Below are 56,372 nucleotides of genomic sequence, written 5' to 3'. Positions count from 1 at the left end.
CGGCGGGAAGGCGATGTCTGTGCTTCTCCACACCGGCACCGGCTATCGCCCTGGTCGTCCCGGCCGCCGCCTGCCGCGAACTGCTCGGCGATGCCGTTCGCGCGGAAGCCCACCTGTCCTGATGCGCCGACTTCGACCGAGCGGGGTTGTGTATCACCTCGGACGGCTCGTGGGCGGGTAACCACCACCGACTGCGCGGCGGCACTCGCCGAAGATGAAGGCGAGTTCACGTCCCTCGCCGGACCGCCCGCGACCGTTCCCTGGTACCCCGAACTGGCCGGACCGGATTCTTCTCAGCGAGGGCCGGTGTCCAGGTCGGGCCGGGGGAGTTCGTCGAGGTCCAGGGTGAAGGTGCGGCCGTCCGCCAGGGGCACAGGGAGCTTGCCCGTGCCGTACGCGCGCTTGAGTGCGGTGCTGTAACCGCTCGCGGTGGGCTGGGTGTGCAGGACGACTTCCCCGGCGTAGGGGTCCACGACCAGATAGACCGGGATGCCGTAGCGCCCGTACTTGGCGGTGCAGTCGTCATAGTCCTTGCGTGCCGAAGAGGTCGAGACGACCTCCGAGATCAGCAGAACGTCCTCGAAGCTGTAGTGCTTGCCTTCCTTGGACGCATCCTCCCGAAGGATGGCCAGGTCGGGGGCGGAGTTCTCGTCCGGCGGAAAGTCGATGTAGACGTCGGAGGTGACCTTCGCATGACGGCCGAGGGCAGCGGCCGAGTCGATCTGCAGAGATCTGATGGTGCTGGAGTGCTCCTCACTCTGCGGGGTCATGATCACCTTTCCGTCGGTCCCGAACAGGACCGTGTAACCCTTGGGGAACTCGGTGTGCACGATCGCGTCGACACTCATGGACGGTGCTCCTTCCCGTGTGCCGTCACGATTCGGGGGGCAATACGGCCCTCGGTGTCCCCGGATATCGACGTGGCCCCGGCCGGGATCAGTGTCGCTCCCCGGATTCGGTCGAAGCGAGCCCCGGCCCGGCACGTCGCATGGCCTGGTACAGCGCCGCGTCCTCCGGGGGATCGGGCAGCGGTCCGCGGGCAGGTGTCCGGAAGGACTGGAGCATCCAGGCGACCGGGCGGCGCCAGGCGTCGGGCGCGGCGTCGGCGGTGGCGCTGAGGACGCCGGCGTTGGCCATCAGCAGCAGGACCAGGTCCCGGCTGGTGAAGTCCTCGCGCAGATCTCCGCTGTCCTTCGCGCGGGCGATGAGTTCGAGAAAGCCCTCGTACGCCTCGGCACGCCGCGCCTCCAGGCGCTCGGCGCCGGGCAGGCTCATGGTCAGTACGTCGGCGAAGCCCCGGTCGGCGGCCTGCATCGCGCACACCGTCTCGACGTAGCCGGCGAAGCCGCGCCACGGATCGGGTTCGGCCAGCGCCTCCTCGGTGGCCCGGACATAGGCGTCCATCCGGTCCGTGAAGACCGCGGCGACCAGTTCCTCCTTGTCGGGGAAGCGGCGGAACATCGTGGCGATCCCCACCCCCGCCTCCCGCGCGACCGAGGCCATCGACGCGTTCAGCCCGTCACGGCCGAACACCGTGCGCGCGGCGGCGACGATCCGCTCCCGGTTGCGCTCGGCGTCACTGCGCAGTGGCTGCGCGGCGGAGCCGGACGCGCCGTCGGTGTGCTGGTCGCGAGGGGGCATGCCACTCACCCTAGCAATCGGATAGGGCTATCCACATCCCGTGCTACGCTCGGCCCGTAAAGCGGATAGGGCTTTCCGGATCGAGAAACGGATAGCCCTATCCGAATCACGCTCCGTGAAAGGCTTCCCATGCCCACCATCGCCATCGTCGGTGCCGGCCCTCAGCTCGGCCTCGCCGTCGCCCGCACCTTCGGCTCCCACGGCCACAGCGTCGCCCTGCTCTCCCGCGACCGCGCCAAGCTGGACGGCCTGGTCGCCGACCTGGCCGCCGACGGCATCACCGCCGCCGCCTTTCCCGCCGACGTCCTCGACCGTGACGCGCTCACCGCGGCGCTGCACGACGCCTCCCGGCATTTCGGCGGCATCGACGTGCTGGAGTACTCCCCGGTCGGCGGGCTCGGCTCGACCCGTCTGACCCTGCCCAGCGAGACCGTCCCCGCGGACGTGGAGCACGAGATGAACTTCCAGCTCTACGGCGCCATCACCGCCACCCGGGCGGTCCTGCCCGCCATGCGCGAGGCCGGCACCGGCACCCTGCTGTTCACCACCGGAGCCGGCTCCCTCGACCCGGTTCCCCAGGTCGGCAACGTCAACGCCGCCGCCGCGGCCCTGCGCAACTGGGCCGTCAACCTGCACAAGGAGCTGGCCGGCAGCGGAGTCCAGGCCGCCCACGTCGGTATCGACGTGTCCATCGGCATGTCGGTCGTGCCCGGCTTCCCGACGGCCCGGCCCGAGGAGATCTCCCCGGTCTACTGGGAACTCCACACCGTCCACCGCGACAAGGCGGAACGCGTCTTCAGCGGCTGACCCCACCAGCCCCCACCGTCCCTCGGCCGCGCCGACACGACCGAGGGACGGCGTTTCGCCGAGCCTCTTCGGCGAGCGGAGATTCCTCCCGGCCCGCCGCTCCTACGCCGCCAGCCCGTGCCGCTTCGCGTACGTGTTCGCCACGTCCTCCGGGTCCTTCTTGTCCGTGTCGACCTGCCGGTTGAGGTCGGTGAGGTGCTCGGTGGTCAGGACGTTGCCGAGGCGGGCGAGGGCCTTGCGGACGGTGTCGTCGGCCTTGCGGTCGGCGATGAGGGGGACGACGTGCTGGCCGGGGATGAGGTTCTTGGGGTCGGTGAGGACGACCCAGCCGTTGTCCTCGATGGCGGTGTCGGTGGTGAAGAGGTTCGCCACGTCGATGTCGCCCTTCTTCAGGGCGCCCTTGACCAGCGGGCCGGAGGAGTCGAGGGACTTGAACTCCTTGAACTCGACGCCGTACACCTCCTTCAGGCCGACCACGCCCACCTGGCGTTTCTTCACCTCGGGGGCCGCGCCGATGATCAGCTTGCCGTTCTGCTTGGCCAGGTCCGCGAGGGAGGTGAGCCCGTACTTGCGGGCCGTCTCCCGGGTGACGGCGAACGCGTCGGCGTCCTCGGCGAGCCCGTACGGCAGCACCTGGAGGCCGGCCGGGAGGGCGACGGTGAGGGCGTTCTGCATCTCGCCCTCCTCCGTCGCGGTCGTCTTCGGGTCGAGGTAGTCGAGCAGCGCGCCCTGGTACTCGGGCAGCAGGTCGATGTCGCCGCCCTTCAGCGCGGGGATGACGATCTCGCGGGTGCCGAGGTTGGGCCGGACCTTCACCTTCACCCCGGCCTGCTTGAGGACCGCCGCGTAGAGGTAGCCGAGGATCTGGTTCTCGGTGAAGTTGGCGGTGCCGATCGTCACGCCGTCCTTACTGGAGCCGCCGCCACCGGAGGCGGTGCCCGAGCCGTCGAGGGAGGTGATACCGCCGGCGCAGGAGGTGAGGACGGGCACGGAGGCCGCGGCGAACAGGCCGCCGAGGAGAGTACGTCGGTTCATGGCGAGGGGTCCCTAGGCGGTGCGGTGGCGGAAGAGGAAGCGCTGGAGGCCGCTGAGCAGCAGGTCGAGGACGATGGCGATCGCGGCGACCAGCACCGCCCCGCCGAGGACCTGGACCAGGTCGCGCTGGGCGAGCCCGTCGAAGACGTAGCGGCCGAGACCCCCGAAGGAGACGTACGCGGCGATGGTCGCGGTCGCGACGACCTGGATCAGCGCGAGCCGCAGCCCCGTCATGATCAGCGGCAGCGCGAGGGGCAGCTCGACCTGGAGGAGGACCTGGTGGCCGCGCATGCCCTGGCCGCGCGCCGCGTCCTTCACGTCCGGGTCGACGGCCGTCATCCCCGCGTACGTGTTGGTGACGATCGCCGGGACGGCGAGGGCGACCAGCGCGACGTACACCGGCAGCATCGACAGACCGCCGGCCAGGAAGACCAGGACGACGAGCCCCACGGTCGGCAGGGCGCGGCCGAAGGACGCGAGGTTGATCGCGACGAAGGCGCCCTTGCCGGTGTGCCCGATCAGCAGGCCGAGCGGCAGGCCGATCGCGGCGGCGACGAGGGTGGCGAGCAGGGAGTACTGGAGGTGCTCGGCGAGGCGGTGCGCGATGCCGTCGTTGCCGGACCACTGCGAGCCGCTGGTCAGCCAGGAGCCGAGGTTCTTGAAGAGTTCGTACATGTCAGGCTCGCCGCCTCCGCCACGGGGTCAGGACGTACTGGAGGGCGACCAGCGCGGCGTCCGCGACCACGGCGAGCAGGATCGTGAGGACCACGCCCGCGATCACCGGGGTCGGGAAGTCGCGCTGGAAGCCGTCGGTGAAGAGCTGGCCGAGACCGCCGTCGCCGATGTAGGTGGCGACCGAGACCAGTGAGATCGACATGACCGTCGCGATCCGCACGCCCGCCATGATCACCGGCAGTGCGAGGGGGAACTCGACGGTCAGGAGCGTGCGCAGCGGGCGGGTGCCCATCGCGACGGCCGCCTCCTTGGTCCGCGCGGGCACCGAGTCGAGGCCCTCGACCGTGTTCCGCAGCAGGACGACCAGGGTGTACACGGTCAGGCCGATGACGGTCGTGGTGCGGGTCAGGCCGGTGACCGGCAGCAGCAGCACGAAGATCGCGATCGACGGGATCGTGAACAGGATGTTCGACAGGCCGAGGAGGAAGCCGCGCAGCGGGCGGACCCGGTGCGCGAGCACCGCGAGGGGCAGCGAGATCAGGACGCCGAGGAGGACGGCGGTCAGGGCGGCCTGGAGGTGGGAGAGCGTGAGGGAGGTGAGGTCGTCGGTGTGGTCGCCTATCCACGACCAGTCGATGCTCACGCCGCCACCCGGACTTCCGCGTGCGCCCGCCCGGCGTGGGTGTGGATGTCCTCGCGGGACGAGACGCCGGTGAGGACGCCGTCGGCGTCGACGCGGGCGACGAAGCCGGTGGGGGAGGCGATCGACTCGTCCAGCGCCGCGAGCAGCGAGTCGTCGTCCTTGAGGGGCCGTACGGGGATCACGGGGATCTCGGTGGCCTGCGACTTCCAGTGCAGGGGCTTGCCCGCCGGGTCGAGGACGAGGGTCCAGTCACCCTGCGGCGCGGGGCCCTGCGGGACTCCGGCGAGCGCCTTCAGCGAGAGGAGCTTGAGGCCGCGCTCGGCGCCGAGGAAGTCGGCCACGAAGGCGTCGGCGGGGCGGGCGAGGAGCTCGGCGGGGGAGGCGCACTGGACGAGGTGGCCGCCGGTGCGGAAGACGGCGATCCGGTCGCCGAGCCGGACGGCCTCGTCGATGTCGTGGGTGACGAAGACGATCGTCTTGTTCAGCTCCTTCTGGAGGCGCAGCAGCTCGTCCTGGAGCTGGGTGCGCACGACCGGGTCGACGGCGCCGAACGGCTCGTCCATGAGGAGGACCGGAGGGTCGGCGGCGAGGGCGCGGGCCACACCGACGCGCTGCTGCTGCCCGCCGGAGAGCTGGTGGGGGTAGCGCTTGCCGGTCTCCGCCGACAGGCCCACCGTCTCCAGGAGCTCGGCCGCCCGGGCGCGGGCCTTGCGGCGGCCGTGGCCGAGGAGGAGCGGGACGGTCGCGATGTTGTCGAGGACCGTGCGGTGCGGGAAGAGGCCCGCCTGCTGGATGACGTACCCGATGGCGCGGCGCAGTTCGGCGGCGTCCTGGCGGGTGACGTCCTTGCCGCCGACCTTGATGGTGCCGGAGGTCGGCTCGACCATCCGGTTGACCATGCGCAGGGTGGTGGTCTTGCCGCAACCGGAGGACCCGACGAGGACCGTCACGCCGCCTTCCGGCATGTCGAGGGTGAGGTCGTGTACCGCTGTCGTGCCGTTGGGGAAGCGCTTGTGCACCGCGTCGAACTGGATCATGAGTTGTCCCTTGCCCGGCTGTATAACTTCATGCAGAGTTCTCTGTGGGTGAATGACTTGTCAACGGTTCCGCGTTAATCCGAGGTAACGGATGACCGACAGTCGGGACGGAGGCAAGATGAAAAGTACGTATTGAGGGGATTCTCCGGCCTTATGTCTTCTCAGATTGTGGACTCCTCGACGGCGACGGCCTCCGTGCCGATCCTCCTCGACGGCACCGCCCTCGGCATCACGGACGTCGTCCGCCTCGCCGACGGCACCGCGCGACCGGTCCCCGACGACGCGGCGATCGCCCGCGTGGCCGACGCCTGGGACGCCGCCCTGCGGATCGCCGCGACCCGGCGCGTCTACGGCCGCTCCACCGGAGTCGGCGCCAACCGGAACACGGCCGTGCCCACCGAGTCCGCCGCCGGACACGGCCTACGACTGCTGCGCAGCCACGCCGGCGCCATCGGCGAGGAACTCCCCGCCCGGCAGGTCCGCGCCATGCTCGCCGTCCGCGCCAACCAGCTCCTCGCGGGCGGCGCCGGACTGCGCCCCGGTGTCGTCACCGCCCTGTGCGCGGCCCTGGAGAGCGGCGCCCACCCGGCCGTGAACGAGTTCGGCTCCGTCGGCACCGGCGACCTCGCGGCGCTCGCCCAGGTCGGCCTGGCGCTGGCCGGCGAGCACCCCTGGCACGGCACCGGCGCCCCCGCCCCGCAGCCCCTCGACCACAACGACGCCCTCGCCCTCATCAGCAGCAACGCCCTCACCCTCGGCCAGGCCGCCCTCGCCCTGCACGAACTGCGCGGCCTCCTGGAGGCCACCCAGGTCGTCGCCGCGCTCTCCCTCCTCGCCGTCGACGGCTCCCCCGAGCCGTACGCCGCCCCCGTGCACGCCGCCCGCCCGCACCCCGGCTCCGTCGAGGTCGCCCGCCGCATGCGCGGCCTGATCGGCGCCGACGACCGCCCCGCCCCCTCCGCCGGCCGCATCCAGGACCCGTACGGCCTGCGCTGCCTGCCCCAGATCCACGGCCCCGCGCACGACGCGGCCGACGCCCTCGAACGCGTCCTCACCATCGAGATCAACGCCGCCGCCGAGAACCCCCTCATCTCCCCGCACGACCTCGCCGCCTACCACCACGGCGGCTTCTACCAGGCCCAACTCGCCCTGGCCCTCGACCACTTCCGCCTCTCCCTCACCCAGGTCGCCCGCCTCTCCACCGCCCGCCTCTCCACCCTCAACGAACCCGACTACACCGGCCTGCACCCCTTCCTCGCCGACGACCTCCCCGCCTCCTCCGGCGTCATGATCCTCGAATACGCCGCCGGCGCCGCACTGAGCGACCTCCGCGCCTTCTCCGCCCCTGCCTCCCTCGGCCACGCCGTCCTCTCCCGAGGCGTCGAGGAACAGGCCAGCTTCGCCTCCCTCGCCGCCCGCCAGACCCTCCGCGCCTGCGCCGCCTACCGTCTCGTCGTCGGCTGCGAACTCGTCGCCGCCGTACGGGCGTTGCGCCAACGCGGCCTGCACCCCGCCCCGCAACTCCCGACGGCCTCAGCCCTGAACCTCGCCGACACCACCCTCGACCCGGACCACTCCGACCGGCCGCTCACAGAGGACGTCCGCCGCGCGGCCGGGCTCCTCGACGGGTTCACGGAGATCTGGCGCGCGGCGGGGGACTGACGGGGCGGGTTGCGTAGTTCCACCGAGGCCCTCGGGCGTCAGGTCTGACAACATCGCCCCCGACCCGACGACAAGGAGCGCTCACCGTGACACCCGAGGCGGACCCGGCAACTCGACCCGAGGAGTGGCACCTCGCGCTGCTCGAAGCCTTCGAGATGCTGCTCGACGGAACACCGGCGGCCGAACCGGAGGCCAGGTACGGGGTGTTCCACGCCTCCGACTCCTTCGACGAGTTCCTGTTCCCGAACTCCTGGGCCACCCCGGACGCGCTGACGGCCGGGAAGCCGACGCAACTGCCGGACCCGGACGGGCCGTACCCCTTCTCTCCCTGGACCTGGCATTTCGATCTGCGCGAGACGCTGTTCCACTTCGACGCCGACCTCCTGGCCGGAACGGGAGCGTGGGGCGACGACGGACACAAGGGCCCCCGGCCGTTCGACGACGCCTTCGTCGCCGACCTGCGCGACGCGGCCTCGGTCGACGAGGATGGTGAAGTGCTGGTGCGGGGAGCCGAGTTGGGGACTCTCCTGACCCGTCACGGCCTCGACCTCACCGACAAGACCGCCAAGAAACTGAACGGCTGGCTGACCGTGCTCCTCAGGGTCGCCACCGACGGCACCCTCGACGACGCCCTGAAAACAGCCACGTTCACCCGGCGAGGCCCCGAACACCTCCTGTCGGCCGCCGACATGACGTACGACCGCCCCGCCGCCGAGCCCTGGCAGGAACGCCTCGCCACACTCACCCACCCCGGCCTCCGCGACCACCTCCGCCTGCTCTGCCGCAGCGCGGCCGACGCGCGCAGCGAGGGCGGCTTCTACTTCGGCACCGGCAACTGGTCGTGGTCCGACGCCCTGGAGGCGGCCGGCTGTTCCCCCGTCGCCGGCTGGGGCTTCGGCGAGTCCCAGGCCGCCACGGTCGTCGTACGCCTCCCGGACCACACGAAGGCAGGGTGACCGAGCCGGATCTTCCACGATCCCCATGTGGCTCGGCTGTACACCGATCCTCGACGACGAGCGCGGCCAGCAGGGCGGGAGATCTTGGGGTGGAGAGTCGCCCGGTCCGTCGCCGTGCAGGCGCCCGGAGTGCTTTCCGATCCGCTGTGGAAGAGGGTGCTCGGGGGCGACCCGCGTGACGAGTGCCTGCGCATGGCATGGGACGAGGACGACGACGTCCTGCACGTACAGGACGGCGGCATCGTGGTCTCCTGCCAGGGCGGAACCTGGAGTTGGGCGACTGAGGTGTAGACGCGGGAGTCCCGGACGCTCCTCGTCCCTCGGGTTCCTGTCGTCCACCCACCGCGCAGTACGTATGCGGATACGTGGTTTCGCGGAAGCGCCGACGGTCGCCGCTCAGGTTGGGTGGACGTCTCTTGACGCGGAAGGCGGAGTGCGGGTGGGCTGGGTGGCGGTGGAGGGTGGGTACGAAGTCGCCCTGGTGGAAGGGCGGGTGACGGCCAGGGGGGTGGGTGGCCGGGAGCTGAAGTCGGTGCCGAAGGGGATCAAGGACCACCCCGAGGTGGAGCGGTTGCGGCGCTTCGCGGAGTGGCTGACGCGGCACGAGGCGGCCTGTGTGGCGCAGGTCGACACCTGGATGGTGTCGTCGCTCCCGGTCCCCACCGAACTCCTCGCACGGGTCTGGCGCGACGAGGCGTGGCGGTCGGCGCTGTGCGACCTCGTCGTGGTCGGCGACGACCCGCAGGACGTCGGATTCCTGCGTGACGCCGGCGAATCGGGCACCCTGCGCGTCGTGGACCTCGACGGCGAGACCGTACGGCTCCACGCGCGCACGGTGACGCTGCCGCACCCCGTACTGCTGCCCGATCTCGACGAGTTGAGGGAGTTCGCCGTCGAACTGGGCGTCACACAGCGCGTCGAGCAGCTCTACCGGGCGACCTGGCACAAGCCGGCCGGCCTGGACGAGAAGGGCACGCTGGTCCAGGAGTTCGCCGGGGGCCGGTTCATGACCCGCTCGGCGCTGGCCGCGCGGGCTACCTCCCTCGGCCACCGGGTGACCGGCTCCCTCGCGGTGCGCCGGGTCCGGGACGGGGCATGCGGCGTGGAGGCCGTGGTGTGGATCGGGGAGCCCTGGGAGTACGAGACGTCGACGGGCCCGCTGTCCTGGCAGGACCCGGACGGCCGCACCCTGCGGTTCGGGGACGTCGGAGCGGTGGCCTGGTCGGAGGGGATGCGGATGGCGGCGGCACTGTACGCCGGGCGCGTGATCGAGAAGGGGGCGGGCGCGTGAGCGGTCGGACACAGGAGACGAACCGGGAACTGCTCGCCGCCGGGGCGGTGTTGCCGCTCGGCACCGAGAACGCCGGCGAGGGGGCCGTACCGCTCACGGCACGGTCGTACACGCATCCGGGGCTGGCCGACCGGGTCGTCGTACGGCTCGTCGCGGGGGAGTTGGGGGAGGCGGAGGACATCGCCGCCGGGTACCTCGGGCTGGTTCCCGAGGCGGAGCCCGTCGAAGTCGGCCTGGGGGCACGGCAATCGCTCGGCTTCCCCGAGTGGGTGCTCGTGCACCACCCGGAGGACGGACACCACGCGCTGGACGTCGTACCGGAGTTGGAGCGCATCGCACGGCTGGCGAAGTCCCGTCCCAAACCCGCCCTCGACGCCTACCGCGAGGTCGCCGCACGGCTCGCCGCCGCCGTCCCGCACTTCCTGTCGACCTTCTACGAACAGGCCGCGCGCGTCTTCCTCACGGCCGAGAACCCCACGTACGCGGGCCAGTTGTTCACCCGCGCCCGCCGCGCCGAGGCCGAACACGGGCTCCCGGTCGACGAGTCCCGACTCGATGCCGTGTTCCTGGAGTTCGCCCTCGCCGGAGCGCTGACGGCCTCGGCACTGTCCGGCTACGCCAAGGAACTCGCCGTACGCGTACCGCCGTCCGAGGCCCTGCGCCGCTTCGCCCGCCTGTGCGTACGGCGCACCGCGGGCGGACTCGTCCCCTCCGCCCAACTCGCCCGCGACGTCCGCAGGTTGGCACGCGCGGCCGGTGAGGACGGAAAGGCCGTCGAAGAGGAACACCTCGCCGACCTGCTCGCCCTCCCCGCGACGGCGAAAGCGGCGCCCGGCTGGTGGAAGACCCAGCGCACCGCCGTCGTCACCCTCGTCCGGCGTCAACCCGCCCTGCGCGGCACCCTGTTGAGCATCCTCCCGGCCCAGGGCGACCGGGACGTGCTGCTGATGTGGCTCGACATGCTGGCGGAGTCCGGCGCCCTCGCGGGACTCTGGGACGACTCGCTGCCCGACACGGAACGACCGCAGGACGGGACGGCCGGCTGGTTCACCCGTTTCCTGGCGTTCCAGGAACGCACCCACGGCTGGCGCGAACCCACCCACCTGCCGGCCCTCTACCCGCTCGTCGAACGCTGCGCCGACCGCCTGCGCACCGAACTCACCGCGTCCGGAAAGGAGTTGAGCGCGGGCCACGACCTCGACCTGCTGGACCTCCTGATCGCCCTCGACATCCCCGCCGTCGTCTTCCACGCCGTCGAACTCCACGGCTGGGCGAAGCACGAGAACCGGCGCGACCTGCGCGCCTTCGCCGCCGACGACCGCTTCCGGGACGCCTTCCACAAAGCGGCCGACATGTTCGACGGCGACGAGGACGACCTCGACACCCTCCGCGTCCTCGCCCAGTCACCCGGCGGCCGGCCCCGGCTCGCCGACTGGGTCCGCGAGGTCGCCCGGCGCTCCGCCGCCACCGGACTGCCCGGCCTCCCCGACGCCCTGAAACGCCTCAAGTGGCTCCCCGCCGAAGCCCTCCGGCTCGCCCCGGACGAGATCCGCGCCGTCGCCGTCACCGACCTCGCCCCCCTGCTCGCCCGCACCCTGCGCGCCGGTCTCCTCGACGAACTCGGCTGGCCCGCCTGGGAGTCGGCGGCCCGGGACCTCGTACCCGGACAGGACGTCGAGGACCTGTACGTCGCCGACGCCTGGCCCCACCTCGTCACCGCCGGCGCCGCCCAGGCCCGCGTCATCGGCGCCGAGGGCGTCGTACTCGTCCATGATCTGCGGCTGCCCGCACACGGCACGTCCGGGCACGTGGGCTTCCACTACGTGGACGGCGAACTCCTCGTCCACTGGCTCGGCCACGACGACGGGCTGCGCGGGTACTGGCACCGAACGCCGGGCCGGGTACTGGAGTTGGCGGGGGCGGTCAGGCCGCGCGGTACGCGGATGAACTGGTACCGGGAGGACAACGGGGTGCCCAGCCTGCCGCTGCCCGGCGGCGGGCGGACCACCGGGGCCGGGATGCTGCGCCGCGGCGACACCGCACTGCCGGAGGAGGCGTGCGTGATCGGCGACGGGACCTCGTACTGGGTGTGGGGGGACGAGGGCTGGATCGGGTACGACCCCGCCGCCGGGCGACTCGACCGGATCGGGGTGCCCGCGTTCGCCGCCGACAGCCCCTTCTCGCCCTGGATGCTCGCGCCGTATCCCTTCGACGAAGTCACTCCCGCCGGTGCGCCGGTGGGCGGGCTGCTCGGCTGGAACGTGACGACTCTGCCCGACGGGGCCTGGTGCGGCGAGGACCTGGCCGGGCGCCGGGTCACCGTGCCGAAGGGGCGGGGGATGCCGTACGCGGCGGTGCTCTTCCCCGGGGCCGACCGGCCCGTGGCCGCCGTCCGCGAGGGGTGGCACATCGAACTCGTCGACGCGGAAGGCGTGGTGACCGCCTCGGCGGAGGTGGACGGGGCTCCCGGTGACTTCGCGGCCGGCACGCCCATCCTGCCGCCGCTGGCGTACTGGCACTGCCTGCGGCCACGTGACGTACGGGGGTCCGAGGCGCTGCGCCGGGTCTCCGACGAGACGGCCCGGGAGCTGCTGCGGGCTCGTGAACTCACGGACGCAGTGGGGGAGTTGCTGCCCGAGGTGACGGACGCGGCGCTGCGGGCGGGGGTCGTGGGGGTGCTGAGGTACGCCGTCGAGCAGCAGGAGGTGCTCGATGCGGCCTCGGCGCGGCTCACCGCGGAGTTGGCAGGCGTCCAGGAGGACGAGGGGCCCGCGGGGCCGTCCGACCGGGTCCTGCGGGAGGCGTTGAGCGGGTTCGACGGGGTGCGTGACCGCTGGTACCACTACACGGCGGAACGGGACAACGCGTTTCGACGACTGCGGGTGCTGCGGCGGGCGTTGGGGACGGGGGAGGGGCGGGCTTCCGGCCCACATGCGGCGGAGGGTTCGCCTGACGGCGGCGGCCTCGCTCATGTCCCGTGCGGGGAAGGCGACTTCGTGCGCATCCCGGGTGAAGGCGATGACCTCGCCCACACCCCGCACAAGCAGATCGGCCTCGCCCACACCTCGCACGAACAGATCGGCCCTGCCCGCGCCCCGCACGAACAGATCGGCCCTGCCCGCGCCCCGCACGAACAGATCGGTCCCGCCCGCGCCCCGCACAAGCAGAGCGACCCCACCCCCCGCCTCCACCTCGACGGCCCCGAACTCCCCAGCGGCTACCTGGACCGCTTCCCCCTCCCCGGTTTCCTCACGTCCGTCGCGTACCGGGCGGCCTCCCCGACCACCTCCCCCGAGCACCGGGAGGCCCTCGTGGCGCTGCTGAGGGAGTTCGACGCGCTAGGGATGGCCTCCGGCACCGGGCCCGCTCGCTGGCGCCGGGTCGCCCTGCACGTCGAGGCGAGCGCCCTGCGCACCCCGAACGGCGAGTGGCGGGAGGGGAGTTGGGAGGGCGTCCTGCTCCTCGACGGCGGCGCCTTCCTCGCCGTCACCGAGTGCACCTCGCGGGACCAGCGGTACGGCTGCGGTTTCACGGCGCTCTTCCACGATCCCGCCGGCCGCTTCGAAGCCCCCGCCCCCTACACCGTCGAGGCCGCTTCCCCGATCGGGGAGGACCGGGCGCCCGGCTGGCCGGCGGAGTTCCTCGCCGAACTCGACGAGCGGGGACCGGCCCCCTGGATGCCGGAGGCCGCCGAGGAGTTCGCCCGGCTCACCGGGGTCACCTCGGTCATGGCCCGCCTCGTGGTGGCGGGGCTGCCGCAGATCGACAACGAGGAACGGTCCTTCCTGACGGCGCCGGCACGGGCCGTACTCGGGGTGAAGGCCCCCGACGCGGCCCTCGCCAAGGACGAACTGGCCGAGCTGGGCCCCCTGGTCCGCACGGCCGTCGTCACCGCACTCCTGCCCCGCGACCCCGCCCGCCTCTGGACCCACGGCCCCGAAGCGACGGCCGCCGCGCACGTCTGGAACGACCGGGTCGGCAAGCGCACCCCCCTGCCCGAGGCGCTCCTCCGCGACGTACGACGCGCCCTGCGCGCCGAACCCGCCACCCTCGCCGCACTCCTCGCCCCCGCCTCCGACCCCCACCTCGCCCACGACCTCGACTGGACCGTCACCCAGGACCGCGCCACCCCGCTCGACGGCGACGCCACCGGCTTCACCGCGGCCACCCTCGTCGACACCGTCACCCTGACCGCCTGGCTGGCCCACCACCTGCCCGCCGGCGACCCCGTCCGCGCCACCCTCCCCGCCGCCCTCACGGCGATCCACGACCGCCTGTCCCACCCCGGCCTCCTCCTCGACCTCGGCACGTACGTCCACCTCCCCGGCTTCCGGAGAGCCGTCGGCTCGCCCACCGAGACCACCACGGAGTACGAGTGCTACGGCGCCGTCGTCATGCCCACCTACGACGACCGCCCCGCCCCCGCCCTGCGGGTCGCCCACCTCGACGAGACCGGCCACGACCCCCGCCTGCCCGCCCTGCGCCTCGAACAGGACGGCGCGCACTTCCCCGCCGAAGTGGCGTTGCGCATCGCCCGGACCCCAGGATTCGCGGCCCTCCTCAAGGACCCCGGCGACCCGCCGGCCGGCGCCCGCGACAAGAACGGCACCTGGTACCCGCAGGACCCCACCCGCTCCGTCCCGGACCTGGTCCGTGCCGTGGCGCAGGAGTACGGCATCGGCGAGGACCCCGCCGCCCTCTACCTCATGCTCCTCGCGATGCCCGACCCGACCGACCGCACCACCGCCCGCTGGACCGGGTGGAGACCCGCCCGCCTCGAAGCGGCCCGCGCCGCCCTGGCCGCCACCGATCTCGTCGTCTCCGGTGCCCGCCCGCGCGCCGGCCGCTCCCTCTTCCTCCCCGGCGCCTGGGAACCCCTCCCCACACCGAGGCTCCCGCTGGAGCGCTGGAAACTCGCGCTCCACCCCGAACAGACGGAAGGGGGCGGCGTCCCCCTGAACACCCTCGTCCCCGCGGAGCCCGCTCCCGACCTGTACCGCAGGGCCTGGGGGCGGATCAGGGAGGGGGACGTGCCGCGTTTCGAGGAACTGCGGGGCAAGGGGGGCCGCCGCTGAGCGGGACGGGGAGAGGGGGCGCGGGCCCCTCTCCCTTCAAGGGCCTACTGCCACGGACGGACGTGGTACCACATCTGGTAGTTGCCGCCGTTGCAGGGGAAGGTGTACAGCGCGCCGTCGTAGTTGGCGTCGAGGCAGCGGCCGGTGGCCTTGTTCACGAGGCGGTAGACGTTGGTGTTGCGCTGGATTCTGTCGATCCACCGCGAGCCGAGGTCCTCGACCCGCCAGCGCTGGTAGTCCCCGCCGTTGCAGCCCAGCCCGTACGCCTGGCCCTGGTGGTTGCTGTCGAGACACTTCCAGACCGCGTCGTTCTGGACGACCTCGTAGTAGCCGCCCTCCTTCTGGATGAAGGCGAAGAGGTGCGCGGGAACGCTGAGCCTCGACAGGGTCACCCCGCGGCCCTCCGAGATGAACACGTCCTGCCCGGTCTGGAAGTTGTCCAGGTTGTGCCATCCGGACGGCGCTGCCGACGCCGGTGCTTGCGAAACTGCCAGCAGAAGCGCGCTGAAGGCGGCGACGACTGCCGCTCGACCGGTACGCATGAACTTCATGTCGACTCTCTCCTTGCGGTGATCTCTTCTTGCGGGGGGAGAGAGGTAAGAGAATGGTAAGAGGGTTTACCGTGCGGCGAGTGAGGTGGATCACTGGAATGTCGTATCAACTCAACGCCGTCATAGGGGACTTCGACCTGCTCGGACGCCTTCCCGACGTGCCGGTCGTCCCGCTCCGACAGCGCATGGGGCTGGTGCCGGTCACCGGACAGCTCCTCGCGTCACCGCCCCCGGCCTTCGAACAGACCCTGAGCCACTGGTGCCGGGGAGGGCCGATCGCCCACGTCGAGGCGGAGTTCCACGGAGGCGCCGGCAAGCAGGCCGCCACCGTATGGCGGGCCGGCGTCAGGGTATGGGGCCCGGTCGCCGAAGCGGACTTCGCCGGCCCGCGCGAGAACTGGCCGATCAACGCCGCGCTCGCCCTCCTCGGTGTCGTACCGACTGAGCACCTCGACCCGTTCCTGGGGGTCGGCCTCGGCCGGGAACGGGACATGGAGGGCTGGCGGTCGGCCGCCTGGCCGGCGAGCTACGACGCGTGGCACGCGGAGCACGAGAGAGCCGAGCGCGCCGCCGCGGAGCACGAGAGACGCAGCAGGCTCACGGACGTCCCGGCCGCCCTGGACGGCAAGGCCATCATGGAACTGCTCGGCACACCCCCGGGCCCCCTGATCGGCGAAGCCACCCGCCACCTACAGGAACTCCACCTCGAACACGGCCCACTGACACGGGAAGAGGCCGAGACGCGGCTGCGGAGCTGGGCTGTCGAACAGGGCGCGGGACGTGCGGGGTTCGGGCCGCGCATCCGCCGCTGAGCAGGCACGCGAGGGCCGTCTCACCTGCCGGGCGCGTGGTGGACGGCCCCTGCGGTGTGTGTTTTGATCCGTTCATGGAGACCCAGGCACGTACGGTGCTGCTCGACCCCTTCTGGGTGAGCCGCCGCGCCGATCAGTTCGACGAGAACTGTCGCTGATCCCCTTTCTCCCTCCCCGCGCGTGACCACCAGCCCCGTCGCCCCTCGCGCCGACCGGGCCGTCCACCCATGACGCCGTGCCCTTCACCGCCGTCCGCACCCGCCTGCCGGCCAACCGCGCCCCGAAGGACTCCCCATGACCGACCGTCACCCCGGTCTCCACCTCGCGCTGGAGACCGAAGACGCTCACCCCGCCACCGGTACGCCCCTCACCCCGAAGTCCCTGCACGAGACCGCCCGCGCCGCCGAACAGGCCGGATTCGCCCTCCTCACCTACGCGGACACCCCCACCGCCACGGCCCGCGTCGAAGCCGGCACCCGCGCCGCGTACGTCTCCACCCGCACCGACCGCGTCGGCCTCGCCCCCACCCTCCACGTCACGACGACCGAGCCCTTCCACCTCGCCACCCAGCTCGCCGCCCTGGACCACGCCTCGCACGGCCGCGCCGCGTGGCTCGTCGGCGCGGCCTCGGACGCCGACTCCCTCGCCACCGTCGGGCGCGGCCCGCTCCCCGCCGACGCCCTGCACCGCGAGATCACCGACGTCGTCGACACCGCCCGCGCCCTGTGGGACTCCTGGGAGGACGACGCGATCGTCAAGGACGTCGCCACCGGCCGCTTCCTGGACGCCGACCGCGTCCACCACATCGACTTCGAGGGCGCGACCTTCACCGTCAAGGGGCCTCTGATCACCCCGCGCCCGCCGCAGGGCCAGATCGTGGTCCTCGCCCCGGACGCCCTGGAGATCGACGGCCGCGCCGACGTCGTCCTCGTCTCCCGCCCCACCCTCGCCGAGGTGACCTCCCGCGCCCGGGAGAGCGCCGCGCCGCTGGTGTTCGCGGAGGTGGAGGTCGTCCTCGACACGGACGTCCCGGCGGTCGAGCGGCTGGCCCGGCTGGACGGCGTCACCCCCTGGCCGGAGTCCGGGCGGCTGCGGCACGTCGGCTCGGCGCGGGCGCTGGCCGGGCTGCTCACCGAACTCGCCGGGTCCGTGGACGGCGTACGGCTGCACCCGGCCGTCCTCGCCGACGACCTGCCCGTCCTCACCGGGCAGGTGCTGCCCGCGCTGGCCGCCGCCGGGCTCCACCACCCGCCCCGCAGCGGCGACACCCTGCGCACGACGCTCGGACTGCCCCGCCCCGCCAGCCGTTTCGCGACCACGGAAGCCTGAGGTGACCGCCATGACCGGACCGTCCGCCCGACCCCAGCTCCACCTCGGCCTGTTCTTCACCGGCGTCGGACCCCAGCTGATCTGGACCGACCCCGACGCGCCCGCGCACACCGCGATCGAGACGTTCGTCGACGTCGTACGGACGCTGGAGCGCGGCCTGTTCGACGCGTTCTTCCTCGGCGAGGGCCTGCGGGTCCGCGAGAACCGGGGAAAGGTCTTCGACCTCGACGTGGCCGGCCGCCCCGACGCGATCACCCAGCTCTCCGCGCTGGCCGCCGTCACCGACCGGATCGGCCTGGTCGCCACCCAGAACACCACCTACAACTACCCGGCCGACCTCGCCCGCCGCCTGGCGAGCCTCGACCTGCTGTCGCGGGGCCGGGGCGGCTGGAACATCGTCACCACCGACAACGCCTGGACCGGCGCCAACTTCCGGCACGGCGGCTGGCTGGAGCACGAACGCCGCTACGACCGCGCGGGACAGTTCGTCGACGCGGCGAAGGAGCTGTGGTCGGGGCGGCCCGTCGAACGGGACACCGACCTGGTCCGCCTGCGCGCCGCCCCGGCCGTCCCCGCGAGCCCCCAGGGCCGTCCGGTCCTCTTCCAGGCCGGGGACTCCGACGGCGGACGCGACCTCGCCGCCCGCCACGCCGACGTCGTCTTCTCCGCGAACACCGAGTACGCCAAGGCCGTCGCCTACGCCGCCGACCTGCGCGAACGCCTCGCCCGGTACGGCCGTGCCCCGGACTCGCTGCGCATCCTGCCCGGCGCGAGCGTCGTCCTCGGCGACACCCCGGCGGAGGCCGAGGAGAAGGCCCGCTGGGTACGCGGCGAACAGATCAACGGACCGCGCGCGCTCGCCTTCCTGGAGCAGTACTGGGGCACCGACCTGTCCGCCTACGACCCCGACGGCCCGCTCCCCGACATCGAACCCAGCGACGACGAACTCGACCCCTCACGCGGCACCATCGCCATCTCCCACCGCACCGGCAAGACCGCCCTGATCCGCAAATGGCGCGAGCTGGCCGCCGAACGCGGCCTGTCCATACGGCAGTTGGTGCTGGAGGTGGCCCCCGGGCACCCCGCCTTCACCGGCACCCCCTCGGCCGTCGCCGACGAGTGGACCCACTACGTCACCACCGGCGCCGTCGACGGCTTCAACATCGTCCCCCACCTCCTGCCGGGCTCGATCACCGACATCGTCGACAAACTGGTCCCCGAACTCCAGACCCGGGGCGTCTACCGCACGGAATACCGGGGCACCACCCTGCGCGACCACCTGGACCTGCCACCGCTCCCGTAGCCGCCGGCCATGGGGCGAACGACCGCCTCACACGACTGCCCGACCTCTGACGGGCCCGTGCTAGCGTTGCGGGTTTGCAGCCCCGCCGCGCCTTCCTCGGTACGGTCCCCTCGGAGGAAGGCTCTCTGTGAGCGAATCAGTACGTCCCGACAGTGAGTCAGCACGTCCCGACGCCGAACCCGCACGTCCCGAAGCGGCGACCTTCGCCGAACTCGGCCTGCCCGCCGAGATCCTGCGGGTCCTCGACGAACACGGCATGACCGTGCCGTTCCCCGTCCAGGCGGCGACCCTGCCGAACGCCCTCGCCGGACGGGACGTCCTCGGCCGGGGCCGCACCGGGTCCGGCAAGACGCTCGCCTTCGGCCTCGGGATGCTCGCCCGCACGGCCGGACGGCGCGCCCAGCCCAGGGAGCCGCTGGCGCTCGTCCTGGTCCCCACCAGGGAACTCGCGCAGCAGGTCGGCGAGGCGCTCACCCCGTACGCCGAGGCGCTGCGGCTGCGGCTCACGACCGTGGTGGGCGGGGTGTCCGTCGCCCGGCAGGCCGCCGCCCTGCGCGACGGCGCCGAGATCGTCGTCGCGACCCCCGGCCGGCTGCACGACCTGATCGAGCGCAAGGGCTGCCGGCTGGGCCGGGTGCGGATCACGGTCCTCGACGAGGCCGACCAGATGTGCGACATGGGGTTCCTGCCGCAGGTCACCGAGATCCTCGACCAGGTCCGGCCCGACGGCCAGCGCATGCTGTTCTCCGCCACCCTCGACCGTGACGTCGACCAGCTCGTCCAGGACTACCTGCGCGACCCCGCCGTCCACTCCGTCGACCCCTCCTCCGGCGCGGTCGCCGAGATCGCGCACCACGTCCTCGTCGTGCACGGCCCCGACCGGTACGCCGTGACCACGGAGATCGCCGCCCGCGACGGCCGCGTCCTGCTGTTCCTCGACACCAAGCACAGCGTCGACCTCCTCACCCGCCACCTGCGGGCCCACGGCGTCGCCGCCGCCGCGCTGCACAGCGGCAAGGCCCAGCCGCAGCGCACCCGCACCCTCGCCCAGTTCAAGAACGGCGAGATCACCGCCCTCGTCGCGACGAACGTCGCCGCCCGCGGACTGCACATCGACGACCTCGACCTCGTCGTCAACGTCGACCCCGCCACCGACCCCAAGGACTACCTCCACCGGGCCGGCCGCACCGCCCGCGCCGGCCGCTCCGGAACCGTCGTCACCCTCGTCCTGTCGGGGCAGCGCCGCGAGGCGGCCCAGGTCATGACCGACGCCGACGTCACCCCCACGGTCACCAAGGTCCGCTCCGGCGAGGCGGCCCTGACCCGTATCACCGGCGCCAAGGCCCCCACGGGCAAGCCCCTGGACGGCGGCCCCCGCCCCAAGAACCAGAACGCGCCCTTCCGCGGCCTCGGCACCACCAAGGACCCCAAGCCCTCCCGCAAGAACAAGGGCGGCGAGGCCGCCAAGCTCGCGGAGGCACGCAGGGCGGCCCGGGTACGACGCGGCGGCTGACCCCGCCGCCTAGAGTGCTCGTCATGTCCGACGCTGATCTCGAACGCAACAAGACCACGGCCAAGGCGTTCTACGACCTGATGTTCAATCAGTGCCGCCCCGCCGAGGCCCTGGAGAAGTACGTGGGCGCCACCTACATTCAGCACAACCCGGAGGTGGCCGACGGCAAACAGGCTTTCATCGAATACTTCGAACGGATGGCCGCCGAATATCCCGGGAAGCGCGTGGAATTCAAGCGCGCCTTCGCCGAGGGCGACCACGTCGTCCTGCACTGCCATCAGGTGTGGCCGGAGGAGGAATACGCGGGCATCGACATCTTCCGCTTCGACGCCGACGGGAAGATCGTCGAGCACTGGGACGTGCTCCAGGTGATTCCTGCCGCCTCCAAGAACGACAACACGATGTTCTGACGGCTGGCGGCGCGCGGCGGTCCGGGCTCACTCCGCCGTACGCAGCAGCTCCGCCGCACGCTCGGCCACGAACACCGTCGGAGCCATGGTGTGCCCGCGGATGATGGTGGGGAACACCGACGCGTCCGCGATCCGCAGCCCTTGTACCCCGCGCACCCGCAGCTGCGGGTCGGTCACCGCGAGGAGGTCCGACGCGTCGCCCATCCTCGCCGTCCCCACCGGGTGGAAGGCGGTGGTGGCGTCGTCGCGGACGAGCTTCTCGTACACCTCGTCCGAGGCGTCCACGGGCGGATGCACCTGCTCCGTGTAGGGGGCCAGCGAGGGCGACTGGGTGATCTTGTGGGAGGCGCGGAGTCCCCGGACGAACGTGGCCAGGTCCTCGGGGTGGCTGAGGTACCCGGGGTCGATGACGGGGTGGTCGTCGGGGTCGGCGGACGCCAGCCGGACCGTGCCGCGGCTTCGGGGCTGCAACAGGATGGCCGCGATGGTGTAGCCGCTGCGGCTCTCGACGTCCTCCCCGGTGAAGAGGGTGCCGTCGCCCAGGTCCGGGTTGTACTGGAACATCAGCTCGAAGTCGGGGCCGGGGAGGCCGGGCTCCGTGGCCACGAAGCCGACGCCGTTCTGCTGCCAGTAGGCGGCGGGGCCGGTCCGCCCGGCCCGCCACTCGGCGAGCGCCGCGTCGTCCGTACGGGCCGGACAGGAGCCCTCGACGCCGGGCCGGGCGAGGCCGCGCACCGGCGCGAACAGGTGGTCCTGGAGGTTCTCGCCGACTCCGGGGACATCGGCGACCACGTCGATGCCGTGCTCGCGCAGGTGCCCGGCGGGACCCACTCCCGACAGCATGAGCAGTTGAGGGGTGTTGATCGCGCCGGCCGACAGGACGACCTCGCGGGCCGCGGACACCTCCTGGTCGCGCCCGTCCTTCCGGTACACCACCCCCGTGGCGCGTGTGCCGTCGAAGACGACGCGCCGCGCGAACGCTCCGGTGACGATCGTGAGGTTCGGCCGCGAGCGGACGTCCTCCCCGAGGTAGGCGTCCGCGATGGTCTGCCGGTATCCCTCGGGGAAGATCGTCTGGTAGCGGTCCGCGGCGTACGGTGTCTCGGCGTCGACGTCGCCGCGCGGGCCGTAGCCCGCCTCGGTGAAGCCGTCGAGGAGGGTGTCGGCGAGCGAGGTGGCGGCGGGGAGGTCGGCCATGGCGACGGGGCCGCCGCTGCCACGCCATTCGGAGGGTCCCCGGTCGGTGTTCTCGACCTGGCGGAAGACGCGGAGCGCGTTCTCGAACGCCCAGCCCTTGTCGCCGAGGAGGGCGGCCCAGCCGTCGTAGTCGGCCTCGGTGCCGCGCAGCCAGGCGCCCACGTTGATGGCGGTGGAGCCGCCCATCACCCGGCCCCGGGGGACGTAGACCTGCCGCCCGTTCAGCCCGGGCTGCGCGGTGGTCGTGTAGCCCCAGTCGGCCTCGCCGCCCCACAGCAGGAAGAACGCGCCCTGCATGCGTCCCCGGTCGTCGGTGTTCTCCCCTCCCGCTTCGAGGAGGACGACCGTGACGTCCGGATTCTCGCTCAGCCTCGCGGCGAGCACGGGACCCGCCGCTCCGGCACCGACGATCACGTAATCCGCCGCGGTCTTGTTCGCACCGGTCATATGTGCTCCAGGGATTTCATCGGCGTATTTCGCGCTTTTTCGACGGGACGGAACAGCGGGACAACAGTCGAAATGATATTCGCGCGGTCGTCAGCCGCATGGTGGAAATGGGCCGAGGCACGGTCGAAAGCTGACAACGCGTTATTGTTCCGCGCAATCGACGGTGTGCCCGCCCTAAAGGGTGTTCCGTAAGACGTGCTTCGACTGACAGCGGCAGGGCGCAGGCGTACAAGTCGGTGGCAGGCGGAACGGCGGTAAGGGACGATCGCGAGGGCGCGGCGCCCTTCTCTCACCGCATGTGCTCGAACTCGCGCTTGCGTTCAGCGGTGCCGTGCTGACGACGGATCGATGCTCGGCCTGGCCTTTCCGCGGCTGGGTCGGAGAGGATGCATGTGTTACTCGCTCTTGAAGATCGCCTGGCCGTCACCGAGCTGGTCTCGTTGCATGGTCACCTTGTTGACGACGGAAGCCTTGACCGGTTGGAGGAGTTGTTCACCTCCGATGTTGTCTACGACCTCACCGACTTCGGCCAAGAGCCGCTGTTGGGAGTGGCCGCCGTCCGAGAAGCGGCATGGGCACTGGGAGCCGCCAACCCCGTTGCGCATCACGTCACCAACGTCGTCGTTACGGTGTCGGCAGACGGCCGGGTGCAAGTCCGATCGAAGGGGCTGGGCATCAAGGCGGACGGCTCCTGCGGTTCCGTCTCCTATGACGACACCATCGTGCGCACCGCTGACGGCTGGCGGATCAGCCATCGCAAGATATCGCCCCGCCGTACTCCCTTGGGTGGGATGACAAAGTCCGGCTGATCAGGCATGTCTCGCCTGGTCCTAGCCGGTGCGGGCAAGGTTGTGCAGGCGGGCGATGCCGAGCATGGCGTGCTCGACACGGGCTCGAACCTTGTGGTGAGAGGCGTTGTGCTCCTCTTTCCAAGCGGGACGTTCCTCCTGGCCCGGCTGGCGCCGGTGCGGGATGAGCAGGCCCGTCCCCCGGTATCCGCCGTCTGCGATGACAATGGCCCTGCCGACGGCGGCCTTCGCTCCGGACGGTTCCCATGCATTGCGGTCGTTCCGGTTGCCGGGCAGAGGCCGGCCGACGGTGACGACGAACTGGGTGTCGGCGTCGATGACGACCTGGTGGTTGGTGGAGTACCAATAGTTCTGACCGACGATCCGGGCGGCGGCCGACTTGGACACGCCGAACAGGGGGCCGAGCTGCCGCAGCGTCAGGTTCGTCCGCCAGGACGCGGTGACCAACTTACCGAACCGCCGCGGACTCAGCCCGGCGAACGGGGCTGTCCAGGACGGTTCCGACGCCGTGATCACACCAGCCACGGCAAGATCCTCTGCTGTCGGCCAGTCGGACGAGCCCTTGCCTGCAACATGGAAATCAGGCGACCGGGCTCGGCGCATCATCGAAGATGACCCCATGAGCCAAGACCTGGTGACGTTCCTCCATGCACGGCTGGATGCGGAGGCCGAGCTGGCCCGACGCTGCGACGGTGACGGCTGCGGGGAGTGGACCGCTCACGGGCACACGGTCGACTTCTGCCAGGGAGAACTTCCCGGCTTCCACCCCACGATCGCCATACATGTGGCGTTGCATGACCCGGCTCGCGTTCTGCGGGAGGTCGAAGCCAAGCGACGCGTGCTCGCCCGCCATGTCCTCAGTCCGGCTGCGGGTGACCCGGAAATACCGTGGGACAACCGCGATGACTGCCAGTACGACGGCGAGACCTGGCCATGCGACGACCTGCTCGACCTCGCTTCGCCCTACGCCGATCACCCTGACTACCCGCGACGGCTCTGAGACGGAGACCGTCTGCGAGACAGCCCTTACTCGGCCGAAGGGCTCGCCGTCTTCCGCCGGACCCCGTTCAGGAGGAGGCGGCGGCCGGGGCGTTCCACGCCCTCGTAGAGGGCCCAGGAGAGGGCGAGGGAGAGGGCGAGGGCGGTGAGGGTGGCGGTGAGGGCCTGGAGGGTCGGGAGGTGGTGGAGGGGGAGGTACTGGGCGGCCAGGCGCAGGACCAGGATGTGGATCATGTAGAAGGCGAACGACCACTCGCCGAGGACCACCAGCCGGCGCCGGCGCCAGAAGGAGGGGAGTCCGCGCAGGTCGGCCAGTGCGGCGGAGGGGATGAGGAGGGCCAGACCGAGGACTGTGCAGGCGGAGACGGCGTAGACGCCGGGCAGTTGATGGGTGAGGAAGTAGCCGACGACGGTGAGGGCGAGGGAGACGTCGAGTCCGGGTCCGCGCCAGGCACCGAGGCGGACCAGTCGGCCGGCGGCCACCCCGAGGACGAACTCCGGGAGCCGGGCGGCGGGATTGCTCGGCACGATCCAGCCCAGCGCGTGATGCAGCCCCGCCCAGGGCAGCAGGACCACCAGCAGCGCCGCCACGGCCATGACCCCCGCCACCCCACGGGCGTTCAGCCGCCGCAGGACGGCGTACAGCATCGGGAAGACGGCGTAGAAGAACGCCTCGCAGGTCAGCGACCAGCTCACCGGGTTCAGCGCCTGCCACCACTCCCGCCACCAGGAGCTGACCAGCAGGAGGTTCGCCGCCGTCTCCCCGGCGCCGTCGGGCCGCAGCCCGGGTATCAGGGTCGCGCCGAGCACCAGCGCGAGGACGGCCGTGACGAGGTGGACCGGGTAGATCCGGGCCAGCCGGCGGCGCCAGAACCGCGGCGCGCTGTCGCCGTCGCGCGCGGACCACGCCAGCACGAACCCCGAGAGGACGAAGAAGAACGACACCCCCACCGCGCCCGGCCCGAACGCCCAGTCCACCAGCCGCCCGCGTGAGCCGCCGAAGAAGTCGAAGTTGCGGATGTGGTGCAGGAAGACGAGCAGGGCCGCCGCCCAGCGCATCCCGGTCAGGGACGGCAACTGGCCGTGCGCGGCGGGGGGTTCGAGGGTGCGGCGCGGGGTGGCCGTCAACAGGCTCATACGGGCACCTGCCCGGGGCGGGCGCGCAGGACCGGCGGCCGACGTGTCGCGAGCAACGTGAATGTCCTTGGGATCGAGGAGCGGGGATCGGGGATCGGGGATCAGGGAGCGGGTCAGCGGGGGAGCAGTCCGGGGCGGTCGACGACGCCGATGCGCCGCACCGCGTAGCTGAACTGGACCTGGTCGGGCCGGTCGCTCTGGACGACGCGCTCGCCCAGGTAGTGGGAGTCGACGGCGTCGAAGACCATCTCGACGCGGCCCAGGGCGGGATCGTCCAGACCGACGGCGACTCCGGTCACGCCGTCGATGTCGACGGCGGTGTCGGTGCGCCGTATCCCGGGGAGTCTCGCGGCGGCCCGGAACAGGGCGGCCTGCTGAGCGGGCGGCGCCGTGGAGACCAGCCCGCGCATCAGGCCCCACACGGCGAGCGTCCGGGTGGCGGGGCTCTTGTGGAGCAGGACCGAGGGGTCGCGCGTGAGCCGCGCCAGGAGCGCCTCGGCGTCGGTGGGGAGACGGGCCAGCGTGAGGTAGGGGGCGTCGAGGAGGCCCTGGCCGGGCCGGTACGGGGGCAGGGTGGTCGTGCTGTTGTCGATGTCGCCGTGGGACTCGCGCAGACCGGGCCGGCTGCCGTCGGCGGAGGACCAGGTCCGGTTGCGGTTGACGAGGGCGCCGGTGACGAGGGTGGTCTCGGAGTAGACGTACTGCTCGGGCCGGGGGTGCAGGGGGCGGGCGGGGGAGAGGGTGTCGGCGGCGCGGCCCAGGATGTCGGCCGCGGCGGCGGTCTGGCTGCCGTGCGGGGCGGCGATCTGGTAGGCGGCCACCCCTGCGGCGAGCGTTCCCGCGAGGGCGCCCGACAGCAGCAGACGGCGGCTCGGCAGTCCTCGGCGCCGGGGGGAGGGTCCGGCGATCTCGTCCAGCAGGCGCCGGCGGCCGGCCTGGTGGGCGCGCGCGGAGACGGGGGGGACGTCCTTGCGGAGAGCGGTGAGCTCCTGGAACTCGTCGGAGTCGTTCATGCCGGGTCCTCGAAGGGGGCGAGCTGGGTCAGGGCGTCACGCAGCCGGCCGCGGGCGCGGTTGAGCCGGGAGCGGACCGTGCCCACGGGTATCCGCAGTGCCTCGGCGGTCTGCTCGTAGGACAGTTCCTCCCACACGGTCAGCAGCAGCACGTCACGCTCCTTCTGCGTCAGCCGCGCGAGCACCCCGCCGATCCGCCGGGCCCGCTGGCCGGCCGCGACCTGGAGGACGACGCCCTCCGCGTGGTCCTCGGCGACGACCGGGTCGACGCCGGTGCGCTCCCACGCCCGGTACTGCGCCTTCTCGCGGCGCCGGTGACCGTGCAGGACGTTCGTGGCGATGCCGTACAGCCACGGCAGCGCGCCGGCCGGGCCCGCCGTCCCCGGGTCGAAGCGGTGGCGGGCGCGGAACGCCAGGAGGAACGTCTCGGCGGCGAGGTCGTCGGCCAGGACGGGGCCGATCCTGCGGGACACGTAGCGGTGGATGGCCGCCATGTGCCGTTCGTAGATCACCTCGAAGCGTTCCGGCTCCTCGACGGACCGGACGATGATCTCAGCGTCGGTCCCCGCGTCCGGCTCCCCGAGGTCCGCGCGCACGGCGTCAGCCGGCACGGCGGCGGCTCGGGTCGGGCGACTGCATCGGCGGGGGCCCTTCGAGGGGTGGGGAGTGACTCACACTTCCCCATAGGCACGTACGCCCCATCGGGTTCGCTCGGAAAGCCCCTCTCATCCCTCTCGTTATCGACTCGTTATGTCAAGGGTGGGCGGACACACCGCTCGGAACCCCTCGTTCTGCCCGTCGGCAGCCCCGGCCAGCCCACCGGACGAGCCAACAAGGTGCCGTAAAAGCTGGAGGTTGTGGAGCTGGGGAGGGCCCGTACCGCTTGTTACGGTCCGATCGTCTGCCCAGCCCGCCACTCCTGGGAGCCACCCCCATGAAGATCAGCGAGATGAGCATCCCCCACGCCTACCTGATCACCACCGAGCCGTTCCCCGACCGGCGCGGCCTCTTCCGCGAGACCTGGCGCCAGAGCGCGTTCACAGAGGCGACCGGATACCCGCTGACCGTCGGCCAGATCAGCTGCTCGGTCTCCCGCAAGAACACGATCCGCGGCATCCACGGCACCGTGACACCCCCCGGCCAGGCCAAACTCGTCACCTGCGTACGCGGCGCCACCCTCGACGTGGTCGTCGACCTGCGGATCGGCTCCCCCACCTTCGGCAAGCACGAGACCGTCGTCCTGGACGCCGGCTCCGGGACGTCGGTGTACCTCGCCGACGGCCTCGGCCACGCCTTCCAGGCGCTGACCGACGACACCCACGTCACCTACGTCTGCTCCGCCGAGTACGTCGACGGCACCATGATCGACGTCCAGGCGTTCGACCCGGAGATCGGCATCCCGTGGCAGCCGGCCGGTGAGCCCCTCATGTCCGACAAGGACCGCGCGGCCCCGACGCTCGCCGAAGCCGCCGCCTCCGGCCTGCTGCCGACCTACGAACAGTGCCTCAAGCTGTACGCGGACCTCGCGCCGGCCGGTGCGCGATGACCACGGCACAGCGGACCCGCCGCCACTCGCTCGCCGGTTCGGCGCTCACCCTCGACAGCGACCTGATGCCGCTCAGCCGCTTCCACGACTGGTTCGCGGAACGCGCGGCGGCCCACCGGTTCGCCGTGGGCCGTATCCCGTTCGCCGAGCTGGAGGGCTGGTCGTTCGCGCCGGACACCGGCAACCTCGGTCACGACAGCGGCCGGTTCTTCAGCGTCGAGGGCCTGAGCGTGCGCACCGACCGGCCCTGGATCTCCAGCTGGGTCCAGCCGATCATCGTGCAGCCGGAGATCGGCGTCCTGGGCATCCTGGCCAAGGAGTTCGACGGCGTCCACCACTTCCTGATGCAGGCCAAGATGGAGCCCGGCAACGTCAACGGGCTGCAACTCTCACCCACCGTCCAGGCCACCCGGAGCAACTACACGGGCGTGCACGGCGGGCAACCCATCAAGTACCTCCAGTACTTCCGCCGGCCCCGGCGCGGGAGGATGCTGGCCGACGTCCTCCAGTCCGAACAGGGCGCGTGGTTCCTGCACAAACGCAACCGCAACATGATCGTCGAGACCGACGAGGACGTCCCGCTCGACGACGACTTCTGCTGGCTCACGCTCGCCCAGATCCGCCGTCTCCTGCGCGTCCCGAACCTGGTCAACATGGACGCCCGCACCGTACTGTCCTGCATCCCCCCGCACCTCGACCGGGGCAGCAGCCCGCCGAGGTCCCCGTTCGCCGGCTCGCTCCACGAGTCCACCGCCCGAGGCGTACCGGGCGTGCACGGCGGGGGCGACATCCTCAGCTGGCTCACCGAGGTCCGCGCCCAGCGCGAACTCGTCCAGCAGCGCGTCCCGTTGGACCGGACCGGTGACGGCGGCTGGATACGCGAGCCCGACCGGATCACCCACCGCGACAACCTGTACTTCGACGTCGTCGCCGTGGAGGTCCAGGCCACCAGCCGCGAGGTCCGGTCCTGGACCCAGCCCCTGTTCGCCCCCCTCGAACCGGGCCTGCTCGCCCTGCTGGTGAAACAGATCGACGGCGTCCTGCACGCCCTGGTCGAGGCGCGCACGGACGCCGGGCTCCTCAACGTCGCCGAACTGGCCCCCACCGTGCAGTGCCAGCCCCTCAACCACCGCGACGTCCCGCCCGAACACCGGCCCCGGTTCCTCGACCACGTCCTGTCCGTACCGCCGGAGCAGATCCGGTTCGACGTGCTCCAGTCCGAGGAGGGCGGACGCTTCCACCACGCCCAGAACCGGTACATGATCGTCGAGGTCGGGGACGAGTTCCCGCTCGACGTCCCCGAGGAGTACCGCTGGCTCACCGTCGACCAGCTCGGCGACCTGCTCCGGCACAGCAACTACCTCAACGTCGAACTCCGCAGCTGCGTCGCCTGCCTCCAGGCACTGCGCAGCACAGGCCCGGCATGAGCGCCGTACGGTTCGGCGTGCTCGGCTGCGCCGACATCGCCGCCCGCAGAACGATCCCGGCCCTCCTCGCCGCCGACCACACGGAGCTGGTCGCGGTGGCGAGCCGGGACACCACGAAGGCCGAACGGTTCGCCGCCCGGTACGGCTGCACGGCCGTCACCGGGTACGAGGCACTCCTCGGCCGCCCCGACATCGACGCCGTCTACCTCCCGCTCCCCGCGCTGCTGCACGCCGAATGGACCGAACGCGCCCTGCGCGCGGGCAAGCACGTCCTCGCCGAGAAGCCCCTGTGCGCCGACGCCACCACGGCCGCCGGCCTCTTCGCCCTCGCCCGTGAACGCGGACTGCTGCTGTTCGAGAACCTCACGTTCCTCCACCACAGCCAGCACACCGCCGTCACCGAGGCCCTCGCCGCCGGCGCGATCGGTGAACTGCGCGGATTCACCGGCACGTTCACGATCCCGCCGAGACCGCCGGGAGACATCCGCAACCTGCCCGTCGGCGGCGGCCTGCTCCTGGAGTCGGGCGTCTACCCGCTCCGCGCCGCCCAGCACTTCCTGGGTCCCGGCCTCACCGTCACCGGCGCCGTCCTGCGCCGCTCGGCGGGCGTCGTCCGCTCGGGCGCGATCCTGCTGAGCGACGCCGCGGGCAGACCCGCGCACCTCACGTTCGGGATGGAGCACTCCTACCGCTCCTCCTACGAACTGACGGGCGCCACCGGCAGACTCGGCCTCGACCGGGCGTTCACCCCGCCGGAGACCTACCAGCCCGTCCTGCGCGTCCACCGGCAGGACCACGTCGAGGAACGCACCCTGCCCGCCGACCACCAGTTCGCCAACGCGCTACGGCTCTTCACCGACGCCGTACGCCACGGCGACAGGCTCACCGCGCACACCGACGCCTCCCTGCGGCTCGCCGCTCTGGTCGACGAGGTGCTCGACAGAGCGGAGATCGCCGAACTCCCCTGAGTTTCAGGCCATCGCCAGGACCGCCTTGACCAGTTCCTGGAGGCAGGCCCGCTCGGCTGCTTCGTCCGGTGCCGAGAGGTGCTGCGTGGTGAGCCCGTCGAAGGTGGCGAGGAAGAACCGGGCGGTCGTCTCGGCGGGCCGGGTGAGCGGGTGGCCGGTGCGTTCGGCGGCCTGGGTGATCAGCTCCGCCGTGACCGTGATGATCCCGGTGAAGTGGTTGTCCAGGGCGCCGCTCAGATGCGGGGTGCGCAGGGCGTACATCGTCAGCTCGGTCAGCAGCTGGTAGGAGGCCGGCTGTTCGATCACGGTCCGCCAGAGCGCCTCGGCGAGCGTGGTGACGGACTCCCCGAAGTCCGCGTCGGTCGGCGCGGACCGCCTCGCCTGGGCGACCAGATCCTGCGTGAGCTGCTCCATGACCGCCCGGTACAGCTCCTCCTTGGTGCCGAACAGGTAGTGCACGGTGGGCTGGGCCACGCCCAGTTCGGCGGCGATGGCCCGGGTGCTTCCCGCGGCGACCCCCTCACGGGTCATGAGGTCGATGGCCGCTTTGATCAGTTGAGGACGGCGTTCCGCCGCGGACACGTGAGCCATGGCTGCATGCTAGGTGATCAGGGCCGTTGAGTCTATCGCTCGATAGGATCGATCGATATAAACAGGCCGTGGTCAGTGGGTGGTCGCCGCCGCCTCGGAGCGCAGCAGCCGGTCCAGATTGGCCATCGAGGTCCGCATGCCGACCCGCATGCCGGGCTCCTGTATCCAGTTGACGAGCTTCCCTACGGGGCCGAGCCCGATGGAGTACTCCACCTGGTACGTCATCTCCGTCGCCTCCCGGTCCCGGGCCCGGTCCGGTATCGGCTGGAACTCGAAGATGCTGGTCATGTCCCGGAGGGGCGCGAACCCGGTGCCCGTGTCGACCCGGCAGCTCAGCGGGACGATCTCCCGGACCGTCCAGACCGAGTCGGTGCGCAGCGGCCCGAGCGTGCGGTTGCGCTCGGCGTACGTCCCGCCCTCGACGGCGACGCCGTGATGACGGGTCACCTCGACGACCCCGGCGACCCACTCGGCGTAGCGGTCGGTACGGGAGACGACCTCCCAGACCCGGTGCACGGGGGCGTCGAGGACGGCGCGTTCGGTGACGATGTAGGAGTTCATGGGGGAGTGCCTTTCGGTGAAGTGGCCGTGGGTCAGCTCTGCTTGAGGACTTCGGTGGCGGCGCTCTGTCCGGAGCGGACCGCGCCGTCCATGAATCCGTTCCAGTACGGGGAGAACTCGGCGCCCGCCCAGTGGACCCGCCCGAACCGCCGGCCCAGCCACTCGCCGAAACCGGTCAGCACCCCCGGCGCCGCGACCGACGTCGGACCGCCCCCGGTCCACCGCTCGGCCGTCCAGTCCCGCTCGACGTAGTCGACCGTGTCGAACGCGCGCTCCCCGACGACCTGCGCGAAGGAGCGCAGGACGGCACCCCGGCGCTCCCTGGCCGGGCGGTGGGCCCACCTGCGCCACTCCTTGCCGCCGAGGAAGCCCATGAGGACGCCCGGACCGCCGTCCGGCGGGGTGTTGTCGAACATCTCCCGGATCGGGGAACCCCCGCGCAGCAGCCCCATCCCCGAGAGCCCGTCGGCCCGCCAGAACGGCTTGTCGTAGACGGCCACGCACTTCATGAGCGTCCCGAACGGGAGCCGCTGGAAGAGCTGGTCCTGCTGGGGCGGCAGCAGCGGGTCCCACACGATCCGAGCGGCGAGCGCCGGCGGTACGGCGACCACGACCTGCTCCGTGTGCCAGTTCCCGGCGTCGGAGACGACGGTGACGCCGGTCGTGTCCTGGCCTATGCGCCGTACGGGCGCCGAGAGGTGGACCCTGCCGTCGAGTTCCACGGCCAGCCGCTGTGCGACGAGCTGTGAGCCGCCGGTGAAACGGCTGTCCTGGGCGCCGCCCGTGGTGCCCGTACCGCGCTCCATCGTGCCGGGGTGCGTCTCGTCCCCGAACGTCGCGACGTACCAGAGGCTGAACAGCGCCGACGCGTCCCGCGCCTCACCGCCGTACGCGGAGTTGAGGAAGATGTTGACCAGGTCGACGCCGGCGCCGGTGAGTTCGGCCTTGCGCAGCCAGGTCTCGTACGTCATGCCGTCCAGCTCGCGCGCCTTCGCCGCCTGCCAGGGGGCGTGCGGGGGGATCTTCGCGGCGGCCTGGGCGATCCGGGCCAGGGCGATGCCCATGTCCGGGAGGGCCAGGAGGTCGGGCGGGGTGTGCCCGGAGAAGCGTCTGGCCCTGCCGTCGTGGACGTAGACGTTGTCGCCGGGGACCTCGGCGCGGTACGTGTCCACCCCGACCTCGCGGGCCAGGGCCAGGACGCGGTCCTGGGTGGGGCCGACGAACTGCCCGCCGACCTCGGTGACCCGCCCGTCCCCGAGGTCGTGGTTCAGCAGCCGCCCCCCGACCCGGTCCCGCGCCTCCAGCACGGCGACGGACCTGCCCGCCGCCACCAGCTCCCGCGCGGTGGTCAGCCCGGCCAGCCCCGCGCCGATGACGACGACGTCCGCCCTGTTCTCGTTCTGCGCACTGCTCATGGTCACTCCCGGTCGCGTGCTTCGGTGCCCTCACCGTACATGCAACTTTATCGAGTGACAATATCGCTCGCTCATATCGACTGACAGGGTCGAGTGATATGTGAGAATGCGCAGGTCGGAGCAGGTCCTACTTCCCGGGAGACAGCCCCAGTCGGCCCGGCGACGGCGGGCCGGTCACCTCGCCGACGTAGAGCGTGAGCTGCTGGCGGAAGCGTTCGACGGCGGCCCGGTCGGACATGAAGGTCTCGAAGCCGTCGAGGTGGGCGTTGGGGTAGTCCCAGATCTTGCGGAACCCCTTGTGCGGGGTGACGTCCGTGCGGACGGACCACATGTAGAAGTTCTCCTGCACCGGCTTCGACAGCCACCAGCTCAGATAGAGCTTGGCGGCGGCCGGGTGCTTCGCCTTCTTGAGGATCGCCGCGCGCTGCGCCCACGCCATGAACGGGTCCTTCTCCGGCACGACGAAACGCGTCTTCACGCCCGCTCCGGGGACCAGGGCGCCGTCCGTGCCGAGGGCGACCGCCTTCGTGCCCGCCTCGACCTGGTCGGCGGGCGCCTGCGTGCCGCGCACCCAGGTCACCTTCTGGGCGACGAAGCGGCTGAGCCAGTTCCAGCCGTACTTGTCGACGATGAGCCGGTACAGGTAGAGCACCGCGTCGTCGTCGTTCGGGTACGTCGACACGATCTGGTTCTTCCAGGACGCGTCCAGCAGCGCGTTGGCCGTCAGCGGCGGCTTCCCGTTCACCTTGTCCGCGTTGTAGATGATCGAGAACGCGTCCACGAAGATGCCCGTCCACGCGCCGTCCGAGTCCTTGAAGGCGTCGTGGACCTTGTCGAACCCCTCGGGCTTGTACGACAGCAGCGCGCCCTCCTTCTTCCAGCGCGGGAAGTCCTGGAGTGTCTGGAGCTGGACGACGTCGGGGACCAGGGTGCCGGTGGAGAGCTGGTTGTCGATCCGGGCGTCGTGGAACTTGCTGTAGTCCACGACGACGGTCAGCTTGATGCCGGGAAACGCCTTCTCGAACGCCGCCTTGTTGCCGTCCTGCTGGTTGGCGGTGTCCCCGCCCGCGTACACGACCAGCGAACCACCCTCCGCCTTCGCCTCCCGGTACAGCTGATCGAGCCCCTTCGTCTCCCCGGCCGCGGCCTTCGCGGACTTCGTCCCGCAGCCGACCTGCGCCCCCAACGCGGCTGCGGCGACCGTGAACGAACCTGCCCTGAGCACCTGACGGCGTCCGACCGGCATCTGTCTTCCCTTCGGTACGGCGAACTGGAGCGAGACGTGCGATTCCAGGAGACGGTCACCGGACCGGCGGGGCATGTTCTGCGCGGCATAGGTGTGAACATCGCGAGCGGACCGCGCGAGACGGCCGTGGACCGGGCCTGCGAGGACCGGCGGGCCGGCCGCGCGGGGTACGGAGAGGCTTCCGAGAGGTTGGCGTCGGTTGTGCGGTGGGGGCTGCCGGTGGGAGGTGGGCGGTGGGCGGTGGGCGGTGGGCGCCCAAGGAGTCGCCGCGCGGGGTACCCGGACCGGCATCCGGCTGCGGGAGGCCCGCCGGATCGCGGTGTCGGGGCAGCGGAGTCGGTTCGTGTGCGGAAGGGCTGGGCCGTGTCCGTGGGCGGGTGCCGGGGTGCCGGGGTGCCGGGGTGCGGGGGCGCCGGACCCCTTGACTCCGGCGGCGGTCGCGCACCTCGTCCCCCAGCCGGCCGGAGAGGCGGATGGGCCCCCGCGAACGGGATCTGGTGGCTGCTCAGGCCGGCCGCGACCATGGACAGCGGGGCCGCCCCACCGGGGACGGACCGTCTTGTGGGCGCGGGTCGGCACCGGCAGCGCGACGAACGTGGCGACCGCGTCGAAGTGACCCGGGTCGGCCCGAGGCCGGGCGAGCGCGGATCGGCGATGCCCAGCCGGTGGCACCTCCCCCCAGGCACCTGCCGACCGACACGACCCCCGTGGCGCACAGGCCCGCGCAGCCGACCTCGCAGCAGCCGTCCGCGATCCGACGCGCGAAGAGGAACCCGATGCCGCACCCCAGGCCGAGCATCGAGGCACCAGCGTGCGGGGGCTGGCCGTCGGCCGCGCTCTTGCCGTCTTGGTGGTAGAAGGTGCCGTCGTGACCCCAGGCCGAGTACTCAGGCACAGGCAGGTGTGGGCTGGGCGTCGGCCGCGTCCCCGTCGGCCCGGTGGGGAACGTGTCGCCGTCCCGCTCGCCAGCGGCGCCGACATTCCCGTGACCGCGAATCGGGCCGGCAGCCGCAATCCCCCGTAGGCGTCCTGGGGACGGAGGCGGCGCGGAAACGCACTCCGTCGGAGGACTCGGCCGAAGCGCTTTCACGCTCGGCGGCCAGGTGTCGGCGCCCCCCTGCGGGATGCGCGAAGATGGGCCGGCGCGGGAGGAGTGAGGTATGGCTCGGGGCAGAGTGACACTGGCCGATGTGGCACGGCATGCGGGTCTGTCGGTGACGGCGGCGTCGCTGGTGCTGAACAGGAGGACCGGGACCCGGATCTCCGAGGAGGCGCAGGCCCGGGTGTTCGCCGCGGCGGAGGAGCTGGGGTACCGGCCGAACGTCGCGGCCCGCAGCCTGCGTACCCGCAAGACCGCGACCATCGCCTTCGTCTCGGACGTCGTCGCCACCACCCGCTTCGCGGGCGACATGATCCGCGGCGCCCTGGAGGCGGCGAGGGAACGCGACCACGTCATGCTGATCGCCGAGACGCAGGGCGACCCGGAGAGCGAGCGGCAGGCCGTGGAGGCGATGCTCGACCGCCAGATCGACGGCTTCGTGTACGCGGCCATGGCGAGCCGCCGGGTCACCGTCCCGCCCGCCATGGCGAACCGCCCGACCGTCCTGCTCAACGCCGACAGCGACACCACCGCCGACACCGTCGGCTCGATCCTGCCGGACGACCGACAGGCGGGGTACGACGTGGCGACCGTCCTCCTGAAGCACGGCCACCGCAGGATCGCCGTGATCGGACGGGCCGACGCCGTGGAACGCGACCCCCGCCGCTCCCTCGCCGCCGGCCCCCGGCTGCACGGCGTCCGCGAGGCCCTCCAGCCGTACGGACTCCGGCTCACCCCGGGCGGCCGGGCCGAGGAGTGGGAGCCCGAGAACGGGTACGAGGCGATGCGCGGCCTGCTGGAGCGGCGGGTCCCGCCCCGGGGGATCATCTGCATGAACGACCGGCTGGCGCTCGGCGCCTACCAGGCGCTCGCCGAGGCGGGCCTCACCGTCCCCGGGGACGTGTCCGTCGTCTCCTTCGACGACGACCCCATCGCCGGCTGGCTGCGTCCCGGCCTCACGACCGCCGCCCTCCCGCACGAACGCATGGGCAGGCTGGCCGTGGAGACCCTGCTCGACCAGGGCCGCGACCCCGGCGTGCAGTGGGTGCCGATGCCCGTCCGGACGCGGGGCTCCGTCGCGGCGCCCGGGCAGGAGGCGACCACTTCACGCCCGAAGGTTTGATAAAACGATTTAGCCTGCTAGCTTTCCCGAAACGTCATGTGAGGGAGAGGCGATTCGATGCTGCGCTTGCCCGATCACTGGGTCTGGGACAGCTGGTACGCGCAGGACGACGAGGGACGCCACCACGCGTTCTTCCTGCGGGCGTCCCGGGCACTCCTGGACCCCGACCGCCGCCACCGCCGCGCCGGCGTCGGCCACGCGGTCTCCGGCGACCTGCGGAGCTGGGACCTCGCCGCCGACGCGCTGGTCGCCGCCGACGAACCCGCCTGGGACGACCTGGCGACCTGGACGGGATCGGTCGTCCGGGCCCCCGACGGCCGCTGGCACATGTACTACACCGGCGTGAGCCGCGCCGAGGACGGCCTCGTCCAGCGCATCGGCCTCGCGGTCTCCGACGACCTCCACACCTGGCACCGCCACGGCGACAAACCCCTCGTCGAGGCCGACCCCGCGTGGTACGAACGCCTCGGCCCCGACGGCCCCGGCGAGGGCACCTGGTACGAGGAGGCGTGGCGCGACCCGTGGGTGTTCCCGGACCCGGCGGGGGAGGGCTGGCACATGCTGATCACCGCCCGCGCCGGCCACGGCCCCGTCGCCGGCCGGGGCGTCGTCGGACACGCCCGCTCCACGGACCTCCTCCACTGGACGGTCGGCCCGCCCCTCACCGCCCCCCACGGCTTCGGTCACCTGGAGGTCCCCCAGGTCGCGGTCGTGGACGGCCACCCCCTCCTGCTGTTCTGCACCAACACCCCCCACCCGCACGGCACCGAGAACCGCCTGTGGACCATCCCGGGCGCCTCCACTACAGGCCCCTGGGACATCACGGCGGCGACCCCGGTCCCCTGCCCCGACCTCTACGCCCCCCGCCTCGTCCGCGCCGGCGACGGCCCCTGGCACCTCATCGGCTTCGTCGACGAACGGGACGGCGTCTTCGCCGGAGAACTCTCCGACCCCGTACCTGTGCGGTACACCCCGGGCGAGGGGTTGCATCCGGTCCGATGAGCGCGTCGGTCAGCTCTCCGGGCGGGCGTGCGAGGCGCGCAGCATCACCGGCATGGGGACGCGGTGGACGGCCGCCCCGGTCTCGCCGTCCAGGAGCAGTTCCACCGCCGTGCGGCCCAGCCGGTAGTGGGGGAGGGCGACGCTGGTCAGACCGGGGCGCAGCCAGCGCGCCAGGTCCGAGTCGTCGAACGAGACGACGGACACGTCGTCCGGCACACGCAGCCCCGACTCCTGGAGTGCCTGGTAGGCGCCGAGGGCGATCCGGTCGTTGAGGCAGATCAAGGCCCGGGGCACGGTCCCCGCGCCGAGGAGGCGCAGCACCTCGCGGTGGCCGTCCTCGGGCTGCCAGTCGCACTCGGCCACCCCGTCGAGCCGTACACCCGCCCCCGCGAGGACCTCCTCGACGCCGCGCATGCGCTCCCACCCGGCCCACACCCCGTCGGGCGTCGCGTCCGTGAGGTGGCGTCCGCCGACGGCGTGGACGCCGTCCCGGTGCCCGGCGCCGAGCACCACACCGGCCGCGTCACGGCCCGCGCCGACCTCGTCGGGCAGGACGGACGGCGCGAGGGTGTCCTCCGTGTAGCAGTTGAGGAGGACGACCCTGGCGTCCCGCAGCGCGGCGGGCAGCCGGACCTCGCGGCTGTACATCGTGGCGTAGACGAACCCGTCGACCTGCCGGTCCAGCATGCCCTCGACGAGACGGGTCTCCGTCCGGGGGTCGCCCTCGGTCTCCGCGACGAACAGGACGTGGTCGCGGGCGCCCGCCGCGTCCAGCGCGCCGTGGATCACCTCGCCCGCGAACTGGGTCGTCGCGATGGTGTCGGAGATCAGCGCGATCGTCCTGGTCACCGAGGTGCGCAGACCGCGTGCCGTGAGGTTGGGGCGGTAGCCGAGTTCGCGCGCGGCCCGTCGTACGCGTTCCTCGGCGTCGCCGGAGATGCGCATGTCCCGGCGGCCGGCCAGGACGAACGAGGCCGTGGTCGGGGACACCCCCGCAAGGCGGGCCACGTCGGTCATGGTGACGCGTCGTCGGCTCAAGGCGCTCTCCTGGCTGTCGGCTCGGACGTGCGTGGACCCGCGCGAACGCCCTTCGCCGACCGGCCGGGGGCGGTGGACCCAGGTTGCCGGGGTGTTACCGCCGTGATGCTTGACAGGGTCTCGGGCAGGGCTCATGCTCGCTGCTAAATCTATTTAGCACCGGTGGAAGCCACCTTGGCAACACTCTCTTCCCTCGTCGTTCCCGGGCCGGCCGTCCCGCGGAGACCGACGGCGGAGGACCACCGGAGACCGGCTGCCACAGCCTCCCCACAAGGCACTTCCAGAGCCGCTGGAAGGTGTCCGCCACACGACCTCCGACCGGGGACGACGACCCGTCCGCCTCGATCCACCCCTCGTGACACAGGCAAGGAGTGCTCCATGTACGAAGGCACGACACCGCGCACGGCGGGTTCATGGCCCCTACGCGTCCTGCCGGCCGTGCTGGTCCCCGTGGCGCTGCTGGGCGCCGCGTGCAGCGCCCCCGGCTCCGGGAACACCGCCGCCGCGACCGGCGAGCCCGCCGTCAGCACCTCCCTGGGCACCGGCAAGGTCACGCTCCAGATGTACGCGGAGACCGGGTTCCCGCTGGCCAAGGCCCTCGCCGACGAGTTCACCCGGCAGCACCCCAACGTCACGTTCAAGGTCCGCGAGGACCAGTTCACCGTCCTCGTCGAGAACGCGCCCCGCGTCCTCGCCGGCGACAACGCCCCCGACATCATGCGCCTGCCCACCATGGTCGACCTCGTCAAGGACGGCCTGCTCAAGGACCTCGACCCGTACGTGAAGGCGTACGGCTGGGACAAGTTCCCCGCCGCCCAACTCGCCCAACTGCGCGTGGACAAGGCCGGACAGCGAGGGACGGGACCGCTGTACGGCGCCGGCCTCGGCTACAGCGTCACCGGCGTCTTCTACAACAAGGACCTCGCGAAGAAGGCCGGGATGACGGGCCCGCCCGCCACGGTCGCCGACTTCGAGGCGCTGCTGGCCAAGGCGAAGCAGGCGGGCGTCCAGCCGATCGTGCAGTTCAACAAGAACACCGCCGGCATCAACTTCCCCTACCAGGCGCTCCAGAACCAGTTCGCCGACCCCGCCCAGGTCAACGACTGGGTGTTCCAGAAGACCGGCGCCACCTTCGACACCCCCGCCTCCCTGAAGGCCGCCCAGACCATCGAGAAGTGGGCGAAGGCCGGGTACTTCACCAAGGACGCCAACGCCATGGACTACACGACCATGGTCGGCGACTTCGTCAAGGGCCGGGGCCTGTTCATGTTCAACGGGGACTGGGAGTCGGCGAACCTCGACACCAAGATGCCCGGGAACGTGGGCTTCTTCCTCTTCCCGGCGGAGCAGGCCGGCGGGAAGCACGTGGCCATGTCCTCCCCGAACACCTTCGGCATCGGGGCCCGCTCCAAGCACCCGAACGAGGCCGCGTACTTCCTCAACTGGCTGCACACCGACGCCAAGGCCCGCAAGATCCTCGTCGACGTCGGCGGCTCCAGCCCCGGCGGCCCCGCCGTCCTCGCCGTACCGCAGGCCAAGGCGGGCACCGTCCTCGCCTCGACCCTCGCCGCCTCCCAGCAACTCGCCTCGGAGAACGGCGCGGTCGACTTCACCGCCAACGCGACCGGCTCCATCTTCGCCTCGGCCATCACCCCCGAACTCCAGAAGCTGATCGTCGGCCAGCAGACCCCCGAGGGCTACGTGAAGGCCGTCCAGCAGGAGTACGCGAAGGAGCTGTCGCGGTGACGACGCCCACCCTGGGGAAAGCGCCGTCCGCGCCGCCCCCGTCGTACGCGCCCGGCGGCGCCTCCCGGGGCCGCCGCCGGGGGAACCGGTGGAACGGCTGGCTGTTCGTCGTCCCCGCACTCGCGGTGTACGGGTTCTTCGTCCTCAAACCGCTGCTGACGACGTTCCAGTACTCCTTCTACCACTGGGACGGCATCGGACCCTCCCAGTGGGCCGGGCTCGACAACTACCGCACCGTCCTCACCGATCCGGACCTGCTGGAGATCATCGGGCACGCGTTCGTCCTGATCGTCTTCTTCAGCTTCGTGCCCGTCGTCCTCGGACTGCTCGTGGCGAGCCTCATCCACCGGGTCAGCACCGGGGCGCTCGGCACCGCCGCCCGCACGATCCTCTTCCTGCCGCAGGTCATCCCGCTCGTCGCCGCCGGCATCGCGTGGAGCTGGGTCCTCAGCACGACCGGCATGGTCAACCAGGTCCTCGACGCCGTCGGGCTCGGCCGCTACTCCCGCGCCTGGCTGGGGGAGTTCGGCACGGCGCTGCCGGCGGTCGGGATCATCGGCGCGTGGGTGCTGCTGGGGCTGTGCACGATCCTGCTGGTGACCGGCATGAGCAAGATCGACCCCGCGCTGTACGAGGCGGCGCGCATCGACGGGGCGGGCTCGGTACGGGAGTTCTTCGCCGTCACCCTGCCGAGCCTGCGCCGCGAGATCGGGATCTGCCTCACCGTCACGATCATCGCCGCGCTCGCCAGCTTCGACATCGTCTACATCTCCACCAGCGGGGGGCCCGGGACGGCGACGACCGTGCCGGGGCTGGAGATCTACCGGCTGGCGTTCGCCCAGCGGCAGGTCGGGCTGGCCTCCGCGCTCGCCGTCGTCCTCATGGCGCTCGTCCTGCTCTGTGTCCTGCCGATCCAGCGGCTGTCCCGAGAGGGAAAGTGAATGAACATCAGCCGACGTGAGGTGATCACCGGCCGGACCTTCCTGGTCCTGCTGATGATCGTCACCCTCCTGCCGTTCGTCAGCATGCTGTCCGCCGCCCTCCAGCCCCGGGGCACGGTCCCCTCCGGCCTGGAGTGGCCTTCCGACCCCCAGTGGGGGAACTTCGTCGACGCGTTCGACGTCGCCAACATGGGCGCCCTGCTGAAGTCGAGCGTCCTCATCGTCCTCGGCGTCGTCCCGGCCGCCGTCGTCCTCGCGACGATGGCCGGGTTCGGGCTCGGCCACCTCAAGGTGCGCGGCGGCGGGATCGCCCTCGCCGTCCTGCTCCTCGGCCTCACCATGCCGTTCGAGGCGGTCGTCACCCCGATCTACTACCAGATCAAGGACCTGGGCCTGCTCGACACCCGATGGGCCGTCATCCTCCCGCTCATCGGGCTGTACATGCCGTTCTCGGTGTACTGGATGCGCGCGCACTTCCTGAACGTGCCGAAGGAACTCTCCGAGGCCGCGCGCGTCGACGGGGCCTCGACCTGGCAGCTCTTCTGGCGCGTCCATGTCCCCCTGGCCCGGCCCGCCATCTCCTCCCTGACGATCCTGCTGTTCCTGTGGACCTGGAACCAGTTCCTGCTGTGCATCGTGCTGATCGACGACCCCACCAAGCGGACGATGGCCGGCGCGCTCGGCGCCTTCCAGGGGCAGTGGGGCACGGACCTGGTGCTGCTGTGCGCGGGCTCCCTGCTCATCCTCACCCCGACCCTCGTCGTCTTCCTCATCTTCCAGCGGCAGTTCATCACCGCGCTGTTGCAGGGGTCGGTGAAGGGGTGAGGGGAACTGCCGTGTGCGGGGGGCTCGTTCACCCGGAAGGGGGGGCCGCTTCCGGGTGCGCCGTTCGGACTCCGGCAGGCACAGCGTGGAACTGACCTGCTTCCGGTTCTGTTCCTCGTCAGCATCGTCTCCGTCTTCGTCACGTTCGCCGTCACCCCGATGCTCTTCCTCCGCAGCCGCCGCTACAACGGCGTCACCCTGCTCGACGCGCCCAAGCCGCGCCGGATGCACTGGATCGTGCCGGTGCGGGGGTGAGCCCGTCAGTCGATGCCGGGTATGCCGGGGACGCCGAGCCAGATGAACGCCCAGATGCCGATCTGGGCTCTGGTGCGGAGCCCGGTCTTGCGGCGCACGCTGTCGACGTGGGCCTCGGCCGTCCGCAGGGAGATCCCCGCCTCGGCGGCGATCATCCGATTCGTCATGCCTCCGGCCAGCAGGACGGCGATCTCCCGTTCCCGGCTGGTCAGCGCGGCCACCGCCTCTCCCTCTCCCAGGGACGCACCGCCGTAGGACTCCTTCGCCAGCCAGAGAGGAAGGGTGCCGGGAGTGATCTCCGCGGCCAACTCACGTGCCCTGGACGCCTGTCGCGGACCGCAGGCCGACTCGGCGTCGGACAGCGCCGCCGCAAGCGCGTCCCGCCACCACCTTCGGACCGGAAGGAACTCCGTACCGCCCCGACGGCGCACGAACTCTCCCAGCAGGAGCGCCTGGAAGAAACGCCCACGCATCCCGGCCACCACCGCGAGCCCCTGCACGAGACCGGTGCGCCGCAACCGGTCGTGGTTCCGGTCGAGTTCCTCACGCAGCGCCCGCTCCGCCCGCGGCACGTCCCCTCGGACGATGCTCAACTGCGCCGCGACGAGGGCCGCGCACTCCCTCTCCCCGGCGGACGCCCGGTCGCGCAGCGCCCGTTGGCAGCGGGCGAGCATCTGCTGCGCACCCTCCTCGTCACCGAGGCGGACCAGGACCGCGGAGGTGAACAGCGCTGCCGAGAACCAGAGATGCTCACCCTCCAGCGTCGACAGCGCGTCGAGCGCCTCTCCGCACAGTGCCTCGCCCGCCCGAGGCTCCCCCAGTTCCAGACGGCAGATCGCCGCCAGGCCCAGCGCCCGCACCAGCCGAGCCGACCGGCCCGACGACCGCTCCGTCCGTGCCGTCTCCAAGGCCCAGGCCAGCGCGTCGCCGCGGTCACCCCGCTCGTAGTCGTGCACAGCGAGGGCCCAGAGCACGGACGCCCGGTACACGTTCTGCGGTCCCGCGACCACGAGCGCCCTCTCCAGGGTCCTGCGGGCTTCGCTGGGCCACCCGTTCACCGCTGCCCAGCGTGCCGGCACGGGAGCCAGCGCCACGGCCCGATCGTCACCGTGCTCGAAGGCCCGTTCCATCGCGTGCCGGAACGTGTCCGCCTCCCGGAGACCGGGGAGCGGATCGGTCGGGAGCGTGAATCCGGGGCCGTGGAGGGGCTGGGCGAGTCCGACCAGCCAGCGCATCAACCGGTCGTGCGCCATGGCGGACTCCTCGGTCTCCTCCAGGAATCGCGAGGCCCGTCTGCGCACCGCGGCCGGTTGCCGGAACCTCACCTCGTCGCCTTCCGAGGACACCTGCTCCAGCAGGGAGCGGGACTCCAGTCCGCGCAGCGTCTCCAGGGCCGTGGGTGTCCCGTCCACCGGCAGTCCGCACACGGCCGAGGCCGCCGCGACGCCGAAGTCGTCCGGGAAGACGGACAGCAGGCGGCTCAGGCGTTCCTCCCCCTGAGGCCGGGCCCGGTCCGTCTCGGCCCGCGTGGTCGAGTGGCCCCGTCCGTCCGGCCCCCCGCACGGCAGGGGCAAGGCCGGCGGACACTCCAGGTCCGCCCGGATGTCGTGCACCGACCTCCACCCGACCTGCGCAGCTGCCCACTCCACGGTGCGGGGGATGCCCTGCGCGCGTAAGCAGATGTGCACGACGCTGTCGAGGTTGTCCCGGCCGAGCCGGAAGTGCGGATCGGCGGCTCGGGCCCGTGTGACGAACAGTTCGACGGCCCCCGACTCGCTCAGCGTGGTGGCGGCGTCCGCCGCGTTGTCGGGCAGGGACAGCGGTTCGACCCGGTAGACGACCTCGCCTTGCACACCCAGCGGCTCCCTCGATGTCAGGAGCAGGGGCTGGTCGGTCGCGCAGGAGTGAATCCGCTCGACCCACCGGATCGTCTGGTCGATCCGGCGTTCGCAGCCGTCGAGGCAGACGAGGACCCGGCCGGAGTCCGCGGTGTCCCCCACCTTCAGAGCCTGTACCCGGTCCGTCCCCGCCGGCCGGGACAGGACGGAGAACACCGGGGACGAGAACCCGGGACCATGGCGGTCCAGCTCGGTGGCGTCCACGTGGAACACCTTCGCGAAGCTGCCCACGGCCGCGGGCAGGCACTCGGCGGCGAGCCGGCTCTTCCCCGCTCCCGCGCGGCCCACGAGGGTCACCAGTCGGTGCTGCGCCAACAACGCCCCGACTTCACGGAGTTCACGGCGACGGCCGACGAAGGGGTCCGGGTACAGCAGCCCCTCCGGCGCCCGCGATGCCGCCCGATTCGAGTCCGGCTGGCCGTCGCTCCCCAGGGACCTCCGGCCGCGGTACGCGCGCTGACGGCACGCGTTGGAGCAGTACTTCACGGACCGGCCCCGCAGCGCCGACGCTTCGTGGATGGGCGAGCCGCACTGCGCGCACAGGCTGTTCGACTTCATTGGTCCACCTCTGAGAACGTCATCCGCCGACCCCGGGTCCCCGTACTTCACCCCGAGGGATCTGTTGAAACTTCTATCATCTAAGAGGTTCGGAGCCGAGGGGGTCGAGAGGGCCGGAGCCGGACTCGTCGGAGTGCTACTGAACTTGAATTCGTGATGTCGGTCTGACAGGGGCGGGTGCGGTGCTGGTGTCCGGCTCGAAAGGGGTCGATCAGTGGGCCTCCGTTCACAAGACTGGGCGGATGACGACACCACCAGCCTCTCCCGACAATCTCCGTGCTGTTCTCTTCGACTCAGGCGGCGTGCTGATGCAGCCGATCGGTGGCCGTTGGAACCCGCGAGCGGACTTCGAGCAGACCGTCCTCGCCCACGCCCTGTCGATCACACCGGAACAGTTCGCGGCGGCCATCAGCGCGGGCGACCACTCCTTCGCCACCTCGTCATCGACGCCCGACTACGACGACTACCACCAGGTGATGCTCCACCACCTCGGCGTGGAGCCGACCTCGCAACTCCTCGCCGACTTGAGCCGCGAAGTCCCCCCCGACCGTGTTCCTGGAGACGTACCCGGACGTCGAGGAGACCCTGGAGGAGCTGAGCCGGCGGGGGGTGCGGATGGCCGTGGTGTCGGATGCCTGGCCCGGTCTGCCCGACCTTCACGCCGGACTCGGGATCGGCCGGTTCTTCGAGGCGTACGCAATCTCCGCCGTGCTCGGCTGCAACAAACCGGACCCGCGCATGTACCACCACGCCAGCGCCGCGCTGGACCTCGCTCCTGCGCAGTGTCTGTTTCGCTGGGGCTGGAGGCCGCCGCCGGGCGCTTCGCCGAGGACGACCTGGTCTCCATCCTGGAGCATGTCGCGGCCGGCAAGCCCGCGCGCGAGGTCGTCCGCGCGGACGAGGCCCACTCCGTCCAGAGCGGCACCATCGGCTGGCAGGCCCTGGGCCGGCAGCAGGCGGCGGCTGAGGAGTCGAGGGCCGACTGACCGCGGTCAGTCGCCGAGGAACCACAGATAAAGGTGCGTTCCCTGCTCGACGACCTGGCACAACTCGCGGGCCTGTCCGACCCATTCACCGCCGCACGTGGCCGGGAGCCGGTCGAGTTCCGCCAGCAGCAACGGCACCTGACGCTGGTTGAAAACCGCATCCCCATACGGCGTCAGGGCCCAGAGCATCGGGAACTCCGCCGGGTCCAGATCCGCGAAGTCGGCCGTCCACTCCACGCCGGCCTCAGCGCGGGCCACGACGTTCCTGCTGTCACCACGCACCGCCATATTGATCATCCGCCGAGCCTATCGGTGACCTCCACGGCCCACGAAGGAATTGCCGACCGTGATGTTTCCCCAGGCCCCGGCCCTGCCCGAGGAGCTCGACAAACTGATGCGCCGGATGCGCCTGCCCTACATACGCAAGGTCGCACCCGACGTCCGAGGAGGTCACCGGCAGACGCCGCCACCCGGCGTCTCCGGCGCCACTCGGCGAACTTCCCCACCGGCAAGACCCTCGCGTCCTGGCGGGCCGAGGACTCCACCATCCCCGAATCCACCCAGAACTCCCTGATCACCCTGGAGTGGATCGGCCGCGCGGAGAACCTGGTGATCGCCGGCCCGTCCGGGACCGGGAAGTCGCACTTCACCGAGGGTCTGGCCCAGGCCGCGACCGAGAAGGACCTGCGGGTCGCCTGGTTCACTCTGGAGACCCTCGCCACCGTGATCGGCAAGTCGAAGGTCGACGCCGCCTACGAACGCCGCTCGATCGCGGTGACCAGCAACATCCACCCCTCAGGATTCGACACGATCATGCCCAAGACGCTCGCCGGGGCCAGCACCGACCGCCTCATGCACCACGCTCACCTGCTGACCACCACCGGCGACTCCCACCGCCTCTCCGAGGCCCTCGCGGGCAAGGGAGTGGTCCCCTTGACCTGACCCCACCCCCAGGAACACCGCTGGCCACAGGCATGGATTTCCGATGGCCACCAGCCTGGACATCCGACGGCCGCCCACCTGGGCATCTCAGTGGCCGTTGACACGCATCCAGCCGCACCCAGGCTGCCCTCTCAGCATCAGTCAAACCACCGCCTTGTGCGTACCTCACCACGCAAGTCGTACAGCTCGTGGGACTCAACGCTCAGCCGAACGCCCTGACATCACCTCATCAACGTCAGCCGCGCCGGCCCGTGCCCGCCGGGGGAGGGGTGCAGACCTGTGGGACGTGGTCGTAGTGCGAAGGACCACGAAAGTGATGATGTTTGCCCCTATTTTTGCTCGGCGGTACGGGCGGAGGATTTGTCTGAGTAAAGGGGCAGGCCGATCGTTTCCATGTAGGAGTTTCGATGTCCTTCGCACGTCTTTTTCCGCACAGCCGTTCTCTGCGTGTCGGCGTGAGTCTGGTCGCTTTGACCGTCGGTATGGGAATTGCCGGTACCGGTACGGCCTCGGCCAACTCGCGGTGGATCGCCGGATTCGACAACGCTTCCTTGAACTCCGATGCCCATTCCATCAAGTACAACAACTCGTGCTATGCGGTGGACCGCTCGGGTGTATTCACCATACCCAAGGACAACGATGGCGTTTCGCGGGTCCTGGTGACGGGCGGCGCTCAGTTCACGGTGCAGGCATGGCAAGGTGCCAACTGCGACGGTGGCGCGTCCAGTGAGCGTGTGACGTTCACTATTCCCGTGAACGATGACAAGAATCGGACCGGGCTGAACTGCAAAGAGATCATGCTCAAGGTCAAGAATGTCGGCATCGCCGATCCGATCTACCTCAGCTGCTCCTGACCTCTCCGCATCATGACCGCCGTACAGATACCCCCCACAGAGAAAGAACCGAAATGCGCTGGCGCAATCTGATTCTCCCCACCGTCGTCGCCGCGGCCTCGGCCGTCGCGCTCACGGCGGCACCCGCTTCCGCGAACGCGAACAGGGTCGTGGTCAACAGCAGTCTCTACCCGTCGGGTACGGCCTCGGTCGACATCGAGAGCAGCAACCCCGATGGCAGTCCGGCCTTGTCCACCTGCGCGAACGTCGGACCGGGTCAGCAGGCGTCGGTCAACGTGTTCGTGGCGGACGGCGACAGTGTCATGATCAACTACTACGCGAACAAGGGCTGTAGCGGGACCATCAAGTGGGACACGCGTCGTGCGCCCAACCCCGTTCCGGGGGTGTGGAACATCAACAGCTGACCCGTACCGTCTCCGGGCTCTCCTGCTTGCGTGGAGAGCCCGGAGACGGTTTCTCGGCTCGTCAGGCGTCCAGATGTCCGAGCCAGGTGAGAATCGCTTCCGACCGACTTCGCACCCCGAGTTTTCCGTAGATGCGGCTGATGTAGTTGCGAACGGTCCGCTCGGTCAGGAAAAGATCGGAGGCGATGTCCCGGACGGCCTGCCCGGCGGCCAGCAGTTCGATGACCTGCCTCTCGCGGCCGGAGAGGAGGCCACTTGCCGCGATCATCTGTTCCGTGCCGGTGCGGAACGGTTTGCCGGGTCTTCCGTTTTTGATCTCGGGATCGAACATGCTGACGCCTCGTGCGGTGCACAGCAGTACCTCGTCGAGCCAGAACGAGTAATTACTTTGAAGTAGGTAGCTGGTGACTCCGTTGTCTAGGGCTGTCTGTACGTCGTTCCAGTCCAGTTCCGGAGCGAAGATCAACGACGGTGGAAGGGGATCGGCGGATTCGGCCGAGAAATTTTGCAGATCGTTTGCCATTCCCCTTCCGAAGAAGAGGACCACATCGTCTCGCCGGCGGATCTCGCGGGGACTCCATATTTGGTGGCTTCGGATTCCACTGCGTGGAAGCCTCCTCAAATCTGCATGTGTCACCACTGCGACGGACAGGTCTGCCAAATGGGGGGAAATGAATCGGGTGGCGCCCATCTGTGGTTCCTTGGAGAAAGGTGAACCAGAGCCTTGTGGGTGACTCGCTCCGGTGTAGGACATTTTTTATCATGATTCGAGCACCGAAAAACCAGTGATCTTGCTCACGGATCTTGTCCTTGGATGCTTCGGTCAATCGTCGACGGGCCGGGCTGTCATCCTCAGGACGGAGACCGGGCGGTACTCCGGTACCGGGCGAGTGTGCCGTTTCGAGTCCGTGGTCGTGTGGCCGTGCGGGCGGGAACGCCTAAAAGCTGTCCTGTTAAATGCTCTTTGAGCTGCCTCGGGCGTGGGGGGACGCCGTCGCCTTTGAGGCGGCAGTCGCGGAGGATCTTTGAGGTCTTCATGCGGGCGAAGACGTGCTCGACACGGGCGCGGACCTGCTTGTGGGACTTGTTGTGTTCTTCTTTCCAGTCCGGGAGTTCGGTCCGACCGCGCTCGCGACGGTGCCAGATGAGCAGTCCGGTGCTCGGGTAGTCGCCGTCAGCGGTCGTGGTGGTCGGTGATGCGGTCTGCCGCCGGCTTCGACACCTTGAACAGTGGCGCGAGTTGGCGCATCGTCAAGTTCGTTCGCCAGTACGCCGCGACCAGCAGTGCCCGGTTCTCCGGCGGAGGGCTCCACGGCCGGCTCCTGCGTACAGCGTCCGCACACTCACGACGCAGAACCGTCACCAGCTTCCCGAAGGCACGCGGGCTCAGCCCGGTGATCGCACCAGCTACATGGAGATCGTCTCCTGCGGCCCTGGAACTCCGCGTGATGTCGCGCAGAATCCGATGGTGCGGCACGGCCCCGGCGTCAAGAATCACGGGATGCGTGAAGTGAAGCTGTCCGACGGGATCATCAATCTGTCAGCCCTGCGCCTGGACGACGTGGAGGCGCACCTCGCGGGGGAGGACGAGCTACTCGTTCGCTGGCTCAACGGCGGTCCCGGCACGCGGGAGGGCGTCGAAGCGTACTTCCAGCACTGCCGGGAGCAGTGGGACACCGGCGGGCCACTCCGCGCGTTCGGCATCCGGATGGGTGCCGACGAGGTACTCGCGGGCACGATCGACTTGCGGTTCGCAGGAGACGGTCTGGCGCCGGGCCAGGTGAATGTCGCCTACGGCCTTTACCCGTCCTGGCGGGGGCGTGGCCTGGCCACCCGCGCGGTCCTGTTGGCGTCCCGGTACGCGGCGAGTGAGGGCGGGGTGGAGGCGGTGATCCAGGTGGAGCCGGAGAATCCCGCATCTGCCGCAGTCGCGCAGCGGGCAGGGTTCACCCCCGGCAAGCCGACGCACAGCAAGGACGGCACACGCTTCGACTGGTACATCCGGGACCTGCACGCCGCCACCCGCTAACAACCAACAGTTTCGGGACAGCCCTTGGTCTGGCCATCTCTTCCCGGGTCTGCCCGAAAGAGGGGGCATGGACCCGGTGCGATTCCGAGGTCGGCCGAGAAACTCCAGCCAGTTGAATGGACGCCCTCATGACACTCCTCTCCAGGCCGGTCGTGGCTGCGGCCAGGGTGCTTCAGTGTCTCGACGCGTTGCTCTCGGGCTGGCATGTGGCCAAGTCCTTGCACACGCGGTATCCGGAGTACCCACGCACCGGATTCGAGGTCACCATCCCGACCTCGGTGGCTCCGGCCCGTGCCGTTGTGTACCTACCGCATCTTCCGAAGGGCACCCCAGCGCCGGTGCAGAGCGCGGGGGGGCGCGCTCGCCGCGGCCGTCGCCCGACAGGCCCTGGAGAAGGGGACGCCGTCCGTCGCCCTCCAGGTCCTGCACTACCCCCCGCGATCTCGCGACCGACGCCCGCGACAAACGCTCCGTCGTCGCCAAACCGATGCTCCGGCCGTGGATGGCCGACATCTTCGACAACGCCTACCTGCCGGACCGGACCCGCCGCAGCGACCCCCTGGCCTCTCCGGCCCACCCGTCCGACACCGCCGACCTCACCGGCATCGCCCCCGCCCTCGTCGTCACCGCGGAGCACGACCTGCTCCGGGCCGAAGGCACACGCTACGGCGAGCGACTGCGCAAGGCCGGCGCCCTGGTCGATCATCACGACGTCCCCGGCGCCGACCACGGCTACGACCAGAAGGACCCGGAGACCGCGAGGAAGATCTACGCCCTGATCGCCCGCCACGCACGCGAGGCCACCTCCCTGGAAACGCCCTGACAGCCCGGCGGAAAACAAGCCGGGCGGCGGGCCGGTACTCCTCACCGGAAGCCGGGTTCACCTCCGATGAAAACTCGACCGTGCGCGTGCGTCGGCCATGCTCGCGGTGTCGAACGTCGAGGCGCTCTGTTCACCGTCGGGCCGCGGCGGGGACGCCCGGAGGCAGGGCGTCAGGCCGTGTCCGGCTCGTACCCCGCGTCCGTCATGCGTCCGGCCAGCCGGGACAGGCCGTCGGGCGTGCCGTCGAGGAGGAGCAGGAGGCGGGGGGCGCCGCTGTCGGCGCCGGCCGTGTCATCCAGGATCGACAGAAGGACAGCCAGCGTGGTGTCCGGTTCGTCGACGAGGAGGCCGTCGGCTTCCCGTAGGACGAGTGTCAGGCGGGGAGCGTCGGGGCCGGCCGTCGGGAGCGAGGCGTTCGTCAGGGTGTCTCGGAGGCAGTCGGCGAAGGCGTCCCAGTTGTGGCCGAAGTGGTCCGGGAACCTCAGCGCGGCGGCCCATTCGGTGAACAGGCCCTGGAGCGTGCCGCAGCGTGAGCCGCGCACTTCCCGTCGGGTCGGGATGCCGGTCGCCGTATCGGGCAGCGGGCGTAGCCAGGTCACCGCGGTCGTCATGTGATCCTCTCCTGTGTGGTGGACCGGGGAGTGTGGCGGGCGGGGTCCGGCCGCCACACTCCCCGTCTTCGGTGAGCGGCTCCGCGTCTAGAAGCGGCCGAGGTAGTCGAACGACTGGTAGTGGTCGAACGTCACGTAGACGTTGCCGCTGTTGGGGTTGCGCACCAGACGCCAGGAGTCACGCCCTCCCGCGGGGTTCGGCTGGTTGTAGGAGTCCATGTCGTACTCGACGTACGGGGCCGTGTTCCTGCCCTGGGTGGAGAAGGCGCGGCTCGCCGGGACCCCTCGCGCCTGTTCGATCGTGCTGACGAGCCCGTTGTAGTCGTTGTACCTGCCGCCGTAGTACACGAACTGGTTGTTGTGGGAGCGCTCGTCCCAGTACGCGTACCACTGGCCGCCGCCCGCCTGGCCCGGCCACCCCGCGCCGGCATGCTGGTCGAGTACGTAGTAGCTGTTGCGGAGGCTGGTCCGGACCACGGTGGTGTGGTCGATGTAGTGGTTGGCCCAGAAGTCCGCGGCCTGTACGGCCGCGTTCCAGGCCGCCTGGCTGACGCCCGTGCCCCCGGGCGGGCTCTGGTTGCAGATCGCGTTGCAGTGACCGGGCGGCGTCTGGGCGAACGCGGTGCCCGAGCCGGCGGCCACGCCGCCCGTGAGCGCGAGCAGCACACTCGCGACGATCATCGCTCGGCGACGCCCGCGAATCCGGGGCGTCTTGTCGCGTTCCGTGTCGGGCGCGGACATCGTGGCAGAGGAGGACAACTCATGCTCCTTGGCTGGTTCCAGGTCTTCCCGGGCCGCACGGCACCGGGGGACGGCGCTGTCGTGCGCCTCGGAACGAGCTTTGACCAGGTGGTCAGCCCCGTGCACGGGTAGTTCTACGGGGTATGTACCTGATGTCCCGCCCACCAGGCGGCGATCTGGGCGCGGGAGGAGAAGCCGAGCTTGGTCAGGATGCGGTCGACGTGCCCGTCGACCGTGCGCGGGGACAGGACGAGTTCGGCGGCGATCCGCCGGTTGGTCATACCGCGGGCGACCAGCGCGGCGACCTGTCGCTCACGGTGGGTCAGCGGGCCGGCGTCCTCAGGTGGGGCGGCGACCTCGGCATCGGTACGGGCGCCCAGGGCGTAGGCGATGGCCTGGCCCAGTCCGTGGACCGCCGAGCCGTCCGCCAGCGCCTGTTCGTAGCCCGCCGGGCCGAGGGCCTGCCGGACTTCGGCCTCGCAGCGCAGGTGGGACCCCGCGTCCTGAGGGCCACCGATGGCGTTGGCGCTGCCGGTCTCGCGCCACAGCGACCGGGCCACGCCCAGCAGACGTCCCGCCTGCGGATGGTCGCCGTCCGACGCGGCGATCCAGGCGAGCTGCTCGATCATCCTCGCCACGCCGGTGCTCTGGGCGAAGCCCCGCAGCATGTCCAGCGCGCAGAAGGTCAGATGCTTGGCCTCGGCCTGCCGGCCCAGCTCCCAGGCGCGGTGGCCGAGCGCCATGAGCAGGTGGGCGCGGAGCCAGCGCTCGCCGTATGCCTGCGTGGCGGCCAGGGCATGCCGCGCCGTGTCCGGCGCACGTGGGTCCCTGCCGTGGGTCAGGACGATGGCCAGCGTGCACTGCCAGATGAGTGTGATGTGCCGGTCGCCGAGCGTGGCGTGGACGGCCAGGGCCCGCTCGACCAGAGGGACGGCCTCCTCCACGCGGCCTCGGTGGAGGTGCGCGATCCCTCGATAGCCCTGCGCACTCGCCCGCACCGCCGGCTCGCCCACCCGCTCGGCCAGCTCCTCGGCCTCGGCCAGCCACCGGTCCCCTGCCTCCAGATCTCCTTGCATCTGCGCCACGTAGACGGCCGGCACCAAGGCCCGCGCCCGCACCCCGGTGGGTTCGGGAGCGGCGGCGAGCGCCCGCTCAAGCTGCCGCCGGCCCTCGCCGAGGAAGCCGCCCGCCACCCAGTAGAAGCCCAGTGCGGTGGCCATGGACAGTGCCGTCCGAACCTCCTCGGGAGTGGGTCCGGGCGGCGCCGCCGGTGTCCCGGTCCAGCCCCTGTACTCCAGGGCCGCCAGCAGATTGCCGTGCTCGGCGCGCAGCCGGTCCAGGATCTCCACCTGCCGCGGGCCGAACCACTCCTCGGCCGAGCGTTCGGCCAAGGAGTGGAAGAAGTCGCGGTGCCGCCGTCGCAGCAGCTCGTCCTCCCCGGAGGAGACCAGGTGCTCGCGACCGTACTGCCGGATGCTCTCCAGCAGCCGGTACCGGGGCGGGTCGGCGCTGCTCCCGAAGTGTTCCACCAGCGACTGGGCGACCAGCCGGTCCAGCAGGTCCATCACATCGCCCGCCTCGATGTCCTCGCCCGCGCATACGTTCTCGGCGGCTTCCAGGGTGAAGCTCCCCGCGAAGACCGTCAGCCGGCTCCACAGCAGCCGCTCGGGCAGGGTGCACAGCTCCCAGCTCCAGTCGATCGCGGCCCGCAGCGTGCGCTGATGCGGACGGGCTGTGCGGCTGCCCGCCGTCAGCAGGGCGAACCGGTTCTCCAGCCGCTCCACCACCTGTTCCACCGACAGTGTGCGCAGCCGTGTGGCGGCCAGTTCGATCGCCAGCGGCAGCCCGTCCAGGTCCGCGCACAGCCGGGTGACCGCCGCACGGTTCTCGTCGGTCACCGCGAACCCGGGCCGTGCCGCCGTGGTCCTGCTCCGCAGAAGTTCCGTCGCCTCCGCCCCTGACAGCGGCGGGACGGGAAAGACGTGTTCTCCCGTCACCCGCAGGGGTTCCCGGCTGGTCGCCAGGACGCGGAGTTCGGGCGCCGCGGACAGCAGACGCTGTGCCAGCTCCGCGCAGGCGTCCAGCAGGTGCTCGCAGTTGTCCAGCACCAGCAGCGACCGCCGTTCGGACACCTGCGTGGTCAGCTGCTCCGGCATCGCCCGCATGCCCTGGTCCAGCAGCCCCATCGCCGTCGCGACCGCGTCGGGCAGCGCCACCGGGTCGCACACCGGTGCCAGGTCCACGAGCCACGCTCCGTCGGGAAACGCCTTCACCGCGCCGGCCGCCACCTCAAGGGCCAGCCTGGTCTTGCCCACCCCTCCCGTGCCCGTCAGCGTCACCAGCCGCGCCTCACCCAGCAGGCAGCGCAGCTCGGCCGCCTCCTGCCGGCGCCCCACGAAACTGGTGAACGAAGCGGGCAGATTGCCTGCGTATCCCCTTGTTTTCGGCACACTTCATTTCATCGTGCCATTCATGCCCAACGGGGATGACACGCCTGATGAATGCCGGTCCGCCGACGGCCGGCTCCCGACCAGCGACGACGCTCAGTGTCCCAGTCCGGCTCCTCCGTCCACCGGGATCACGGCACCGCGGACGGAGCCCGCGCCGGCCAGGAACGCCACCGCGTCGGCCACCTCCTCGGGCCGGGCGGCACGCCCCGCCGGGGTCCGGTCGAGCAGGGCACGCAACTGGTCCTCGGTCAGCGCCCGGACCATGTCCGTGTCGGTCACCCCCGGGGCCACGACGTTGCAGGTGATGTCCCTGGCACCGAGTTCCCGCGTGAGCGACCGGGCGAGGCCGACCAGCCCCGCCTTCGCCGCCGCGTAGTTGGTCTGCCCGGCCGCCCCGTGCAGCGCGGCCGTCGAGGAGACCAGCACGATACGGCCGTACCCCTGGGCGAGCATGCCGCGCACGGCGCGTCTCGTGACGCGGAAGGCCCCGGTGAGGTTGGTGTCGACGACAGAGGCGAAGTCCTCGTCGCTCATCCGCAGCAGGAGCCGGTCGCGCACGACACCCGCGTTGGCCACCAGCACCGACACCGGACCGTGCGCGGCCTCGGCCCTGGCGAACGCGTCGTCGACCTGCCGGCTGTCCGTCACATCGCAGCGCACCGCGAGGAGACCCTCGTCCTCGGGCGGAGAGGTCCCGCGATGGGTCACCGTGACCCGGTCCCCGGCCGCCGCGAACCGGCGGGCGACGGCGAGCCCGATCCCCCGGTTCCCGCCGGTCACGAGCACGGACCGGCCCGATGCCACCTCGGCTGCCGACACGTCAGTCCACCTTCCTTCCCACGGAGTTGGCGTCCTGGACCTCACGTGCGCGCAGTCCGACCGCCGCCACGACGGCACCGGCCAGGGCCACGACGGCCGTCCAGAACGTGGCCGCGTCCATCGCGGCCAGGAACGCGCGGTCGGCGGCTGCCGAGAGCTCGGGCAGCCGCAGAGAACCGGCCAGGGACCGCGCGGCCTCGGCCGAGCCGCGGGCCTGCCGCGCCGCCTCGGCCGACAGGCCCTGCGCCTCGCCCGGCAGCGCGGTGTGAGCCATCCGGTCCCGGTACACGGCGGACAGGACCGAGCCGGCCAGCGCCACCCCCAGCGTCCCGCCCACCTGCCGGGTGACACTGTTGACGGCCGACCCGGCACCCGCGAGCTGCTGGGGCACGGCGCTCATCATCGCCGTGGTGACGGGTGTCCCGACCGAACCCATGCCGAAGCCCTGCGCGAACAGCAGCGCGACGACCACCGGAATCGGTGTCCCCTGGTCGAACCAGAGGTACCCCACGTACGTCAGCGCGGTGATCAGGACGCCCACGGTGACCGTCCACCGGGCCGACAGCCGTCTGCTGAGCGTGGGGGACGCCTGACTGCCCAGGACGATCCCCACCGCCGCGGCGATCATGACCAGCCCCGCGTCGGCCGGCGAGAGACCGCGTGGGCCCTGGAGGTAGAAGGCCGCGTAGAACAGGTGCCCCGCCAGCGCGCCGAACGAGATCAGCAGCACCACACTGCCCGCCGTGAACCCGGGCCTGCGGAACAGCCGCAGATCCAGGCCGGGCGCCGGGGACCTGCGCTGAACGGCGACGAAAGCCGCGAGCAGCGCCGCCCCCACCGCCACCGGGAGCAGGACATGAGCGCCGTACCAGCTCTGCCCGTTGCCGAGTTCGACGACGCCGTAGACGACACCGCTCAGCCCGAGTACCGACAGGGCCAGGCCGGGCAGGTCGAGCACCCGTTGCCCGGAACCCCGCAACGCGGGCACGACCGCCGCCGTCCCCACCGCGCACACGGCCACGATCGGCACGTTGACCAGGAACACCGCACCCCACCAGAAGTGACTGAGCAGCACCCCGCCCACCACCGGGCCGACGGCCACCCCGAGGGCGCTCGACGAACTCCAGATCGC

Annotated in this window: 52 protein-coding genes and 2 pseudogenes (1 of these 54 only partly in view); 28 read left to right on the top strand and 26 right to left on the bottom strand. The window is 71.2% G+C overall.

Annotation, left to right across the window (positions count from 1 at the left end; all coding sequences use genetic code 11):
• Positions 1–293: 293 nt before the first annotated feature.
• Positions 294–848 (bottom strand): Uma2 family endonuclease, encoded by a 555-nt coding sequence (locus ABZX85_RS31385; protein ID WP_355875881.1) that lies wholly within the window; start codon positions 846–848, stop codon positions 294–296.
• A gap of 88 nt (positions 849–936) precedes the next feature.
• On the bottom strand, positions 937–1,641 hold the full coding sequence (locus tag ABZX85_RS31380; protein ID WP_355875878.1) for a helix-turn-helix domain-containing protein: 705 nt from the start codon (positions 1,639–1,641) through the stop codon (positions 937–939).
• A gap of 129 nt (positions 1,642–1,770) precedes the next feature.
• Between ABZX85_RS31380 and ABZX85_RS31375 the strand changes: the two genes are divergently transcribed.
• Positions 1,771–2,448, top strand: coding sequence for an SDR family NAD(P)-dependent oxidoreductase (locus ABZX85_RS31375; protein WP_355875876.1), 678 nt, complete (start codon positions 1,771–1,773; stop codon positions 2,446–2,448).
• A 102-nt stretch (positions 2,449–2,550) separates the two neighbouring features.
• On the opposite strand, the gene ABZX85_RS31370 is transcribed toward ABZX85_RS31375, so the two are convergent.
• From ABZX85_RS31370 to ABZX85_RS31355, 4 genes are read right to left on the bottom strand one after another with little or no spacing between them, the layout of a single operon-like run.
• A complete protein-coding gene (locus ABZX85_RS31370) occupies positions 2,551–3,483 on the bottom strand; it encodes an ABC transporter substrate-binding protein (RefSeq protein WP_355875873.1) in 933 nt (310 codons plus the stop codon).
• A gap of 12 nt (positions 3,484–3,495) precedes the next feature.
• On the bottom strand, positions 3,496–4,158 hold the full coding sequence (locus ABZX85_RS31365) for an ABC transporter permease (RefSeq protein WP_355875870.1): 663 nt from the start codon (positions 4,156–4,158) through the stop codon (positions 3,496–3,498).
• 1 nt (position 4,159) lies between these two features.
• Positions 4,160–4,801, bottom strand: a complete 642-nt coding sequence (locus ABZX85_RS31360; RefSeq protein WP_355875867.1) for an ABC transporter permease — start codon at positions 4,799–4,801, stop codon at positions 4,160–4,162.
• The gene (locus ABZX85_RS31355; protein WP_355875864.1) at positions 4,798–5,838 is read right to left on the bottom strand and encodes an ATP-binding cassette domain-containing protein; all 1,041 of its coding nucleotides are present in this window, start codon (positions 5,836–5,838) and stop codon (positions 4,798–4,800) included. Before ABZX85_RS31355 ends, ABZX85_RS31360 begins: the two co-directional genes overlap by 4 nt.
• Before the next feature lie 153 nt (positions 5,839–5,991).
• On the opposite strand from ABZX85_RS31355, the gene ABZX85_RS31350 reads away from it, so the two are divergent.
• The 5 genes from ABZX85_RS31350 to ABZX85_RS31330 all read left to right on the top strand — a co-directional run bounded on the left by ABZX85_RS31350 (position 5,992) and on the right by ABZX85_RS31330 (position 14,822).
• Positions 5,992–7,500 carry an aromatic amino acid ammonia-lyase gene (locus tag ABZX85_RS31350; protein ID WP_355875861.1) on the top strand — a complete coding sequence of 503 codons (1,509 nt, stop codon included), beginning with the start codon at positions 5,992–5,994 and terminating at the stop codon, positions 7,498–7,500.
• Positions 7,501–7,586: 86 nt separating this feature from the next.
• Positions 7,587–8,456 carry a hypothetical protein gene (locus ABZX85_RS31345; RefSeq protein WP_355875858.1) on the top strand — a complete coding sequence of 290 codons (870 nt, stop codon included), beginning with the start codon at positions 7,587–7,589 and terminating at the stop codon, positions 8,454–8,456.
• A 129-nt stretch (positions 8,457–8,585) separates the two neighbouring features.
• A complete protein-coding gene (locus ABZX85_RS31340; RefSeq protein ID WP_355875855.1) occupies positions 8,586–8,747 on the top strand; it encodes a hypothetical protein in 162 nt (53 codons plus the stop codon).
• A 148-nt stretch (positions 8,748–8,895) separates the two neighbouring features.
• Positions 8,896–9,747: a DUF4132 domain-containing protein gene (locus tag ABZX85_RS31335; RefSeq protein ID WP_355875852.1), complete on the top strand. Its 852-nt coding sequence runs from the start codon at positions 8,896–8,898 to the stop codon at positions 9,745–9,747.
• Positions 9,744–14,822 carry a DNA-binding protein gene (locus ABZX85_RS31330; protein WP_355875849.1) on the top strand — a complete coding sequence of 1,693 codons (5,079 nt, stop codon included), beginning with the start codon at positions 9,744–9,746 and terminating at the stop codon, positions 14,820–14,822. The genes ABZX85_RS31335 and ABZX85_RS31330 overlap by 4 nt, the downstream gene beginning before the upstream one ends.
• 44 nt (positions 14,823–14,866) lie before the next feature.
• Here the strand turns inward: ABZX85_RS31330 and ABZX85_RS31325 are convergent, their stop codons facing one another.
• Entirely contained in the window at positions 14,867–15,373 is a 507-nt protein-coding gene (locus ABZX85_RS31325; protein WP_355875846.1) for an RICIN domain-containing protein, read from the bottom strand.
• Positions 15,374–15,471: 98 nt separating this feature from the next.
• On the opposite strand from ABZX85_RS31325, the gene ABZX85_RS31320 reads away from it, so the two are divergent.
• The 5 genes from ABZX85_RS31320 to ABZX85_RS31300 all read left to right on the top strand — a co-directional run bounded on the left by ABZX85_RS31320 (position 15,472) and on the right by ABZX85_RS31300 (position 20,740).
• Complete coding sequence (locus ABZX85_RS31320) at positions 15,472–16,185, top strand: hypothetical protein (protein ID WP_355875843.1); 714 nt, start codon at positions 15,472–15,474, stop codon at positions 16,183–16,185.
• A gap of 294 nt (positions 16,186–16,479) precedes the next feature.
• A complete protein-coding gene (locus ABZX85_RS31315; RefSeq protein ID WP_355875840.1) occupies positions 16,480–17,514 on the top strand; it encodes an LLM class flavin-dependent oxidoreductase in 1,035 nt (344 codons plus the stop codon).
• 10 nt (positions 17,515–17,524) lie between these two features.
• Positions 17,525–18,817 carry an LLM class flavin-dependent oxidoreductase gene (locus tag ABZX85_RS31310; RefSeq protein ID WP_355875837.1) on the top strand — a complete coding sequence of 431 codons (1,293 nt, stop codon included), beginning with the start codon at positions 17,525–17,527 and terminating at the stop codon, positions 18,815–18,817.
• A gap of 217 nt (positions 18,818–19,034) precedes the next feature.
• Positions 19,035–20,330: a DEAD/DEAH box helicase gene (locus ABZX85_RS31305; RefSeq protein ID WP_355875926.1), complete on the top strand. Its 1,296-nt coding sequence runs from the start codon at positions 19,035–19,037 to the stop codon at positions 20,328–20,330.
• Positions 20,331–20,353: 23 nt separating this feature from the next.
• On the top strand, positions 20,354–20,740 hold the full coding sequence (locus ABZX85_RS31300; RefSeq protein WP_355875835.1) for a nuclear transport factor 2 family protein: 387 nt from the start codon (positions 20,354–20,356) through the stop codon (positions 20,738–20,740).
• A gap of 27 nt (positions 20,741–20,767) precedes the next feature.
• Here the strand turns inward: ABZX85_RS31300 and ABZX85_RS31295 are convergent, their stop codons facing one another.
• Positions 20,768–22,384 carry a GMC family oxidoreductase N-terminal domain-containing protein gene (locus ABZX85_RS31295; protein WP_355875832.1) on the bottom strand — a complete coding sequence of 539 codons (1,617 nt, stop codon included), beginning with the start codon at positions 22,382–22,384 and terminating at the stop codon, positions 20,768–20,770.
• A gap of 392 nt (positions 22,385–22,776) precedes the next feature.
• Between ABZX85_RS31295 and ABZX85_RS31290 the strand changes: the two genes are divergently transcribed.
• The gene (locus tag ABZX85_RS31290) at positions 22,777–23,193 is read left to right on the top strand and encodes a nuclear transport factor 2 family protein (RefSeq protein ID WP_355875829.1); all 417 of its coding nucleotides are present in this window, start codon (positions 22,777–22,779) and stop codon (positions 23,191–23,193) included.
• Between the two features lie 21 nt (positions 23,194–23,214).
• Here the strand turns inward: ABZX85_RS31290 and ABZX85_RS31285 are convergent, their stop codons facing one another.
• Positions 23,215–23,718: a transposase gene (locus ABZX85_RS31285; protein ID WP_355875827.1), complete on the bottom strand. Its 504-nt coding sequence runs from the start codon at positions 23,716–23,718 to the stop codon at positions 23,215–23,217.
• A 94-nt stretch (positions 23,719–23,812) separates the two neighbouring features.
• Here ABZX85_RS31285 and ABZX85_RS31280 point away from each other — a divergent pair, with 94 nt between their 5' ends.
• Positions 23,813–24,193, top strand: coding sequence for a DUF6221 family protein (locus ABZX85_RS31280; RefSeq protein ID WP_355875824.1), 381 nt, complete (start codon positions 23,813–23,815; stop codon positions 24,191–24,193).
• A 26-nt stretch (positions 24,194–24,219) separates the two neighbouring features.
• Here the strand turns inward: ABZX85_RS31280 and ABZX85_RS31275 are convergent, their stop codons facing one another.
• The 3 genes from ABZX85_RS31275 to ABZX85_RS31265 form a co-directional block, all read right to left on the bottom strand.
• Entirely contained in the window at positions 24,220–25,329 is a 1,110-nt protein-coding gene (locus ABZX85_RS31275; RefSeq protein WP_355875822.1) for an acyltransferase, read from the bottom strand.
• Between the two features lie 113 nt (positions 25,330–25,442).
• Entirely contained in the window at positions 25,443–26,342 is a 900-nt protein-coding gene (locus tag ABZX85_RS31270; protein ID WP_355875819.1) for a CU044_5270 family protein, read from the bottom strand.
• Positions 26,339–26,953: an RNA polymerase sigma factor gene (locus ABZX85_RS31265; RefSeq protein WP_355875817.1), complete on the bottom strand. Its 615-nt coding sequence runs from the start codon at positions 26,951–26,953 to the stop codon at positions 26,339–26,341. Before ABZX85_RS31265 ends, ABZX85_RS31270 begins: the two co-directional genes overlap by 4 nt.
• Positions 26,954–27,276: 323 nt before the next feature.
• On the opposite strand from ABZX85_RS31265, the gene ABZX85_RS31260 reads away from it, so the two are divergent.
• The 3 genes from ABZX85_RS31260 to ABZX85_RS31250 are packed head-to-tail and all read left to right on the top strand — an operon-like array spanning position 27,277 to position 30,283.
• Positions 27,277–27,888, top strand: coding sequence for a dTDP-4-dehydrorhamnose 3,5-epimerase family protein (locus tag ABZX85_RS31260; RefSeq protein ID WP_355875814.1), 612 nt, complete (start codon positions 27,277–27,279; stop codon positions 27,886–27,888).
• Entirely contained in the window at positions 27,885–29,315 is a 1,431-nt protein-coding gene (locus ABZX85_RS31255; protein ID WP_355875811.1) for an NDP-hexose 2,3-dehydratase family protein, read from the top strand. Before ABZX85_RS31260 ends, ABZX85_RS31255 begins: the two co-directional genes overlap by 4 nt.
• A complete protein-coding gene (locus tag ABZX85_RS31250; protein WP_355875809.1) occupies positions 29,312–30,283 on the top strand; it encodes a Gfo/Idh/MocA family oxidoreductase in 972 nt (323 codons plus the stop codon). Before ABZX85_RS31255 ends, ABZX85_RS31250 begins: the two co-directional genes overlap by 4 nt.
• A gap of 3 nt (positions 30,284–30,286) precedes the next feature.
• Here ABZX85_RS31250 and ABZX85_RS31245 read toward each other — a convergent pair whose 3' ends face one another.
• From ABZX85_RS31245 to ABZX85_RS31230, 4 genes are all read right to left on the bottom strand, one after another.
• On the bottom strand, positions 30,287–30,874 hold the full coding sequence (locus ABZX85_RS31245; RefSeq protein ID WP_355875807.1) for a TetR/AcrR family transcriptional regulator: 588 nt from the start codon (positions 30,872–30,874) through the stop codon (positions 30,287–30,289).
• 72 nt (positions 30,875–30,946) lie between these two features.
• Positions 30,947–31,435, bottom strand: a complete 489-nt coding sequence (locus tag ABZX85_RS31240) for an SRPBCC family protein (protein WP_355875804.1) — start codon at positions 31,433–31,435, stop codon at positions 30,947–30,949.
• 32 nt (positions 31,436–31,467) lie between these two features.
• Positions 31,468–32,850 (bottom strand): FAD-dependent oxidoreductase, encoded by a 1,383-nt coding sequence (locus ABZX85_RS31235; RefSeq protein WP_355875801.1) that lies wholly within the window; start codon positions 32,848–32,850, stop codon positions 31,468–31,470.
• Between the two features lie 127 nt (positions 32,851–32,977).
• A complete protein-coding gene (locus tag ABZX85_RS31230; RefSeq protein ID WP_355875798.1) occupies positions 32,978–34,096 on the bottom strand; it encodes an extracellular solute-binding protein in 1,119 nt (372 codons plus the stop codon).
• 1,160 nt (positions 34,097–35,256) lie between these two features.
• Between ABZX85_RS31230 and ABZX85_RS31225 the strand changes: the two genes are divergently transcribed.
• Together ABZX85_RS31225 and ABZX85_RS31220 are read left to right on the top strand one after the other, a co-directional pair.
• A complete protein-coding gene (locus ABZX85_RS31225; protein WP_355875795.1) occupies positions 35,257–36,318 on the top strand; it encodes a LacI family DNA-binding transcriptional regulator in 1,062 nt (353 codons plus the stop codon).
• Between the two features lie 57 nt (positions 36,319–36,375).
• The gene (locus tag ABZX85_RS31220; protein WP_355875793.1) at positions 36,376–37,320 is read left to right on the top strand and encodes a glycosyl hydrolase family 32; all 945 of its coding nucleotides are present in this window, start codon (positions 36,376–36,378) and stop codon (positions 37,318–37,320) included.
• A gap of 9 nt (positions 37,321–37,329) precedes the next feature.
• Here the strand turns inward: ABZX85_RS31220 and ABZX85_RS31215 are convergent, their stop codons facing one another.
• Positions 37,330–38,358 carry a LacI family DNA-binding transcriptional regulator gene (locus ABZX85_RS31215; protein WP_355875790.1) on the bottom strand — a complete coding sequence of 343 codons (1,029 nt, stop codon included), beginning with the start codon at positions 38,356–38,358 and terminating at the stop codon, positions 37,330–37,332.
• Between the two features lie 378 nt (positions 38,359–38,736).
• On the opposite strand from ABZX85_RS31215, the gene ABZX85_RS31210 reads away from it, so the two are divergent.
• The 3 genes from ABZX85_RS31210 to ABZX85_RS31200 are packed head-to-tail and all read left to right on the top strand — an operon-like array spanning position 38,737 to position 41,870.
• Positions 38,737–40,104, top strand: a complete 1,368-nt coding sequence (locus ABZX85_RS31210; protein WP_355875787.1) for an extracellular solute-binding protein — start codon at positions 38,737–38,739, stop codon at positions 40,102–40,104.
• Positions 40,101–41,045, top strand: coding sequence for a sugar ABC transporter permease (locus ABZX85_RS31205; protein ID WP_355875785.1), 945 nt, complete (start codon positions 40,101–40,103; stop codon positions 41,043–41,045). The genes ABZX85_RS31210 and ABZX85_RS31205 overlap by 4 nt, the downstream gene beginning before the upstream one ends.
• Positions 41,046–41,870, top strand: a complete 825-nt coding sequence (locus ABZX85_RS31200) for a carbohydrate ABC transporter permease (protein ID WP_355875782.1) — start codon at positions 41,046–41,048, stop codon at positions 41,868–41,870. It begins immediately after the preceding gene.
• A gap of 260 nt (positions 41,871–42,130) precedes the next feature.
• Here the strand turns inward: ABZX85_RS31200 and ABZX85_RS31195 are convergent, their stop codons facing one another.
• The gene (locus ABZX85_RS31195) at positions 42,131–44,581 is read right to left on the bottom strand and encodes a LuxR C-terminal-related transcriptional regulator (protein ID WP_355875779.1); all 2,451 of its coding nucleotides are present in this window, start codon (positions 44,579–44,581) and stop codon (positions 42,131–42,133) included.
• A gap of 615 nt (positions 44,582–45,196) precedes the next feature.
• Here ABZX85_RS31195 and ABZX85_RS31190 point away from each other — a divergent pair.
• Together ABZX85_RS31190 and ABZX85_RS31185 are read left to right on the top strand one after the other, a co-directional pair.
• A pseudogene (locus tag ABZX85_RS31190) lies at positions 45,197–45,313 on the top strand (haloacid dehalogenase); the annotation flags it as partial.
• A 50-nt stretch (positions 45,314–45,363) separates the two neighbouring features.
• A complete protein-coding gene (locus tag ABZX85_RS31185; protein WP_355875929.1) occupies positions 45,364–45,567 on the top strand; it encodes a hypothetical protein in 204 nt (67 codons plus the stop codon).
• A 6-nt stretch (positions 45,568–45,573) separates the two neighbouring features.
• Here the strand turns inward: ABZX85_RS31185 and ABZX85_RS31180 are convergent, their stop codons facing one another.
• Positions 45,574–45,864 (bottom strand): hypothetical protein, encoded by a 291-nt coding sequence (locus tag ABZX85_RS31180; protein WP_355875777.1) that lies wholly within the window; start codon positions 45,862–45,864, stop codon positions 45,574–45,576.
• Positions 45,865–45,879: 15 nt separating this feature from the next.
• Here ABZX85_RS31180 and ABZX85_RS31175 point away from each other — a divergent pair, with 15 nt between their 5' ends.
• The 3 genes from ABZX85_RS31175 to ABZX85_RS31165 all read left to right on the top strand — a co-directional run bounded on the left by ABZX85_RS31175 (position 45,880) and on the right by ABZX85_RS31165 (position 47,767).
• A complete protein-coding gene (locus ABZX85_RS31175) occupies positions 45,880–46,509 on the top strand; it encodes an ATP-binding protein (protein WP_355875775.1) in 630 nt (209 codons plus the stop codon).
• A 407-nt stretch (positions 46,510–46,916) separates the two neighbouring features.
• Positions 46,917–47,363 (top strand): hypothetical protein, encoded by a 447-nt coding sequence (locus ABZX85_RS31170; protein WP_355875772.1) that lies wholly within the window; start codon positions 46,917–46,919, stop codon positions 47,361–47,363.
• A 53-nt stretch (positions 47,364–47,416) separates the two neighbouring features.
• Positions 47,417–47,767 carry a hypothetical protein gene (locus ABZX85_RS31165; RefSeq protein ID WP_355875770.1) on the top strand — a complete coding sequence of 117 codons (351 nt, stop codon included), beginning with the start codon at positions 47,417–47,419 and terminating at the stop codon, positions 47,765–47,767.
• Between the two features lie 61 nt (positions 47,768–47,828).
• On the opposite strand, the gene ABZX85_RS31160 is transcribed toward ABZX85_RS31165, so the two are convergent.
• Together ABZX85_RS31160 and ABZX85_RS31155 are read right to left on the bottom strand one after the other, a co-directional pair.
• A complete protein-coding gene (locus ABZX85_RS31160; protein WP_355875767.1) occupies positions 47,829–48,290 on the bottom strand; it encodes a response regulator transcription factor in 462 nt (153 codons plus the stop codon).
• A gap of 464 nt (positions 48,291–48,754) precedes the next feature.
• Positions 48,755–49,166 (bottom strand): annotated as a pseudogene (locus ABZX85_RS31155) (transposase family protein); the annotation flags it as partial.
• A gap of 102 nt (positions 49,167–49,268) precedes the next feature.
• On the opposite strand from ABZX85_RS31155, the gene ABZX85_RS31150 reads away from it, so the two are divergent.
• Positions 49,269–49,796: a GNAT family N-acetyltransferase gene (locus ABZX85_RS31150; protein WP_355875765.1), complete on the top strand. Its 528-nt coding sequence runs from the start codon at positions 49,269–49,271 to the stop codon at positions 49,794–49,796.
• Positions 49,797–50,298: 502 nt separating this feature from the next.
• Positions 50,299–50,619, top strand: coding sequence for an alpha/beta hydrolase fold domain-containing protein (locus ABZX85_RS31145; protein WP_355875762.1), 321 nt, complete (start codon positions 50,299–50,301; stop codon positions 50,617–50,619).
• Between the two features lie 170 nt (positions 50,620–50,789).
• Here the strand turns inward: ABZX85_RS31145 and ABZX85_RS31140 are convergent, their stop codons facing one another.
• From ABZX85_RS31140 to ABZX85_RS31120, 5 genes are all read right to left on the bottom strand, one after another.
• The gene (locus ABZX85_RS31140; protein ID WP_355875760.1) at positions 50,790–51,230 is read right to left on the bottom strand and encodes a barstar family protein; all 441 of its coding nucleotides are present in this window, start codon (positions 51,228–51,230) and stop codon (positions 50,790–50,792) included.
• An 87-nt stretch (positions 51,231–51,317) separates the two neighbouring features.
• Positions 51,318–51,989: a hypothetical protein gene (locus ABZX85_RS31135; protein ID WP_355875757.1), complete on the bottom strand. Its 672-nt coding sequence runs from the start codon at positions 51,987–51,989 to the stop codon at positions 51,318–51,320.
• Positions 51,990–52,105: 116 nt separating this feature from the next.
• A complete protein-coding gene (locus ABZX85_RS31130; RefSeq protein ID WP_355875754.1) occupies positions 52,106–54,367 on the bottom strand; it encodes a LuxR C-terminal-related transcriptional regulator in 2,262 nt (753 codons plus the stop codon).
• A 147-nt stretch (positions 54,368–54,514) separates the two neighbouring features.
• A complete protein-coding gene (fabG, locus tag ABZX85_RS31125) occupies positions 54,515–55,240 on the bottom strand; it encodes a 3-oxoacyl-ACP reductase FabG (protein WP_355875752.1) in 726 nt (241 codons plus the stop codon).
• Between the two features lies 1 nt (position 55,241).
• Positions 55,242–56,372, bottom strand: partial view of an MFS transporter gene (locus tag ABZX85_RS31120; RefSeq protein WP_355875749.1) — the 3' portion only. Its footprint extends 459 nt past the window's final position; the window shows 1,131 of its 1,590 coding nt (coding positions 460–1,590); its start codon lies beyond the right edge, outside the window; its stop codon occupies positions 55,242–55,244.

It is taken from the genome of Streptomyces sp. NPDC004539, assembly GCF_040610055.1.
Classification (GTDB): domain Bacteria; phylum Actinomycetota; class Actinomycetes; order Streptomycetales; family Streptomycetaceae; genus Streptomyces.
This window is presented reverse-complemented; position numbering and strand designations above follow the sequence as displayed.

Excerpts from the sequence above, each read along its gene's own strand:
- ABZX85_RS31245 (WP_355875807.1), bottom strand. The coding sequence starts at position 30,874 with ATGGCTCACGTGTCCGCGGCGGAACGCCGTCCTCAACTGATCAAAGCG.
- ABZX85_RS31260 (WP_355875814.1), top strand. The coding sequence starts at position 27,277 with ATGAAGATCAGCGAGATGAGCATCCCCCACGCCTACCTGATCACCACC.
- ABZX85_RS31225 (WP_355875795.1), top strand. The coding sequence starts at position 35,257 with ATGGCTCGGGGCAGAGTGACACTGGCCGATGTGGCACGGCATGCGGGT.
- ABZX85_RS31145 (WP_355875762.1), top strand. The coding sequence starts at position 50,299 with ATGGCCGACATCTTCGACAACGCCTACCTGCCGGACCGGACCCGCCGC.
- ABZX85_RS31365 (WP_355875870.1), bottom strand. The coding sequence starts at position 4,158 with ATGTACGAACTCTTCAAGAACCTCGGCTCCTGGCTGACCAGCGGCTCG.
- ABZX85_RS31320 (WP_355875843.1), top strand. The coding sequence starts at position 15,472 with ATGTCGTATCAACTCAACGCCGTCATAGGGGACTTCGACCTGCTCGGA.
- ABZX85_RS31195 (WP_355875779.1), bottom strand. The coding sequence starts at position 44,581 with ATGAAGTCGAACAGCCTGTGCGCGCAGTGCGGCTCGCCCATCCACGAA.
- ABZX85_RS31240 (WP_355875804.1), bottom strand. The coding sequence starts at position 31,435 with ATGAACTCCTACATCGTCACCGAACGCGCCGTCCTCGACGCCCCCGTG.
- ABZX85_RS31180 (WP_355875777.1), bottom strand. The coding sequence starts at position 45,864 with ATGATCAATATGGCGGTGCGTGGTGACAGCAGGAACGTCGTGGCCCGC.
- ABZX85_RS31300 (WP_355875835.1), top strand. The coding sequence starts at position 20,354 with ATGTCCGACGCTGATCTCGAACGCAACAAGACCACGGCCAAGGCGTTC.
- ABZX85_RS31210 (WP_355875787.1), top strand. The coding sequence starts at position 38,737 with ATGTACGAAGGCACGACACCGCGCACGGCGGGTTCATGGCCCCTACGC.
- ABZX85_RS31295 (WP_355875832.1), bottom strand. The coding sequence starts at position 22,384 with ATGACCGGTGCGAACAAGACCGCGGCGGATTACGTGATCGTCGGTGCC.
- ABZX85_RS31350 (WP_355875861.1), top strand. The coding sequence starts at position 5,992 with ATGTCTTCTCAGATTGTGGACTCCTCGACGGCGACGGCCTCCGTGCCG.
- ABZX85_RS31355 (WP_355875864.1), bottom strand. The coding sequence starts at position 5,838 with ATGATCCAGTTCGACGCGGTGCACAAGCGCTTCCCCAACGGCACGACA.
- ABZX85_RS31280 (WP_355875824.1), top strand. The coding sequence starts at position 23,813 with ATGAGCCAAGACCTGGTGACGTTCCTCCATGCACGGCTGGATGCGGAG.
- ABZX85_RS31325 (WP_355875846.1), bottom strand. The coding sequence starts at position 15,373 with ATGAAGTTCATGCGTACCGGTCGAGCGGCAGTCGTCGCCGCCTTCAGC.
- ABZX85_RS31140 (WP_355875760.1), bottom strand. The coding sequence starts at position 51,230 with ATGACGACCGCGGTGACCTGGCTACGCCCGCTGCCCGATACGGCGACC.
- ABZX85_RS31235 (WP_355875801.1), bottom strand. The coding sequence starts at position 32,850 with ATGAGCAGTGCGCAGAACGAGAACAGGGCGGACGTCGTCGTCATCGGC.
- ABZX85_RS31220 (WP_355875793.1), top strand. The coding sequence starts at position 36,376 with ATGCTGCGCTTGCCCGATCACTGGGTCTGGGACAGCTGGTACGCGCAG.
- ABZX85_RS31380 (WP_355875878.1), bottom strand. The coding sequence starts at position 1,641 with ATGCCCCCTCGCGACCAGCACACCGACGGCGCGTCCGGCTCCGCCGCG.
- ABZX85_RS31275 (WP_355875822.1), bottom strand. The coding sequence starts at position 25,329 with ATGAGCCTGTTGACGGCCACCCCGCGCCGCACCCTCGAACCCCCCGCC.
- ABZX85_RS31160 (WP_355875767.1), bottom strand. The coding sequence starts at position 48,290 with ATGGCAAACGATCTGCAAAATTTCTCGGCCGAATCCGCCGATCCCCTT.
- ABZX85_RS31385 (WP_355875881.1), bottom strand. The coding sequence starts at position 848 with ATGAGTGTCGACGCGATCGTGCACACCGAGTTCCCCAAGGGTTACACG.
- ABZX85_RS31310 (WP_355875837.1), top strand. The coding sequence starts at position 17,525 with ATGACCGGACCGTCCGCCCGACCCCAGCTCCACCTCGGCCTGTTCTTC.
- ABZX85_RS31170 (WP_355875772.1), top strand. The coding sequence starts at position 46,917 with ATGTCCTTCGCACGTCTTTTTCCGCACAGCCGTTCTCTGCGTGTCGGC.
- ABZX85_RS31150 (WP_355875765.1), top strand. The coding sequence starts at position 49,269 with ATGCGTGAAGTGAAGCTGTCCGACGGGATCATCAATCTGTCAGCCCTG.
- ABZX85_RS31315 (WP_355875840.1), top strand. The coding sequence starts at position 16,480 with ATGACCGACCGTCACCCCGGTCTCCACCTCGCGCTGGAGACCGAAGAC.
- ABZX85_RS31370 (WP_355875873.1), bottom strand. The coding sequence starts at position 3,483 with ATGAACCGACGTACTCTCCTCGGCGGCCTGTTCGCCGCGGCCTCCGTG.
- ABZX85_RS31250 (WP_355875809.1), top strand. The coding sequence starts at position 29,312 with ATGAGCGCCGTACGGTTCGGCGTGCTCGGCTGCGCCGACATCGCCGCC.
- ABZX85_RS31270 (WP_355875819.1), bottom strand. The coding sequence starts at position 26,342 with ATGAACGACTCCGACGAGTTCCAGGAGCTCACCGCTCTCCGCAAGGAC.
- ABZX85_RS31255 (WP_355875811.1), top strand. The coding sequence starts at position 27,885 with ATGACCACGGCACAGCGGACCCGCCGCCACTCGCTCGCCGGTTCGGCG.
- ABZX85_RS31230 (WP_355875798.1), bottom strand. The coding sequence starts at position 34,096 with ATGCCGGTCGGACGCCGTCAGGTGCTCAGGGCAGGTTCGTTCACGGTC.
- ABZX85_RS31200 (WP_355875782.1), top strand. The coding sequence starts at position 41,046 with ATGAACATCAGCCGACGTGAGGTGATCACCGGCCGGACCTTCCTGGTC.
- ABZX85_RS31165 (WP_355875770.1), top strand. The coding sequence starts at position 47,417 with ATGCGCTGGCGCAATCTGATTCTCCCCACCGTCGTCGCCGCGGCCTCG.
- ABZX85_RS31375 (WP_355875876.1), top strand. The coding sequence starts at position 1,771 with ATGCCCACCATCGCCATCGTCGGTGCCGGCCCTCAGCTCGGCCTCGCC.